Annotated in this window: 56 protein-coding genes (1 of these 56 only partly in view); 26 read left to right on the forward strand and 30 right to left on the reverse strand. The window is 51.1% G+C overall.

Going from position 1 to position 55323, the window contains the following annotated elements; all coding sequences use genetic code 11:
• The 4 genes from hda to dapA form a co-directional block, all read right to left on the reverse strand.
• On the reverse strand, nucleotides 1–6 hold the 5' end (the start) of the coding sequence (gene hda, locus ACFFJP_RS17045) for a DnaA regulatory inactivator Hda (protein ID WP_377246970.1). The gene continues 726 nt to the left of window position 1, outside the view; the window shows 6 of its 732 coding nt (coding positions 1–6); the start codon lies at nucleotides 4–6; the stop codon falls past the left edge of the window.
• An 11-nt stretch (nucleotides 7–17) separates the two neighbouring features.
• The gene (locus tag ACFFJP_RS17050) at nucleotides 18–1292 is read right to left on the reverse strand and encodes a DUF8605 domain-containing protein (RefSeq protein ID WP_377246973.1); all 1275 of its coding nucleotides are present in this window, start codon (nucleotides 1290–1292) and stop codon (nucleotides 18–20) included.
• Nucleotides 1293–1466: 174 nt separating this feature from the next.
• The gene (gene bamC, locus ACFFJP_RS17055) at nucleotides 1467–2525 is read right to left on the reverse strand and encodes an NlpB/DapX family lipoprotein (protein WP_377246976.1); all 1059 of its coding nucleotides are present in this window, start codon (nucleotides 2523–2525) and stop codon (nucleotides 1467–1469) included.
• Nucleotides 2526–2563: 38 nt separating this feature from the next.
• Entirely contained in the window at nucleotides 2564–3445 is an 882-nt protein-coding gene (gene dapA / locus ACFFJP_RS17060; protein ID WP_377246979.1) for a 4-hydroxy-tetrahydrodipicolinate synthase, read from the reverse strand.
• A gap of 142 nt (nucleotides 3446–3587) precedes the next feature.
• Between dapA and ACFFJP_RS17065 the strand changes: the two genes are divergently transcribed.
• The 6 genes from ACFFJP_RS17065 (at nucleotide 3588) to ACFFJP_RS17090 (ending at nucleotide 9292) form a co-directional block, all read left to right on the forward strand.
• On the forward strand, nucleotides 3588–4115 hold the full coding sequence (locus tag ACFFJP_RS17065) for a glycine cleavage system transcriptional repressor (protein ID WP_377246983.1): 528 nt from the start codon (nucleotides 3588–3590) through the stop codon (nucleotides 4113–4115).
• A gap of 37 nt (nucleotides 4116–4152) precedes the next feature.
• Nucleotides 4153–4614: a thioredoxin-dependent thiol peroxidase gene (bcp, locus tag ACFFJP_RS17070; RefSeq protein WP_377246986.1), complete on the forward strand. Its 462-nt coding sequence runs from the start codon at nucleotides 4153–4155 to the stop codon at nucleotides 4612–4614.
• A 61-nt stretch (nucleotides 4615–4675) separates the two neighbouring features.
• Entirely contained in the window at nucleotides 4676–5284 is a 609-nt protein-coding gene (gene gstA, locus ACFFJP_RS17075; protein WP_377246989.1) for a glutathione transferase GstA, read from the forward strand.
• Nucleotides 5285–5294: 10 nt separating this feature from the next.
• A complete protein-coding gene (locus tag ACFFJP_RS17080) occupies nucleotides 5295–6398 on the forward strand; it encodes a PQQ-dependent sugar dehydrogenase (protein WP_377246992.1) in 1104 nt (367 codons plus the stop codon).
• Between the two features lie 5 nt (nucleotides 6399–6403).
• Entirely contained in the window at nucleotides 6404–8383 is a 1980-nt protein-coding gene (locus ACFFJP_RS17085) for a TonB-dependent receptor family protein (protein WP_377246995.1), read from the forward strand.
• A gap of 72 nt (nucleotides 8384–8455) precedes the next feature.
• The gene (locus ACFFJP_RS17090) at nucleotides 8456–9292 is read left to right on the forward strand and encodes a substrate-binding periplasmic protein (RefSeq protein WP_377246998.1); all 837 of its coding nucleotides are present in this window, start codon (nucleotides 8456–8458) and stop codon (nucleotides 9290–9292) included.
• Here ACFFJP_RS17090 and ACFFJP_RS17095 read toward each other — a convergent pair.
• Nucleotides 9231–10280 carry an AI-2E family transporter gene (locus ACFFJP_RS17095; RefSeq protein ID WP_377247002.1) on the reverse strand — a complete coding sequence of 350 codons (1050 nt, stop codon included), beginning with the start codon at nucleotides 10278–10280 and terminating at the stop codon, nucleotides 9231–9233. The genes ACFFJP_RS17090 and ACFFJP_RS17095 overlap by 62 nt on opposite strands.
• A gap of 288 nt (nucleotides 10281–10568) precedes the next feature.
• Between ACFFJP_RS17095 and ACFFJP_RS17100 the strand changes: the two genes are divergently transcribed.
• From ACFFJP_RS17100 to ACFFJP_RS17120, 5 genes are read left to right on the forward strand one after another with little or no spacing between them, the layout of a single operon-like run.
• Nucleotides 10569–11240, forward strand: a complete 672-nt coding sequence (locus ACFFJP_RS17100) for a hypothetical protein (RefSeq protein ID WP_377247005.1) — start codon at nucleotides 10569–10571, stop codon at nucleotides 11238–11240.
• A complete protein-coding gene (bepA, locus tag ACFFJP_RS17105) occupies nucleotides 11241–12683 on the forward strand; it encodes a beta-barrel assembly-enhancing protease (protein ID WP_377247008.1) in 1443 nt (480 codons plus the stop codon).
• A gap of 7 nt (nucleotides 12684–12690) precedes the next feature.
• On the forward strand, nucleotides 12691–13035 hold the full coding sequence (gene arsC, locus ACFFJP_RS17110) for an arsenate reductase (glutaredoxin) (protein ID WP_377247011.1): 345 nt from the start codon (nucleotides 12691–12693) through the stop codon (nucleotides 13033–13035).
• Entirely contained in the window at nucleotides 13035–13619 is a 585-nt protein-coding gene (gene wrbA / locus ACFFJP_RS17115) for an NAD(P)H:quinone oxidoreductase (RefSeq protein WP_377247014.1), read from the forward strand. The genes arsC and wrbA overlap by 1 nt, the downstream gene beginning before the upstream one ends.
• Nucleotides 13616–14044: a DUF2069 domain-containing protein gene (locus tag ACFFJP_RS17120; protein ID WP_377247017.1), complete on the forward strand. Its 429-nt coding sequence runs from the start codon at nucleotides 13616–13618 to the stop codon at nucleotides 14042–14044. The genes wrbA and ACFFJP_RS17120 overlap by 4 nt, the downstream gene beginning before the upstream one ends.
• A gap of 53 nt (nucleotides 14045–14097) precedes the next feature.
• Here the strand turns inward: ACFFJP_RS17120 and ACFFJP_RS17125 are convergent, their stop codons facing one another.
• Nucleotides 14098–14793 (reverse strand): substrate-binding periplasmic protein, encoded by a 696-nt coding sequence (locus tag ACFFJP_RS17125; protein WP_377247020.1) that lies wholly within the window; start codon nucleotides 14791–14793, stop codon nucleotides 14098–14100.
• A gap of 247 nt (nucleotides 14794–15040) precedes the next feature.
• On the opposite strand from ACFFJP_RS17125, the gene ACFFJP_RS17130 reads away from it, so the two are divergent.
• On the forward strand, nucleotides 15041–15628 hold the full coding sequence (locus tag ACFFJP_RS17130; protein WP_377247023.1) for an LON peptidase substrate-binding domain-containing protein: 588 nt from the start codon (nucleotides 15041–15043) through the stop codon (nucleotides 15626–15628).
• A gap of 24 nt (nucleotides 15629–15652) precedes the next feature.
• On the opposite strand, the gene queE is transcribed toward ACFFJP_RS17130, so the two are convergent.
• Nucleotides 15653–16318, reverse strand: a complete 666-nt coding sequence (queE, locus tag ACFFJP_RS17135; RefSeq protein WP_377247026.1) for a 7-carboxy-7-deazaguanine synthase QueE — start codon at nucleotides 16316–16318, stop codon at nucleotides 15653–15655.
• An 88-nt stretch (nucleotides 16319–16406) separates the two neighbouring features.
• Here queE and queC point away from each other — a divergent pair, with 88 nt between their 5' ends.
• Nucleotides 16407–17066, forward strand: a complete 660-nt coding sequence (gene queC / locus ACFFJP_RS17140) for a 7-cyano-7-deazaguanine synthase QueC (RefSeq protein ID WP_377247029.1) — start codon at nucleotides 16407–16409, stop codon at nucleotides 17064–17066.
• Here the strand turns inward: queC and ACFFJP_RS17145 are convergent.
• Together ACFFJP_RS17145 and cysB are read right to left on the reverse strand one after the other, a co-directional pair.
• On the reverse strand, nucleotides 17063–17947 hold the full coding sequence (locus ACFFJP_RS17145; RefSeq protein WP_377247032.1) for a LysR substrate-binding domain-containing protein: 885 nt from the start codon (nucleotides 17945–17947) through the stop codon (nucleotides 17063–17065). The two genes, queC and ACFFJP_RS17145, sit on opposite strands and share 4 nt — an antisense overlap.
• A 237-nt stretch (nucleotides 17948–18184) precedes the next feature.
• The gene (gene cysB / locus ACFFJP_RS17150) at nucleotides 18185–19162 is read right to left on the reverse strand and encodes an HTH-type transcriptional regulator CysB (protein ID WP_377247035.1); all 978 of its coding nucleotides are present in this window, start codon (nucleotides 19160–19162) and stop codon (nucleotides 18185–18187) included.
• Nucleotides 19163–19326: 164 nt separating this feature from the next.
• Between cysB and ACFFJP_RS17155 the strand changes: the two genes are divergently transcribed.
• Nucleotides 19327–20013 (forward strand): sensor histidine kinase, encoded by a 687-nt coding sequence (locus tag ACFFJP_RS17155; protein ID WP_377247038.1) that lies wholly within the window; start codon nucleotides 19327–19329, stop codon nucleotides 20011–20013.
• A gap of 72 nt (nucleotides 20014–20085) precedes the next feature.
• Nucleotides 20086–20850, forward strand: coding sequence for a hypothetical protein (locus ACFFJP_RS17160; RefSeq protein ID WP_377247041.1), 765 nt, complete (start codon nucleotides 20086–20088; stop codon nucleotides 20848–20850).
• A 92-nt stretch (nucleotides 20851–20942) separates the two neighbouring features.
• Here the strand turns inward: ACFFJP_RS17160 and topA are convergent, their stop codons facing one another.
• Nucleotides 20943–23537, reverse strand: coding sequence for a type I DNA topoisomerase (gene topA, locus ACFFJP_RS17165; protein ID WP_377247044.1), 2595 nt, complete (start codon nucleotides 23535–23537; stop codon nucleotides 20943–20945).
• A 226-nt stretch (nucleotides 23538–23763) separates the two neighbouring features.
• Here topA and astB point away from each other — a divergent pair, with 226 nt between their 5' ends.
• Nucleotides 23764–25104, forward strand: a complete 1341-nt coding sequence (gene astB, locus ACFFJP_RS17170) for an N-succinylarginine dihydrolase (RefSeq protein ID WP_377247047.1) — start codon at nucleotides 23764–23766, stop codon at nucleotides 25102–25104.
• Between the two features lie 83 nt (nucleotides 25105–25187).
• Here astB and ACFFJP_RS17175 read toward each other — a convergent pair whose 3' ends face one another.
• A complete protein-coding gene (locus tag ACFFJP_RS17175; protein ID WP_377247050.1) occupies nucleotides 25188–27809 on the reverse strand; it encodes an Ig-like domain-containing protein in 2622 nt (873 codons plus the stop codon).
• 170 nt (nucleotides 27810–27979) lie between these two features.
• Between ACFFJP_RS17175 and ACFFJP_RS17180 the strand changes: the two genes are divergently transcribed.
• On the forward strand, nucleotides 27980–29287 hold the full coding sequence (locus tag ACFFJP_RS17180) for a dicarboxylate/amino acid:cation symporter (RefSeq protein ID WP_377247053.1): 1308 nt from the start codon (nucleotides 27980–27982) through the stop codon (nucleotides 29285–29287).
• A gap of 42 nt (nucleotides 29288–29329) precedes the next feature.
• On the opposite strand, the gene ACFFJP_RS17185 is transcribed toward ACFFJP_RS17180, so the two are convergent.
• From ACFFJP_RS17185 to ACFFJP_RS17195, 3 genes are all read right to left on the reverse strand, one after another.
• Entirely contained in the window at nucleotides 29330–29971 is a 642-nt protein-coding gene (locus ACFFJP_RS17185; protein WP_377247056.1) for a class I SAM-dependent methyltransferase, read from the reverse strand.
• Nucleotide 29972: 1 nt separating this feature from the next.
• Nucleotides 29973–30962 carry a protease SohB gene (gene sohB / locus ACFFJP_RS17190; RefSeq protein WP_377247059.1) on the reverse strand — a complete coding sequence of 330 codons (990 nt, stop codon included), beginning with the start codon at nucleotides 30960–30962 and terminating at the stop codon, nucleotides 29973–29975.
• Nucleotides 30963–31111: 149 nt separating this feature from the next.
• Entirely contained in the window at nucleotides 31112–33523 is a 2412-nt protein-coding gene (locus ACFFJP_RS17195) for a VolA/Pla-1 family phospholipase (RefSeq protein ID WP_377247062.1), read from the reverse strand.
• A gap of 222 nt (nucleotides 33524–33745) precedes the next feature.
• Here ACFFJP_RS17195 and ACFFJP_RS17200 point away from each other — a divergent pair, with 222 nt between their 5' ends.
• A complete protein-coding gene (locus tag ACFFJP_RS17200) occupies nucleotides 33746–34489 on the forward strand; it encodes a YciK family oxidoreductase (protein WP_377247065.1) in 744 nt (247 codons plus the stop codon).
• Between the two features lie 76 nt (nucleotides 34490–34565).
• On the opposite strand, the gene ACFFJP_RS17205 is transcribed toward ACFFJP_RS17200, so the two are convergent.
• Nucleotides 34566–35102 (reverse strand): H-NS family histone-like protein, encoded by a 537-nt coding sequence (locus ACFFJP_RS17205; RefSeq protein ID WP_377247068.1) that lies wholly within the window; start codon nucleotides 35100–35102, stop codon nucleotides 34566–34568.
• 68 nt (nucleotides 35103–35170) lie between these two features.
• Between ACFFJP_RS17205 and ACFFJP_RS17210 the strand changes: the two genes are divergently transcribed.
• Both ACFFJP_RS17210 and can read left to right on the forward strand, forming a co-directional pair.
• A complete protein-coding gene (locus ACFFJP_RS17210; protein ID WP_377247071.1) occupies nucleotides 35171–35305 on the forward strand; it encodes a hypothetical protein in 135 nt (44 codons plus the stop codon).
• Nucleotides 35280–35936, forward strand: coding sequence for a carbonate dehydratase (gene can, locus ACFFJP_RS17215; RefSeq protein ID WP_377247074.1), 657 nt, complete (start codon nucleotides 35280–35282; stop codon nucleotides 35934–35936). The genes ACFFJP_RS17210 and can overlap by 26 nt, the downstream gene beginning before the upstream one ends.
• A gap of 2 nt (nucleotides 35937–35938) precedes the next feature.
• Here can and ACFFJP_RS17220 read toward each other — a convergent pair whose 3' ends face one another.
• From ACFFJP_RS17220 to purU, 3 genes are read right to left on the reverse strand one after another with little or no spacing between them, the layout of a single operon-like run.
• Nucleotides 35939–36478, reverse strand: a complete 540-nt coding sequence (locus ACFFJP_RS17220; protein ID WP_377247077.1) for a hypothetical protein — start codon at nucleotides 36476–36478, stop codon at nucleotides 35939–35941.
• On the reverse strand, nucleotides 36468–36956 hold the full coding sequence (locus ACFFJP_RS17225; protein ID WP_377247080.1) for an acyl-CoA thioesterase: 489 nt from the start codon (nucleotides 36954–36956) through the stop codon (nucleotides 36468–36470). Before ACFFJP_RS17225 ends, ACFFJP_RS17220 begins: the two co-directional genes overlap by 11 nt.
• Before the next feature lie 24 nt (nucleotides 36957–36980).
• Complete coding sequence (gene purU / locus ACFFJP_RS17230) at nucleotides 36981–37814, reverse strand: formyltetrahydrofolate deformylase (RefSeq protein ID WP_377247083.1); 834 nt, start codon at nucleotides 37812–37814, stop codon at nucleotides 36981–36983.
• A 190-nt stretch (nucleotides 37815–38004) separates the two neighbouring features.
• Here purU and tsaA point away from each other — a divergent pair, with 190 nt between their 5' ends.
• From tsaA to ACFFJP_RS17250, 4 genes are all read left to right on the forward strand, one after another.
• Nucleotides 38005–38784, forward strand: coding sequence for a tRNA (N6-threonylcarbamoyladenosine(37)-N6)-methyltransferase TrmO (gene tsaA, locus ACFFJP_RS17235; RefSeq protein WP_377247086.1), 780 nt, complete (start codon nucleotides 38005–38007; stop codon nucleotides 38782–38784).
• Nucleotides 38675–39757, forward strand: coding sequence for a Kelch repeat-containing protein (locus ACFFJP_RS17240; RefSeq protein WP_377247089.1), 1083 nt, complete (start codon nucleotides 38675–38677; stop codon nucleotides 39755–39757). Before tsaA ends, ACFFJP_RS17240 begins: the two co-directional genes overlap by 110 nt.
• A gap of 52 nt (nucleotides 39758–39809) precedes the next feature.
• Nucleotides 39810–41534 carry a proline--tRNA ligase gene (locus tag ACFFJP_RS17245; RefSeq protein ID WP_377247092.1) on the forward strand — a complete coding sequence of 575 codons (1725 nt, stop codon included), beginning with the start codon at nucleotides 39810–39812 and terminating at the stop codon, nucleotides 41532–41534.
• A 111-nt stretch (nucleotides 41535–41645) separates the two neighbouring features.
• Nucleotides 41646–41942 carry a DUF6170 family protein gene (locus ACFFJP_RS17250; protein ID WP_377247095.1) on the forward strand — a complete coding sequence of 99 codons (297 nt, stop codon included), beginning with the start codon at nucleotides 41646–41648 and terminating at the stop codon, nucleotides 41940–41942.
• 64 nt (nucleotides 41943–42006) lie between these two features.
• Here the strand turns inward: ACFFJP_RS17250 and ACFFJP_RS17255 are convergent, their stop codons facing one another.
• The 11 genes from ACFFJP_RS17255 to ccmA all read right to left on the reverse strand — a co-directional run bounded on the left by ACFFJP_RS17255 (nucleotide 42007) and on the right by ccmA (nucleotide 51512).
• Nucleotides 42007–43515: a peptide MFS transporter gene (locus tag ACFFJP_RS17255; protein WP_377247098.1), complete on the reverse strand. Its 1509-nt coding sequence runs from the start codon at nucleotides 43513–43515 to the stop codon at nucleotides 42007–42009.
• Nucleotides 43516–43718: 203 nt separating this feature from the next.
• Nucleotides 43719–44459, reverse strand: a complete 741-nt coding sequence (locus tag ACFFJP_RS17260; RefSeq protein WP_377247101.1) for an MlaA family lipoprotein — start codon at nucleotides 44457–44459, stop codon at nucleotides 43719–43721.
• 116 nt (nucleotides 44460–44575) lie between these two features.
• The gene (locus tag ACFFJP_RS17265) at nucleotides 44576–45772 is read right to left on the reverse strand and encodes a tetratricopeptide repeat protein (RefSeq protein ID WP_377247104.1); all 1197 of its coding nucleotides are present in this window, start codon (nucleotides 45770–45772) and stop codon (nucleotides 44576–44578) included.
• Nucleotides 45773–45778: 6 nt separating this feature from the next.
• Nucleotides 45779–46249 carry a cytochrome c-type biogenesis protein gene (locus ACFFJP_RS17270; protein ID WP_377247107.1) on the reverse strand — a complete coding sequence of 157 codons (471 nt, stop codon included), beginning with the start codon at nucleotides 46247–46249 and terminating at the stop codon, nucleotides 45779–45781.
• Nucleotides 46239–46823 carry a DsbE family thiol:disulfide interchange protein gene (locus ACFFJP_RS17275; protein ID WP_377247110.1) on the reverse strand — a complete coding sequence of 195 codons (585 nt, stop codon included), beginning with the start codon at nucleotides 46821–46823 and terminating at the stop codon, nucleotides 46239–46241. The genes ACFFJP_RS17270 and ACFFJP_RS17275 overlap by 11 nt, the downstream gene beginning before the upstream one ends.
• The gene (locus ACFFJP_RS17280) at nucleotides 46816–48786 is read right to left on the reverse strand and encodes a heme lyase CcmF/NrfE family subunit (protein WP_377247113.1); all 1971 of its coding nucleotides are present in this window, start codon (nucleotides 48784–48786) and stop codon (nucleotides 46816–46818) included. The genes ACFFJP_RS17275 and ACFFJP_RS17280 overlap by 8 nt, the downstream gene beginning before the upstream one ends.
• Nucleotides 48783–49268 (reverse strand): cytochrome c maturation protein CcmE, encoded by a 486-nt coding sequence (ccmE, locus tag ACFFJP_RS17285; protein ID WP_377247116.1) that lies wholly within the window; start codon nucleotides 49266–49268, stop codon nucleotides 48783–48785. The genes ACFFJP_RS17280 and ccmE overlap by 4 nt, the downstream gene beginning before the upstream one ends.
• On the reverse strand, nucleotides 49265–49477 hold the full coding sequence (ccmD, locus tag ACFFJP_RS17290; RefSeq protein WP_377247119.1) for a heme exporter protein CcmD: 213 nt from the start codon (nucleotides 49475–49477) through the stop codon (nucleotides 49265–49267). Before ccmD ends, ccmE begins: the two co-directional genes overlap by 4 nt.
• Nucleotides 49470–50216, reverse strand: coding sequence for a heme ABC transporter permease (locus ACFFJP_RS17295; RefSeq protein ID WP_377247122.1), 747 nt, complete (start codon nucleotides 50214–50216; stop codon nucleotides 49470–49472). Before ACFFJP_RS17295 ends, ccmD begins: the two co-directional genes overlap by 8 nt.
• A gap of 1 nt (nucleotide 50217) precedes the next feature.
• Nucleotides 50218–50892: a heme exporter protein CcmB gene (ccmB, locus tag ACFFJP_RS17300; protein WP_377247125.1), complete on the reverse strand. Its 675-nt coding sequence runs from the start codon at nucleotides 50890–50892 to the stop codon at nucleotides 50218–50220.
• Nucleotides 50892–51512 (reverse strand): cytochrome c biogenesis heme-transporting ATPase CcmA, encoded by a 621-nt coding sequence (gene ccmA / locus ACFFJP_RS17305; RefSeq protein ID WP_377247128.1) that lies wholly within the window; start codon nucleotides 51510–51512, stop codon nucleotides 50892–50894. The genes ccmB and ccmA overlap by 1 nt, the downstream gene beginning before the upstream one ends.
• 106 nt (nucleotides 51513–51618) lie before the next feature.
• Between ccmA and fliK the strand changes: the two genes are divergently transcribed.
• Together fliK and ACFFJP_RS17315 are read left to right on the forward strand one after the other, a co-directional pair.
• Entirely contained in the window at nucleotides 51619–53625 is a 2007-nt protein-coding gene (gene fliK, locus ACFFJP_RS17310; protein ID WP_377247131.1) for a flagellar hook-length control protein FliK, read from the forward strand.
• On the forward strand, nucleotides 53622–53924 hold the full coding sequence (locus ACFFJP_RS17315; protein ID WP_377247134.1) for an EscU/YscU/HrcU family type III secretion system export apparatus switch protein: 303 nt from the start codon (nucleotides 53622–53624) through the stop codon (nucleotides 53922–53924). Before fliK ends, ACFFJP_RS17315 begins: the two co-directional genes overlap by 4 nt.
• A gap of 14 nt (nucleotides 53925–53938) precedes the next feature.
• Here ACFFJP_RS17315 and ACFFJP_RS17320 read toward each other — a convergent pair whose 3' ends face one another.
• On the reverse strand, nucleotides 53939–55210 hold the full coding sequence (locus ACFFJP_RS17320) for an alpha/beta hydrolase (protein ID WP_377247137.1): 1272 nt from the start codon (nucleotides 55208–55210) through the stop codon (nucleotides 53939–53941).
• Nucleotides 55211–55323: the final 113 nt, after the last annotated feature.

The following is a 55323-nucleotide window of genomic DNA, read 5'->3' on the forward strand; positions in this document are numbered from 1 at the left end:
CTGCATCTGTGCCTGCATTATTGACGGCGGAACAGGTAACGCGTGCTGATCTGCAGGGCCGCGGTGACTGAACTTTGGCCACTTTGCATCGTTTCGGCAGGCAACACTGGCGTTGTGGCAGAGACATCGGTCACGGTGGTGGCTGCGGTATTGTCACTTACCGCTACAGAAGGATCACCGAGAGCAGCCTCCATCGCCGCTTCCGCATCACTTAATGCCGGCTCCGCAACAGAGCCTGGAACGGAAGCCTGATCAACTATGGTACCTGGTGCAGCGGCGTCCGGCTGCGGCGTGAGTTCTCGCACCAGACTGAGCGCCCGATAAAATTCCTCGTTGCTGGCTGACAATTGCAATTTCAACACGGCCTGCCCGGCACTGTATTGCACCAGGCTATGTTCACGTACGGTCAGCATCGCATCGAACAGCTGACGCAACCGGGCAAGATCAGTCAGACTCGCAACACCATCAAACGTCAGTTGCAGACTGTTACTGTCGGAACTGGCACCGGGAGCTACAATACGCACGGCATAGCGGGTGGCCTGCGCTTTAGCCAATGCACTGCAAAACTGCTGAGCCAGCGCCATTGCATCAGCATTGATTAACTCGTTACTTTGCACTGCCCCATCTTGAAGTTGCTGCCAAGTCAGGCGGAACTGGACCAGGCCGCTGGCATCTGTCAGTTGATCAAACAACAGGTTATACACTTCAGTGGCCTGATACCTTGCTGATGCTTGTTGTAACAACGCCCAGTCGCCCCCCCAACTCGCGGCTTCATTCACCAGAGTGGTATCGGCTTCGTCAAATAATGGGAACTGGACACTCAAACCAAACAAAGCTGCCTGGCTCTGCAGCGCTTTACGTAATGGATGATCCGGACTTAATACAAACTGTGGCGTTTCCACCGGACGTTCAGTCAACCATAACAACACATCGGGCCGACGTGGCCCCCAGACGGGGATTTGTTGACTCTGTAACAGTCGGGTGATTTTTTGCCCGTCCAGCGTCACTAACAACTGACTTTGGCCATCCTGCTGTACCTGTTGAAACTGTACGACAAACTGGCCGCTGTTCTTCAATGCATCATTCAGCGCCGGCAAACTTTGGACGTCGGTGCTGCCGGTCAGTTTTAACAATACCGCCTGTAACGCCTGACGTTGCCACATTGCCTGACTTTGATTGGCTGGCACTGTGGCCTGATACAGATCGGTTAATTCCGCAGCTGGCGTGGTAAACGTCACAACAATCACTGACAACAAGCCAGTAACTTTCCGGAATAAACGCCAGTCAGGCATGGTAAATCCTCTCCAGTGTCGGGCCAGAGTAGCCCGTTACTGCTGTATTTTATCTGATGCTTCCGGGATCACAATGCGCTGTTTACTGTGACCCGATATCAATACCGTTGATAACAAAGCACAAGGCGCAAAGTCAGAAACTTTGCGCCTTGTCTGTCTTTTTTCGACAACCGGTCAGAGCTCCAGTTTGCCCTGACGAATAGCCGCAGCAAAAACTTCGTAGACAGCATCTAACGTGGCCTGATCCAGAACCTTGCCGTCTTTGTCTTTGATTTTAATCGCCGTGCCTTTGTCGGTTTTACTCAGCGACAGCTGATACTCACCGGCAGTTAATGGTAACTCAGGCAAATCTTCATCACCCCAGATACTGTCCCAGAAGCCCTGTTCGGCTTTGATGTATTTCAGGTAATACACATAATCAGTCTGGTTCAGATCGGTAACTTCCAGCCCGACTTTTTCCAGCAACAGCTCAAGCTGTGACCAAGTGACGTCAATCGGTTGCGTCGTCAGCATCACAGGTTCTTGCTTGTCATTGACAGCCCGAGTCAGCATTACATCCGGCAATTTAGCTTTGGCTTCACGAATAGCAGCAAGCTCAACAGTCGCAATGTGATCGATAATGCGGTTTAAGAAATGCACTTCTTCGCGGCGCTGGCTGATTGGTGTCAGTTTTTGCGTTTCGTCAGTGTATTTGTGTTCCAGCAGTTTGACTTGTACCGCAATAGTACGGCCATGGCTGCGTGGTTCCAGTACCACATTGAATTTACTTTGTTGTGTCAGCTCCTGACCTTTCCACAACCACCAACCGGTTTCCTGATAAGAACTGACCCAGTCGGTCTGCCATTGCAGTTGCTGCGGATGCGTGGCATCAATGGTGTTCTTGCTGAAGAAGCTAGTGATATTGTTCTGTAAGTAAGGCATCAAGTCGCCGGTAAACTCTGTACGTTCAAACCAGACACGGGCTTCTTTTTCTTCTTCTTCAACCCGGGCATTGGTCGCCACGGCGAGCACCTGCATTGGCGCGCGTAAATCCATTTGCTCAGGGCTGACACCGGCGGCAACTTTAGCCGGCAAATCATATTGCCCTGGTTTTTTCGGCGCTTTTAAACCAGCCGGGATATTTAATTCTGCAATACGCTGTTCATTGACAGCAGTTTTTTCGGCAGCAGGCCACAACGAACAGCCGGACAACAACAAAGTGGCTGCTACTGCGCCGGGGATCCAATAATGCACCTAAGCACTCCTATGTAAGGATAAAGTCAAAAATTCAGTTACAGATTCAGGTTGGCTGCATGCAGCGCTTGTTCGATTACGCTCTGATGAATTGGTTCCAGCTGAGTCAGTGGTAAGCGGGCAAAATCTGAAGAAATCAGCCCTAACCGCAACAACGCCCATTTCGACGGGATTGGGTTACTTTCGATAAAAAGGTCGCGATGTAACGGCTGTAAAGTCTTATCCAGCGCCTGAGCTGCCGCTGTGTTGCCGGCCCGCGCTGCTTTGATCATCTGTGCCATCGCTTTAGGCGCGATATTGGTGGTAACCGAAATCACACCATGACCGCCTTGCAACAGAAAATCACAAGCACTGGCATCATCACCGCTAAGCAGCGCAAAATCAGCGCCGACCAGAGCCTGCAGCTCTTTTAACCGAGTCAGGCTACCGGTTGCTTCTTTGATGCCGGTAATGTTTGGCACTTTCGACAATTCTGCCACAGTAGCCGGCAGTAAATCGACGCCGGTACGGCCAGGAACGTTATACAACAACACAGGCTTTTCTGTGGCGCCGGCGACCGCTTTAAAGTGCGCCAGCATGCCTTGTTGTGTCGGTTTGTTGTAATAAGGCGTCACGGTCAGAAAACCATCAATCGGTAGCGCCGACAACACTTTAGTTTTCTCAACTGCTTCAGCAGTACTGTTAGAACCATTTCCGGCGATAATCTGGATCCGGCCTTGTACATGCACCAACACATACTGCAATACGTCAATTTGCTCTGCAAAAGGAATGGTCGCGGCCTCACCGGTCGTCCCCATAATAATCAGGCCGTCGGTACCGTTTTCCAGCTGATAATCCAGCAGTCGCTTTAGGCTCGGGTAATCTACCTGACCATCTTTGAGCATTGGGGTTATAAGGGCGACGTGACTACCACTGAACATTTTAACTGCAGCTCCATAAAAATCAGGCTGCTCATATTAATGACGGCAGTGCCTGAACACAAGCGCACGTTCCTTCCCTGATGAAATTTCAAAGGATTATGTTACACTCCGGCCCTCATTGAATTTGGATTTATACGCGCTCATGCCCCAACAACTGGTCGTCACTGCCATTGGCACAGACCGTACAGGTATCGTCAGTCAGCTGGCCCGTCTGGTCAGTGACTGCAACTGCAACATCGTCGACAGCCGGATGGCGATTTTTGGTAACGAGTTCACGTTTATCATGTTGTTATCAGGTGATGCTGCTGCGATCAGCAAAATCGAATATCTGCTGCCAAGTTCCGCTTTTGAGCTTGATCTGCTGACGATGTCCAAACGTACGTCGTCCTGCACTTTGCCCACGCTATCAGCACCTTATATTGTTGAATATACCGGCGTGGACCGAGTCGGCACGCTGGGTGCGATCTCCAGCCTGCTGGCGGAACATCAGGTATACATCGGAGCCCTACGCTCGGAAACGCTACAGCCGGATCCGCAGCAACCGGCACAAACGCATACTGTGATGACTGTGCAATTACCACAAGGTCTCGACAGCGACAAAATCAAACGTCTGCTGCAGGCCAAATTTAATCAGATGCAGTTGCAGGGCAGCTTCGAACCACAAAGCTAAGTCCTGCCACCGCGACCGTTGCCGCAATGGAGAGAACATGCAAACTTTAACTGCTGGTCAGCAAGCCCCCGACTTTACCCTGCAAGATCAACATGGTGATTCTATTGAGCTAAAAGCGCTGCTCGCCAGTCATCGGGTGTTGTTGTACTTTTATCCAAAAGCAATGACGCCAGGCTGCACAGTACAAGCCTGTAGTCTGCGGGATGTCAAAGCCGAGCTTGCCGCTAAAAATGTGGTGGCTGTTGGCGTTAGTACCGATCCGGTCAAAAGTCTGGCCAAATTTACCGAACGTGACGCACTGAATTTCACACTATTATCCGACCCTGACCACCAGCTAGCCGACGCTTTTGGCGTTTGGGGTGAGAAGAAATTTATGGGGAAAGTCTATGACGGGATCCATCGCATCAGCTTTTTGATTGAGCAGAACGGCCAGATCAGCCAGGTGTTTGACGCGTTCAAAACCAGCAACCATCATGATGTCGTTCTCAAAGCGTTATAAGGTCGCTGTCAGCGGCCGTTTTTATCCGGCGGCAGTTGCCGCCTGCAGCGGAGCATAGATTATGAAGCTTTATTTTGCCCCGGCCGCCTGTTCGCTGGCCTCGCATATCGCGCTGGAAGAAGCGGGTTTAAAACATGAAATCATCCGCGTAGACCTGCGCAGTAAAACGCTGCCGGATGGCAGTGATTATCGCCTGATTTGCCCGCAGGGTTATGTGCCGGCGCTGCAACTTAAAAATGGTGAGCTGCTCAGTGAAGGCCCGGCGTTGTTGCAGTATATTGCCGATCAGGCGCCGGCAGCCAATCTCGCCCCTGCCAATGGTAGTTTTAGCCGCTATCGCTTGCAGTCGTTGCTAAATTTTATTGCGACTGAACTGCACAAAAACTTCACGCCACTGTTTGACCCGACTGCTGCGGACGTGACAAAAGACGCCACTCGCGCGCGCTTGACTATACGTCTGGCGCAAGCGGAACAACTGCTCAACGCGCAAAACTTTCTGCTCGGCGATTATTTCACCGTAGCTGATGCCTATTTGTTTACGGTGCTGGGCTGGGCGCGGATGGTCAACGTCGATTTAATGCCCTACCCGTTGCTGCAACAATTCCAGCAGCGTGTGCAAAGCCGCCCGGCAGTGCAACGTGCAATGCTGGCGGAAGGATTAAAGGTTTAAGGAGTATTTCATGCGTAAAACTGTTCTGGCTTTAACCTTATGCAGCGCTGCTGTCATGGCTGATCCGGCGTTTATCGCCACTCAGCATGGCAATCTGAAAATCGACACTGTAGCCACAGATCTGGCGCATCCATGGGGCATCAGCGTATTGCCGGATGGCCAACTGCTGGTCACTGAACGCGACGGACGGCTGCGGTATATCGATAAAAGCGGCAAGGTCAGCGCCCCAATCAGCGGTTTACCTGAGATTGTCGTTGCAGGGCAAGGCGGTTTACTGGATGTATTACTCGATAAAGACTTCGCCAGCAATCAACTGATTTACCTAAGCTACGCGGAACCAGGTGCCGACAACACCAACAGCACCGCAGTGGCCAAAGCCCGGCTGGATGGTCAGTCATTAAAAGATTTCAAAGTTATCTTCAGCCAGACACCAAAATTTGACAGCAAATATCACTTTGGCGGTCGTCTGGTGCAACAAGCCGATGGCAACCTGTTTGTCACCACCGGTGATCGCGGCAGTCAGCGCGAAGCAGTGCAGAACTTAACGACCTTAATAGGCAAAGTTGCACATATCACTCCGGACGGAAACGCTGCGCCTGGTAATCCATTTGCGCAGGATAAAACTGCGCAACCGTTAATTTGGTCCTATGGCCATCGCAATATTCAGGGCGCCACGCTGGATAAAACCGGCCGGCTCTGGACCCATGAACATGGGCCGCAGGGCGGCGATGAAATCAATATCACCGTAGCTGGTAAAAACTATGGCTGGCCAATTATCACTTACGGTGAAGAGTACGGCGGTGGCGTGATCGGCGTGACGAAAAAACCGGGGCTGGAACAACCGCTGCATTATTGGGTGCCGTCGATCGCACCAAGCGGCATGCTGTTTTATCAGGGCGCGATGTTCAGCAAATGGCAACATAACCTGTTGGTCGGCTCGCTGAAATTCGGTCAGCTGGTGCGTCTGGAAATAAAAGATGACAAAGTGGTACATGAAGAGCGTATCCGGATCGGTGCCCGCATCCGCGATGTAGAAGTGGCGCCGGATGGCGCTATTTATCTGCTGACCGATGAAGACAAAGGCGCTGTGCTGCGCCTGACTTCGGCCGGCTAAGCTCAGTGCTGCTGTGGTTACCGCTGAGCGGCGCTGTATTGGCAGGTCCTGTCGCAGATCCGCTGGAACATCTGACCATCAGCGCCACAGCGCTGCCCGTGAGCTGGCTGGCAACCCCGGCGGCTGTTAGTTTCCGCCAGTTTGATGAGGTTATACCCGCTCAAGATGCGCTGAAACTGCTGCAAGGCATGGCAGGTGTACAAGCCGACCTGCGCAGTAATCTGGCTCAGGACAGCCGGCTCAGTATTCGCGGTTTCGGCAGCCGCAGCAGTTTTGGCGTCCGTGGCGTGCGGATGTTGCTGGACGGTATCCCGCTGACCACTCCGGATGGTCAGACGCAGCCCGGAGCATTATTTGCCGCCGATCTCGCCAGTGTCGAAGTGTTAAAAGGCCCTTTTGCAGCCTTGTACGGTAATGCCGCCGGTGGTGTTATTGCCTGGCAAAGCAAGCCGGCAGAGCCTGGCCTGCTGGCGATATCACACCAACAAAGTGCAGATCACAGGCAGCAAAGTCTGCGCGCTGATGGCGCTTTCGGTACTGTGATGCTGCAGCAACTGGATCATCAGGGCACCCGTCCACACAACCGTGCCAGCCGGCAACAGGCCTTGTGGAAACAACAGTTTCAGCTGACAGACTCTGTGAAGCTCAATGCCCGGATCGACTTTAGCCGCGACCCGCGTCTGGATGACCCGGGCGCACTGACGCTGAGCGAGTGGCAGCAAAACCCAAACCAGACCTCCGCCCTCGCCTCGCGTTTCGACAGCCATAAAACCACATTGCAACGCCAGGCTGGTATCAGTCTGCAAAGCAGCCACTGGCAGCTCAGCAGTTATCTGACTTCACGCCAGATCACGCAGTTCCTGACCCAAACCGGTGAAGCCATCACCAGTTCCGGCGGTGTCGTAGATTTGTCACGCGACATGTTCGGCCTGCAATGGCAACAACAAGATCGCTGGCAAGATCTGTCGTGGCAGTGGTCGCTCAGCCATGAACAAAGCCGCGACGACCGGCTTGGTTATGTGAATCAGTTTGGCCGGCAAGGCGCGCTGCGTCGGGATGATGTCAGCACCAGCCGCAGTCAGGATGTTGCGCTGCGTCTGAGTTATGACGCCAGCGACGCGCTGACGTTGCATGGTGGCGCCCGATTAGCCTGGTTGCGCTTTGAAAGCATGGACCGCTTTATCGTGCCCGGCAATCCCGATGACAGTGGTGCAAAACAGGATCAGGGCCGTGCTCATGCGCTGGGGTTTCGTTATGCGTTGAATGAACACTGGGCCTGGCATGCTGCCACTGGCCGTGGTTTTGAGAGCCCGACGCTGACAGAAATGGCTTATCAGCGTGGCCAAAGCGGCCTCAATCTGGCGCTGCAAAGCGCCCAGAATCGGCAGTGGGACACTGGCTTAAAATGGCAACAATACTCCACTGCCGGACTAAGTCAGGCGCAACTTGACCTGTTTTATCTGACCAGCGAGCGCGAACTGGTCGTCGACAGCAGCAGTGGCGGCCGGACTGTGTTTAAGAATGCCGCCGGCACCCGGCGTCAGGGCGCTGAGTTCAGCCTGCAACAACACCTAGGTCAGTCCTGGCAACTGGCCTACAGCCTGACCTGGCTCGATGCGACATACAGCAATGCCGCCGCGGGTCAGCAGTTACCTGGTGTCGCGGCGCAACAGCAACAGCTGCAACTGAGTTTTGAACCTGGCAGTGGCTGGTATGCTGCGCTGCGCTATCGCCGGCTCAGCCGTGTGGCGGCTGACGATCTGAATCAGCAATTTGCGCCAGCCTATGGCCTGCTTGATGTCGACACTGGTTGGCAGGGGCAACATGGTGTGCTGGACTGGCGTCTGCATCTGAGTGCAGAAAACCTGACCGATCAGCGCTATATCGGCGCCGTTGTCGTCAATCAGGCGTCAGGGCGCAGCCTGGAACCCGGGGTGCCGCGACAACTGAGCGCTGGAATGCAAGTCAGATTTCAGGTATTCTGACGCCTTTGAAATTCAGGAATTCTCCGCAAGGAACACGACACTGTCAGCGGCCCCTATTGAAGTCAGGTGTGTATGCCAACTGTGTTGATTAAATTGCTGTCTGTTGCATTGTTTCTGCTCGCTTGGCCCCTGCAGGCTGCGCCACCGCTTCGCGCTGATATGCCGGTGTTGAAACTGGCGATGTATCATAGCCCTCCTTATTATTTCACCGAAGATGTTGCGGAACCGCACGGCTTGTCACTGGATTTGTTAAGACCTGCGGCCCGCCAGCTTGGTCTGCGTATCGAAATAGTGGTTTGTCCGTTTCCGCGCTGTCTGAAAATGGCTGAAACCGGCGAAGTCGATATCGTTGCCGGCTTGCTGCATTCGCCCCAGCGTGAGCAATTCCTGCATTTTATCCAGCCAGCCATGATGAACTTTGTCTCGTCGTTTGTGTTTTACAGCCGGCACAATCAGCGCCGGGAGATCCACAAAGTCGAAGATCTGCAGGGCTCCACAGTCACGGTGATGCGTGATGCGGTGTATTTCAACGAATTTGATCAGGCAACAAACTTTGAAAAAATTGCCGTGAACACTGAAGCAATTTCATTAGACATGGTCCACAAAGGTCGGGCGGATTATGCCATCACGGTCGAGCAAACCGCCGAGGGTTCATTTTCCGCTGCGGGTCTGAAAATAACTGACCTGAAACGCCAGCCTTACCACGTCAATCAGAATATTCGCGGCTATCTGGCATTTTCTCGTCAGTCGCCAAATTTCCAGCTGGCACCGAAATTGGAACAATTGTTGGAACAGCAATATCGCGCCGGTATGTTTCATTTGTTGTGGCAAAAATATCATTTACCGGCTATCCGGGCGCAGGTCCAAAGGTATGAAAAAGAACCTTTAACAGCGACGCCAGTGGAATAGCAAACACAACGCCCCAAAAACCAAAAAGCCCGCCAAACACCAGCACCGCTAACATGATATAAAACGGATTCATGTCGACGACGCGGCCGAACAACATCGGCACCAGCAGATATGCATCCAGCACCTGTAACATCAGATAGATCAGCAGCAACCAGCCAGTGGTGCTGCTCAAGCCCCATAAACCGATACTGACTAACACGACTGGCACTGTCACCACTGCTATACCCAGATATGGAATAAACACCGACAGCCCAACCAGAATTGCCAGTAGTAACGCATAGGGCAGCGCAAAAGCACTGAATAACAAGAAACAGGCCAGCGCAAGCAGCACCAACTCCAGCAACTTGCCCTGAATGTAGCCAAGCAGCTGATGATCAAGTTCCTGCCAGGCCGGCCGCAGTAAGTGACCGGTCCCCGGTAACCAACGCTGGATGCCATGCACCAGACTGTCTTTATCTTTGAGCAGGAAAAACACCATCATCGGTAATAACACCAGATAAACCAGCGCATAAAACACCCCGGCAACGCCATCCAAAGACGATGCCAACAGCGTATTGAGAAAAATCAGACTTTGGCTTTCCAGTCGCTGCAACACAAGTGTCAGCTGACGCTCGCTGAACCAGTTGTTTTGTGCTGACCACAATTGCTCCAGATAGAGCCGTCCGGTTGCGGCTAGATCAGGCAAAGCACTGAGAAACGCCTGTCCTTGCACCCAGACCAGCGGCAACAAGGTCGCCAGCAGCCACCAAAGCAATGCTCCGACCGCCAACATCACGATACAAACGGCATGCGACCGCTTGACTCCCGCCGCTTGCAGCCATTGCACCGGTCGCTCCAGCAGATATGCCCCGACCAACGCCAATAATGCGGGGAGCAACACATCACCTGCGGCATATAAACCAGCGGCAACCAACAGCAGACTAAGCAGTAATAAACGCTCTGGCGTCAGACTACGGGCATACCAGGTTTGCTCTATCGGTTCTGTCATGATGCACTCCACAAGATCATCGGGTGATGTCCACTGTAAATCCCCAGCTACTGTTGTTTGTTGATCAACGTGGCACTGTTTATCACTGCACTGCATGACCATCGCGCCACATTGTACAATTGCCGGCCAAACGACTGGAAAAGTCAGCTGGAAGGGACAACAGCCAAAGAAGTTGTGATACATTTTAACTCTATGACAAAACAGCGGCTTTTGCTGGTCCGGACTGTCCCGGCGCCGGAATAAAGCCTGACGCTGCAGCTATCAGCACCGGGCCAGGAGGAATAACCCATGTCTCAAGGTGGCAACAGACATAAGTTACCGGCAAATCCGTCGTTAAAAGACATTAACTGGTACAAAAAACAAATAAACTGGGGCGAACTGCCGCCGTTTTACCATATGGTGTCGCAATCGCTGGGCGAATCTGAGGGGATGCTGACCCACGGTTTTGATACCGCGGTGAAAAAAATCATTGATAAACGCAATTGGAATCTGTCGCTACTTGGCGGTTACATGGACGACAACAATGAGATCCACTGTGACAACAAACCGCGTATTGCGTTGTATCAGGTTTTTTCTGAACGTGGTTTTGAACTTCACGCTATCCCCTATGCCAAAGACCAAGAGATTGACCAGTATGTCAAAGGCAACAGGCTAATGGAGTTCAATCTGTGGGACCCGCTTTCGATGCGATTGTTATTGCGGGTCAACCAATTACACAAATTCATCGGATATTACTTTGAGCATGGCGACGATGCAGACTTTGCCTTAATTTTGCATGCACACAAGACCGTACACAAAGTCATTCAGTTCATGCAGCAATATACCAACGTCACAAAAGTCGAAGGGATGACCATCAAGGCATTCTTTGAGGCGCAGGAAAAACGCCTGGGCCAGGCTGATGCCGACGCATTACAGCTGCAAGGATTGAGATCCGGGATCCAAGGTGAGCACAAGAAGTAGATGACGTATCTCCTGAAAATTGCGTTTTGTTCGGTGCTGGCACTGCCATTGAGTGCAGCGGCAGTCAATTCTACCACCCTGCCCGATCTGGGCGTGAATGCCTTCTCCAGCTTGTCACCGGAAAAAGAAAAGCTGATTGGCGATATGATGCTGAAGCAAACTAGGGCCCAGCTGCCAATGGTCAGCGATCCGTTATTAGACGAATATCTGCATACGCTGGGTCAGGCATTAGTGGCCAAAGCTGAAGGCGTTCGGTTTCCATTCACTTTTTCCTGGGTCAACAGCCCGGAGATCAATGCTTTTGCCATGCTTGGCGGCAACATAGTGTCAAATACCGGCACGCTTGCGGTCGCAGACAGTGAAAGTGAATTCGCCTCGGTCATGTCGCACGAAATTGTCCACGTCACGCAGCGCCATATCGCGCGGGCAGTGGAGGCTAAATCACAAAATGCGCCGCTGACGATGGCATCGTTATTAGGCTCAATCCTACTGACCATCGCCAATCCGGAAGCCGGCATGGCCGGCTTAATGGCCACTCAAGGCATCGCGGCACAAACAGCGATCAACTTTACCCGCAGCAATGAACAAGAAGCAGATCGCATTGGCATTCAGCTATTAGCCAAAGGCGGTTATGACCCCTACGCAATGCCTGAGTTCTTCAACAAACTCAGTGAAAAAACCCGTTTTAGTAATACCCAGCTGGCCTTTTTATACACTCACCCGTTGTCACAGGCGCGGATCAGCGATTCCCGGGTACGGGCAGAGCAATTTGAGCGCAAATTTGTGCCGGACAGCAGCGATTTTGCGCTGGCTAAGGCACGGATCTGGGCGCGCTATCAGTTAAAAGGCAAAGAAGCGCTGGCATATTTTCAGAAAAAAGTCGCCACGCCCGGCGGTAATACCAAAGCAAACCAATATGGTCTGGCGTTGACACTGTTCGACAACGGTGACGTCAAAGCTGCAGAACAGATCCTGCTGAAGCTGCGCGCGCATGACGACAAAAATCTGTTTTACATTGATGCCATGACTGACGTCTATATACAGACCAAACAAACGGATAAAGCGTTGCAGATGCTGGAACAGGAATATCTGCTGCGGCCAAACAATCAGGTCATCACGTTAAACTACGCGAACGCCGCGATGGCGGCCAAATCCGAACGGCTGGCGCTGCATCTGCTGAAAAACCTGCTGTACTTTAAGCCCGATACCTATTTGGCATATGAAATGTTGATTGATGCCTACAAATCACTGAACGATATGGCAAAGTACTTTGAAGCGCGCGCAGATCTGTATTATCAGCTGGCGATTTACCCTAAAGCCATCGACGATATTAACGAATCGCTGAACCGGCTGGCTGAAACCGACAAACTGGAAAGCCGCCGGTTAGAAGCCAAGAAAAAACAGTGGCAGGCTGAATTCGCCCGCCTGAAGCAACTGAACTGAGTATTGCATGCTGAAGATTTACCATAACAACCGCTGTTCAAAGAGTCGCGAAGCATTGGCTTTGCTGACTGCGCAGGGTCTGTCGTTTGAAGTTGTTTATTATCTGGAGACGCCGCCGGATCACAGTCAGCTGACGCAGTTATTGCAAAAGCTTGGTTATCAGCCCCGCCAGCTGCTACGGGACAAAGAAGCCGAATATCTGGCGCTTGGGCTGGATAATCCGGCGCTGACCGACGACGAGCTGATCCATGCGATGGTGCAAACGCCCAAACTGATTGAACGTCCCATTATCGAATGGGCCGATAAAGCCGTCGTGGCGCGGCCTCTGCAAAAATTACAGGACCTGCTCTGATGCCGGCTCAGGTGTTGATCCTGTACCATTCGCGCCATGGTTCAGTGCAGTTGCTGGCCGAAAAAATTGCCATCGGTGTGCAAAGTGCCGGCGCTGAAGCACTGCTGCGCACGGTCGCAGCTATCACGCCAAATCCAGTACATTCGCCAGCGCATCCTGTGGTCAGCAAAGCGGAGCTGATCCAAGCCAATGCGATCGCCATTGGCAGCCCGGTGCGCTTTGGGCAGATGAGTGTTGAAATGAAATACTTCTGGGAACAAACCACAGATCTGTGGCTGCAAGGCGCACTCATTGATAAACCAGCCGGGGTCTTTACTGCGTCTTCATCGATGCACGGTGGGCAAGAAGCCAATCTACTTGGCATGATGCTGCCTTTACTACACCACGGCATGGTCCTGCTCGGCCAACCTTATGATGCGCCCGCGCTGCATCAAACCCAGAGCGGCGGTACGCCGTATGGCCCGACCCATGTCAGTACTCATGCCGGCAGTCAACAGCAGGGGCCGCAATTGAGCAACCATGAATCCATATTATGTCTTGAATTTGGCAAACGCCTGGCGCGTTTTGCCGGGAAACTACAATGAACGTGTTATTTGAACAACAATCACCACTCGCCCCATCAACCCGCCGGCTACTACGAATTGGCCAAGCGGGATATCTGGCCCTATTTCTTCTGATCCCGCTGTGGGTGTTATGGTTGGCGCCGCCGGAAATGGGCAGCGCCCGGGTATTGCTGGCTTTGTTATGGGGGCCGTTATGGTTACCACTCAAAGGGATCTGGCAAGGCAAAGCCTATACCTTTGCCTGGGCTAATTTTATCGTGATGATTTATTTTGTGCATGGACTGACTCACCTGTGGGTCAGTCAGGGCATGGCATTTTATCTGGCTCTGGCCGAAGTCTTTTTTGCCTGTCTGATGTTTTATGGCTGTACCTATTACGCCAGAGATCGCGGCAAAGAACTTGGGCTGAAGATACCAAAATTAAAAGATGATCCGATTGGCCAATAAATCCCGTCACTGACAGTGTTTCCGCGCAGGCTGATGATTCAGCCTGCAGGGTTTTAAGACACCGGCACGCCTTTATATTTTTGTACTAATTTCTCGATAGTTCCCAGAGCTTTGAGCCGGCTGAATGCCTGCAAAATAGCCTGCCGACGCGATGATTGCTGACTTACAGCACAAAATACGCCCGGTGGTTCACTCCACAACGGTTCTGCCACAAAGTCGACATCAAACTGGTGCTGTGCGACCAGATAAAAAAAACTTAAATCGACAGTCATCACTGCATCTAAACGCTGTTGCGCCAGCCGTTGCAGATTACTTTGCAACGAATGCGCGTCATCACGGACAATGAGGCGTTCAACAAAAGCCTGTTGCAATTCAGGATAAACAAAACCAAAAGTGGTCCCAACGCGTTTGTAATACAAATCTGCCAGTCGTCGAATAGGCGCACTGTCCGATCGACGAATAATCAACTGCCGGCTGAAAAACAGCGTGTCGGTCCAGTCAAAGCGTTTTGGTTCACTCACCCAGTCCGGATTTAAAAAACAGCCAACTTCCGCCTGACCACTGCTGAGCCATGGTTCCAGCCGGGCGCGCGGAATATCCAGATAGATCACCTGGCTGCGCAACTCTAACGCTACCAAATCGAGGATATCCTTTGCTAACCCACCGGATAATTGCCCGCTGCCGGAAAACATGGCAAAAGGCACAGCATTGGTATCACTGACCGCAGCTTTTAACGGCGGCGATAACACGTTCAGAGATTTAATGCCCTCCGCCTGCGCAGCCCCTGTTACTACCAGTCCAGATAAAACGAAGCCGCAAAATAGCGCCGACCATCTGGCCGAACGCTTACAAAAATCAGGCATGACGGACGCAACCTATTCAGATGCTGGTTGATTTACCATAACAAAAAATCAGTAAAGTTTCAGCAGGCACAAACAAATCCAGCCTCAGTCCCACGTCGTATCCTCCAACATGAATAATCAGAGACGGTCACCCATGTCAGAAGCTATTGCATTATTTCCGCTCAGTCAGATTGTGTTACCACAAGGAAGGATGCAGTTGCGGGTATTTGAACCCCGTTACCAGCGGCTGGTGCGAGAAGCACAGCAGCGTCCGTTTGCCAGTGCTTTGTTAAACCCTTATGTCCATCAACAACACCCGTCGCGGATTTTTCCGGTGGTGACACTGGTTCAGATCATTGATTTTTGCCAGCTGGATGATGGCTTGTTGGGCATTACCATCGAAGGCACTCAACGGCTGCGGATCTGCAAACGCTGGCAGGAAGCCGACCAGCTGCACGTTGCTGAGACCGAACCGCTGGCAGACTGGCCGTCCCAACCACTGACAGCTTTGCAGCAACCTCTGGTGGCTGCGCTGCAGCAGATTTATCAGCAAAACCCCGAACTGGCAGCGTTATATCCGACGCCAAAATGGCAGGATGGCTGCTGGCAGGCGCAACGTTGGCTCGAAGTTCTGACGATGCCCGCGCAACTAAAATCCCAGCTGCTGGAAGCCAATAGCGCGGCTCCTGCGCTGGACACGCTGTGTCAGTGGCTGTCAGAAGAACAAAACGCCGCTAGCTGACGCAGCTGGCATCGAATCATGCCATCAGTTGATGCCAAGATATTTATGTACTTGCACACTGAGCCGCCAGTTATGTTGTTTACACATATCAATTGCCAGCGCGGTCGCTTTGGCCTTCTGACTGATTGGTTGCAGATAAATTAGTTTGCCGCTGCAATCCACCAGCGCCAGCAATGCCTGTAACTCTTCAATATGTTTTTCCATCGCTACCGGGTGTTTGATTTCATTGGCGCGCTGCAGGCAACTGGTCAGGACCGGATAACCACCTTTCATATTCACTTTCGGTGAGACAGTGACCCAGGTCGAAGCCGGCGCCAGAATTTCAAAGGTACCGCTGGTTTCAATCTGGGTACTATAGCCATGAGCATGCAACAGCTCACACAACGGATTTAAATCATAAATACAAGGCTCGCCGCCGGTGATCACGACATGGCGGGCGCGATATCCACGTCCATTAAACAACGCCAGCAAATCGTCAGCACTGGCACTGGCCCAATGGTCAGATTCGGCCTTTTTAGTGCTGGTATCGCTCAGCGCGATTAATAAAGCCGGTTCAATGTCCCAGGTATGTTTAGTGTCACACCAGGCGCAACCAACAGGGCAGCCCTGTAAGCGGACAAAAATCGCCGGAGTGCCGGTATAGCTGCCTTCACCCTGGATAGTTTCGAAGATCTCGTTGACTTTATACACGGCGAATTGATTTCCTTTAGCATCGGGCCGAATTGCAGTACAATGCGCGCCCCAAAAATTGTTGGCCATTATAACGGGAGCTTTCCAGATGCCGCAAAAAGTTGTTGTGATTTATTCCGGTGGTATGGATTCTTTTACCGTGTTACACAAAGCCATCAATGACGGTCACGAAGTGTACGCGCTGTCGTTTAACTATGGCCAGCGCCATGTGCGGGAACTGGAATGTGCCAAGGCCGTCTGTGCCGAGCTGGGCATTAATCACAAAGTGGTCGATATTTCCGCGATTAATCAATTGATTGGCGGCTCGTCGCTGACCTCAGATATCGAAGTCCCGGAAGGCCATTATGCCGCTGACAATATGAAGTCGACCGTCGTGCCTAACCGCAATATGATCTTGATTTCACTAGCAGTTGGCTACGCTGTTTCCTTGGATGCGCAAGCGGTGTATTACGGCGCTCACTCCGGTGATCACTTTATTTATCCGGATTGCCGGCCGGAATTTGTGCAGAAAATGCATGATGTCTGTCAAATCGCTAACTATGAGCCTATTGCGATTATCAGTCCGTACCTACAACAAACCAAAATTGAAATTCTGCGCGATGGTCTGGCGATGGGGCTGGATTACAGCAAAACCTGGACCTGTTATAACGGCCGGGCTAAAGCCTGTGGCAAATGTGGCTCTTGCGCTGAACGGCTTGAAGCTTTCACGTTAAATCAGGCAACAGACCCACTGCCCTACGAAGCTTAAACCGGCGCATGACATTTTAATAAGGTATACAGCGCCTGCATGGCGCTGTGACTATCGCCGCGCCGGCTTGCCAGATACATTGTTCTCTTCAGGCCCTGCGCGCCAAGCGGCCGCGTGACAATCAAGCCCTGACTCAAAAACGGCTCTGCCAGCCAGACTGGCAGCACTGCAATACCCTCGCCAGCCGCGACCAGCTGCAGCATCTGGCTCGCTTGCGCCACTGATTTGCGTTCGCCACTGAAATCGTGTTTTTTCAGAAAATAACGGAACAAATCCTGTCGTTCCGGTGGAATTGGGTAACTTAACAACAGGGCCTCGCGTAAATCCTCCGGTGCCAACCAACTTTTTGCTGCCAATGGGTGCTCTGGTGCCAGATAAGCCAGTAGCTCCAGTTCAAACAGCGGCTGATAACAGACCTGCTGCGTCAGGCGCTCGTCCGTCGTCAGCACCAAATCCAGATCGCCAGCCAACATCGCTTCAATCGCATGATGTTCAATCTCAGTATCCAGGTTCAGTGCCACTTGTGGCCATTGTTGGCGAAAGGCTTTGACCGCTGGCAGCAACCAATGAAAACAGGCATGACATTCCACCGTCAGCCGCAACTGTGCCGGCAGCTCTGGTTGCTGTTTAAGCTGAGTTTGCACCGCATCGATTTTAGGTAGTACTTCATCGGCTAACTGCAGCAACAACTGCCCTTGCCAGCTAAACTGCACCGGCTGCGACTTCCTGACAAACAATGGCTGGCCAAGCTGTTGTTCAATCTCTTTGAGCTGATGCGACAACGCCGACTGCGTGACAAATAAACGGCCGGCAGCGCCCTGCATCGAGCCCGTCTGCGCCACTGCGCGAATGGTTTTTAACAGCTTTAAATCGATTTGCATGAGTTTTACTCAGGTAGCCCGCGATGGGAATTTAATGGCCTCGGCGCACTGTAATCACTTTAAATAGACATATCAACATCTAGACGTCCGTTTAATTAAAAATCTATGCAGCTAAATGGACGGCTGGAAAATTTCGGGATGAATTCAGGCTGCGCTGCTATCGTCAGTGGTGCAAATACAAAAGGACAGCCGGGGCTGTCCTTTTGTACATATAGAGCTGTGCTGATTTTATGACAATTAACGCACCGGCAACTCAAATTTGGCAAACATCCGGTCAATTTCTTCCTGATTGCGCAGTAAATTAGCACGTTCCACCACATCTTTCGTCAGGTGCGGGGCGAAGCGCTCAATGAAATCGTACATGTAGGTGCGCAGGAAAGTGCCTTTTCTGAAACCAATTTTGGTAGTGGACGCGGCAAACAAATGGCTTGCATCAATCGCCACTAAATCTGTATCCAGGTCTTTATCCATTGCCATTGATGCAATGACCCCAACGCCGAGGCCAAGCCGGACATAAGTTTTAATTACGTCAGCGTCGGTTGCGGTGAAAACAATCTTCGGCTCCAGACCTTTTTCGCCAAAAGCGCGGTCCAGTTCTGAGCGGCCAGTGAAGCCAAACACATAAGTAACAATTTGATATTGCGCTACATCTTCAATTTCAATTTTGCGTTGTAAGGTGGCAAGTGGATGATCGCTGCGCACAATGACACTGCGGTTCCAGTGATAACATGGCAGCATCACCAAATCACTGAACAAATGCATCGCTTCAGTTGCAATAGCAAAATCAGCTTCACCGCGTGACGCAGCTTCAGAAATTTGTTGGGGTGTGCCCTGATGCATATGCAAAGACACTTTAGGAAACTTTTTAATAAAACCGCCAATGACGCCGGGCAGCGCATAACGGGCTTGGGTGTGCGTAGTAGCGATATTCAGTTTGCCCTGGTCCGGTAGCGTATGCTCTTTCGCCACCGCTTTAATACTTTCTACTTTGGCGAGAATTTGCTGGGCAATTTCAATTACATCACGCCCGGCTGGCGTAACATGCGTCAGATGTTTTCCGCTGCGGCCAAACACCTGAATGCCTAACTCATCTTCCAGCATCCGGACTTGTTTACTGATACCGGGTTGCGACGTATAAAGGCTTTCTGCTGTCGCAGAGACATTCAAATTGTGATTTAGCACTTCGACAATGTAACGTAACTGTTGTAATTTCATGGGTCATGCTTTCCATGGTTGACGGCCACTGCCAGCAATAAAACGCGGTTAATTATTCCAACGGTTCATTGTTTTTTGTTTATGTATAACGAATAGTAGCTAAAAAACTCGCCAGACTGTAGTACTTTTTCCTTAAACCCAGCAGAACTTTGCAGGAGCAGACTGTGGAACATCCTGATATCGATTTCGCCACTGTATTGGCATCTGGTGTACATGATATGAAGAATTCTTTGTGCATGTTGATCCAATCAATGGACCTGTTACAGCAGGAACTGGCAGAAAAATCTGAGTCGGCCAGCCAGGAACTGGCCCGAATTCATTACGAAGCGACCCGGCTCAACACCAACCTGTTGCAGCTGTTATCGTTATATCGCATCGAAAAAGACCAATTGCCGCTGCATATGGACGAGTATAATCTCGATGATCTCTGTGATGAAATTCTGATTAAAAACGGCCTGTACAGCACGCAACGGAATATTGATGTGATCACTGATTGCCCCGGGAAGCTCAGCTGGTTTTTTGATAATGATTTAATCAGCAACTTGGTCAATGATATGTTTGTCAACGCACTGCGCTATTCCAACACCAAACTGCTGCTGCGGGCATTTGAACAGGAGCAGCAACTGTTTGTGGAAATTCACGATGATGGTGAAGGTTATCCGGCAGATATGCTGGACAATAGCGAAGAAGGCATTCATAACCTTAATCTTGCAGCTGGCCGTACCGGCCTTGGCTTGTTTTTTGCTCATATGATAGCGCGGGCGCACCGGAATCAAGGCCGTACCGGGCGGATCGAACTGAGTAACGGCGGAGAATTCGGTGGTGCGGTATTCCGATTGATCCTGCCCTAATCAATTGCAAACATTGGTATTTTGCAGCATTTCTGTTTAAGATGCAGAGGCAAGACCAATCCTGAGGTGCAGATGGCTTTTACCGTAATTGTGGTGCTTTTCATCGGCTTGTTGGTGATTTCTGTCGTTGCCAGTGCAATGCAGCAACACAAGGAGCGCCTCGCCACGTTAAAACGCGCCGAATTCACCAAACTACGTGGCATGTTGGAAGACACTGAAGAGATCCTGTTGAATGCCGCCAATGTGCCGCTGACACCGGGCATAGTACAGATGTTATTGACCCGTATTGCTTACACCCTCAAAGCGATGGTTGAACTTGAAACCAATTCCCGTGATTTAAAAAGCCGCCTGGCGGATACTGAAAAAAGACTCGCAGAACTCAGTAAAGAAAGCCCAGGCGCCGCAGAAAATATCAGTCTGCCTGACAATGACAAACAAATTATCAGCATGATCCAGGGCATTAAAAAGCTCAGAACGATTCTGCGTGCTGAGCATGCCCGTGGCAATATCGATACCCAACTGGTGATCCAGGAAGATCGACGGCTGGAGAACCTGCAGTTGCGGATTAATGTCGAAAGCCAAATCAAACGCGGCAACCAGGCACGAGCCAACCAACTGCTGGGTTCTGCCCGTCAATGTTACGAAAAAGCGCTGGTAACACTTAGCAATGCCAGTCATGTTGATGAATATGTGCAGTCGCGTCGTGCTGAAATGGCGACTATCCTGCAAGAAATTGCCGAAGAGCTGAAAGAAGGTAACCTGCGTGACCGGCAGAAAAAAGCCGAGCAGGAGAACAACGATCTGGATGTGTTGTTTGCGCCAAAACGCAAATGGTAATTTATTGACGGTGCACGAAGCAGATTAAGAACCTGCCAAAAATTCGAAGCAATAAAAAAGCCCGCACTGCGGGCTTTTTTAGTTGAACGCAATCAGCCGTCAGCTTTGCCTTCCACCCATTTACCATTTTTATACCACGCCATCCAGCCCGTTGCTTTGCCGTCTTTCTCTGACATGACATATTGCTGCTTGGTCTTGCGACTCCAGCGCACAACAGTGGCATTTCCGGCCGGATCTTGCGCTGGCGCTTCTGCAAGATAATGAAATTTCGGCATCATCCGTTCTTTAAAGCGTTGCAACTCGCCAACCAATGGCGCGCGGGTCTCCCGACTTTTCGGGAACGTCGACGCAGCTAGGAACAAACCAGCAGCACCGTCACGCAGCACAAAATAAGCGTCTGATTTTTCACAGCGCAGTTCCGGCAAATGCACCGGATCTTCTTTTGGTGGCGCCGCTTCGCCGTTGCGCAACAACTTACGGGTGTTTTTACAATCACTGTTAGTACAGCCAAAGTACTTGCCGAAGCGACCGGATTTTAACTGCATGTCCGAGCCGCATTTCTCACATTCGATCAGTGGACCGTCATAACCTTTGATTTTAAAAGCGCCGCTTTCAACCAGATAACCATCACAACCCGGATTGTTCCCGCAAACGTAGAGTTTGCGATTTTCATCCAGCAAATACGGATCCATTGCTGTGCCGCACTTCGCGCAGCGTTTTTTATGCCGCAGCACTTCGGTTTCCAACTCATCATCATCCGCCACCAACACCGCTTCATCACCCGGTGTCAGGTTCATCGTCGTGGTACAACGTTCTTTCGGCGGCAGATTGTAACCGGAGCAACCGAGAAACACGCCGGTGCTGGCAGTACGGATACCCATTTTCCGGCCACAGGTTGGACAATCGATGTCCGTCAGCACAAACTGATTGGTACGCATGCCACCGTCAGTGCTCTCGCCTTCGGCGACTTTCAGTCGTTTGGAAAAATCGGCGTAAAAATTGTCCAGCACCTTACGCCAGGCCGCTTCACCGTTGGCGATATCGTCGAGCTTCAGCTCCATGTTGGCGGTGAAGTCATAATTCATCAGATCACTGAAATTTTCGACCAGCCGGTCTGTGACAATTTCACCCATTTTTTCGGCGTAAAAGCGTTTATTGTCGACTTTGACATACCCACGTTCCTGAATCGTCGACGTGATCGCAGCATAAGTCGAAGGGCGGCCAATACCACGTTTTTCCAGCTCTTTAACCAAACTGGCTTCGCTATATCGCGCCGGCGGCTTGGTGAAATGTTGCGCGGGCAGCAATTGCTCCAACGACAAAACCTCACCGACTTTCAGATCCGGCAATTCATTTTCTTCTTCGTCTTTGCGCTTTTGTGCCGGTTGTACCCGGGTCCAACCATCAAAGCGTAATACCCGACCTTTGGCTCGCAGTTCAAATTCACCCGCTTGCACTGTGATATTCGTGACGTCATAGAGCGCCGGTGGCATCTGACAAGCGACAAACTGCCGCCAGATTAATTCGTAGAGTTTCTTCGCGTCCACTTCCATATCGGTCAACGCAGAAGCCTGCACTGTCACTTCAGATGGACGGATCGCTTCGTGCGCTTCTTGCGCATTGGCTTTACTGCCGTAACTCAAAGGCTCGGCTGGTAAATAGTTTTTGCCAAACTGCTCTACGATAAAATCACGCACTGCGCCAACAGCGTCCGCCGACAGATTGGTCGAATCGGTACGCATATAAGTGATGTAACCGGCTTCGTATAAGCGCTGCGCCAGCATCATCGTCTTCTTCACGCCATAACCTAAGCGCGTGCTGGCCGCCTGCTGCAGCGTCGAAGTGATAAAAGGCGCTTGTGGTTTTGAGCTGGACGGTTTGTCTTCGCGATCTGTCACCTGATAAGCGGCTTTTTGTAACAAAGACACAGCTGCATCAGTTTGTTGCTGATTCACCGGACGGAACGCTTTGCCAGCCTGACGGGCCACTTCTAAGCGCAACTGCGCTTGTCTTGGATTGCGCACATCGGCGTCTACAGTCCAATATTCTTCCGGCACAAAGGCTTTGATTTCGCGTTCGCGTTCGACCACCAGCCGCACCGCTACGGATTGCACCCGACCGGCGGACAAGCCACGGGCGACTTTTTTCCACAGCAGCGGGGACACCATAAAACCGACCACGCGGTCCAAAAAGCGCCGCGCTTGCTGCGCATCAACCCGATCCTGATTGACGATACCAGGTTCGGTGAACGCATTTTTTATCGCATTTTTTGTGATTTCGTTGAAGACTACCCGTTTGAACTTGCCCGCTTCGCCGCCAATGATGCTCTGCAAATGCCAAGCAATAGCTTCTCCTTCGCGGTCTAAGTCCGTTGCCAGGTAAACGGTGTCGGCTTTTTCCGCCAACATTTTTAATTCTTTCACGACTTTTTCTTTGCCGGCGAGGATCTCGTACCGGGCTTTCCAGCCGTTTTGCGGGTCAATACCCATCCGATCCACTAAGGCCTGATACTCTTTTTCTGCCTTACTCAGCTGACTGTCAGATGTTTTGGTTTTATCTTTGCTGCTGCTCGAAGGAAGATCGCGGATATGCCCCACGCTACTTTTTACAATAAAATCAGAACCTAAGTACTTATTGATCGTTTTAGCTTTTGCCGGTGATTCGACTATAACCAGTGATTTCGCCATTGTTTGTCCGGGATCCCTAAACCTGTGTCGTTATTCTACACGCCTTTTTAACGTATATCCGTATTCTGAAGTTGTGACAAGTACATAAACTCATTATTATGCTGGAAGGCCCGATTCTACGGGCTTTCTGCTGCTTTAAGCAGCAGACTCATAAATGAAGCAAACCTAAAACGGCCGCAAAAATAATAAAAACAGTGCCCCTTCCAACTGAAGGAATAAAGCAAAAATGAAGTACTTTGAAGCAAACTTTGATGGCCTTGTCGGGCCAACACACAATTACGCCGGCTTGTCTGTCGGTAACGTCGCCTCGCTGAATAACGCGAAAAACACCTCCAATCCGAAGCAAGCCGCCAAACAAGGTCTTGCCAAGATGAAGGCGTTAGCGGACCTCGGCATGGTACAGGGCGTGCTTGCACCGCAGGAACGACCAGACGTATATACGTTACGCCGGCTCGGTTTTGCCGGTACCGACGCTGAAGTCATTGCCAAGGCGGCAAAACAAGCGCCGGCTGTGCTACGAGCGGTCTGTTCTGCGTCTAGCATGTGGACAGCAAATGCTGCCACTATCTCCCCAAGCAAAGACACCGCCGATGGCCGCGTGCATTTTACGCCGGCTAACCTGACCAACAAGTTCCACCGCTCACTGGAGCCGGAAACCACGGGTCGGATTTTGCAAGCAATGTTCAGTGACAGCAAACATTTTGCCCATCACACGCACCTGCCGGATAACGACCATTTTGGTGACGAAGGCGCGGCAAACCATACCCGGCTTTGTAGCGGCTATGGCGAACAAGGCGTCGAATTGTTTGTGTTTGGGCGTTACGCTTTTGACTACAACAAACCGGCACCACGCAATTTCCCGGCTCGCCATACCTTCGAGGCTTGTGAAGCAGTCGCTCGGCTACACGGCCTGTCGGACGACAAAGTCGTGTATATCCAGCAAAGTCCGGAAGTCATTGATCAGGGCGTGTTCCACAACGACGTGATCGCGGTGGGCAACCAGAACGTGCTGTTTTATCATCAGCAAGCTTTTGTTGACAGCGACACCAAATTGGCTGAAGTGCAACGCAAGTTCGGCGATAAAACCGCGCTGCATCTGATTGAAGTGCTGGATCATGAAGTGTCTGTGCAGGAAGCCATTCAGACCTATTTGTTTAATACGCAGGTCATTACATTACCGTCTGGTGAGATGGCGATTATTGCACCAACTGAATGTCGTGACCATCCGCGGGTTTCTGCGTACTTAGCGGAATTAACCGGCCGGGGTACGCCGATCAAGTACGTGCATTATTACGACGTGAAACAGAGTATGCGTAACGGTGGTGGTCCTGCCTGTCTGCGCTTACGGGTCGCTTTAAGCGAAGCCGAGCGTCAAGCGGTTAACCCAAATGTGCTGTTGACGGATGCATTGTTTAACCGGTTGAATCAATGGGTCGATACACACTATCGGGATCAGATCAGCGAAGCTGAACTGGCAGATCCATTACTACTGGTCGAGTCGCGCACTGCGCTGGATGAGTTAACCAAAATCCTCAATCTAGGGTCGGTGTACCGCTTCCAGCAATAAGCGGCTATCGCGAAAGCTGAGTATAAAAAAGCCACCATAAGGTGGCTTTTTTTATTCACCCGTCAAAACGACGGGCGTGTTTGTCAGTTAATTGCGCAGATAGCAGTGGTGGTAAAATCAACTTCATCTGCTTCAGCATCCACGCCAAACGGGCTATTCCATGGTGGATCTGACTCATCTGTAGTGTCTTCAGTGCTATAAGCCAATGAAACCGAACGGGCACTCACGTTCTCAGTCCCGGCGGCAGAACCGGAGACGACGATGTCCACTTCAACAAAAGGTGCCATTTCTTTGGCGTAAGTTAACGTGAAATAGGCAATGCCGTCTGCGCCAGCAGTAATCGCTTTCTCCACCGCAACTACGTTACCTGGCGTCAGTTCTTTATTGCCATTTTCATCTTCGCCGGCATCCAAGATACCATTGCGGTTTTTGTCTTCTGACAAGCAGGTCAAATCGTCCGGTTCATTTGAGAAACGTGCGTCCCAATACTTAAAGGCTGCGTTTACCGGCCGCTTAAACCATGCGCCTTTATTGTAACGCTTAGGCAGCACAGAGACGGTAAGACCCTGATTTGGCACCGGATTGCCTGTAGAGTCAGTGACTAAGACCGCATATTTCCATTTATACAAAATTTTATCGGTTGATTCGTCAATGCCGTTGCCGGTGGCAAAGCGGAAAAACAATGTCCTGTTACCGACTGCAATGGGCGTAGTACCGGTAATCGCATCGTTATCTGCAATGGTAGCTTTAATCTTCAGACCTTTTGGTCCTTGTGGTGCACCACTGCCTGGCGTCGTCACATCTGCAGTAAATTCAGTGGTCGCAATGCCCTGCGAGTTCGTGCGCGCAGTGGCGGGATTGAGCTGCCCACCAAACGAATCAACCAGACTAAATGCAACATCTTTATTTTTTACCGGATTATTGTTGACGTCGCGAACAATGGCCTGCACCAGTGCTTTGTCTCCTGGCGCCAGTTGCGCTGGGATAGCCTGCACTTCCAATGGACGTGCCGGGTCCGGATTTGTCGCAATGAACTCAACAATTTTTTGTGTTTGCAGAGCCAAACCAGTACCGCGGGTATTCGCAGAAATGCTGGCAAGACCAGCAAACGCCGACCGCATCGAAATTTGCGCTTCCCCAGCAGCATTCGTCTGCACAGTGGCAACCACTTTGTTATCCGCAAGGCCTGCCGCATCTGCTGCGATAACCCCACGGGTTGTGGTAAAGCCGACTTCCTGTCCCGACATCGGCGAACCACTGCGTGTCCACTTAACTCCTGCCGTGGCCACAGTGTTTAACGCGATTTCTGGGATTGCAGCTTCATTGGCCGGGTTCACATAAGCAAAAGAATCTGCATTCACTACGATGCGCACAGATTTAACCACGCCGAGTGCCGAAACAGTGACGGTATCGCTGCCACTGTTCACTGCGGTATAACGCACGGTAGCGCGTCCTGTTGCCGCATCGGTTCGCGGCGTGGTGTTGCTGAAACTATTTTTTAATTCTGATGATAGTGACAACACAGTATCGCGGATTGGCTTCGCAGATGAATCCAACACAGTAAAGGTCAAGTCAATACTGCTTCCCAGCACCACAGCAGGCGCAGAAGCAATTTCAATATCAGTCCCCACTACTTTTAACGTCAGATAAGACTTTGCACCTGATGCCCCTGCCGAGGCACTGAGCAGGACTTCACGTAAAGAGGGATTTGATTTGGTCGTCAATACTGCTTTTGCCACACCGGCACTGTCAGTCGTGGCCGACTGCACTTCAATCTCTGCGTCAAAGCCGGATTCAACAGCAAACTTCACGACCACGTTTTTCAGCAGATTCTTGTCTTTGTCACGGACTATGGCGGTTAGGTCAACTTTATCCACTGCGCCGCTGCCAATCTGTAGTTTATCCGATTGCAATAACAGGCTACTGACCGGATCTGTTGTGACAGTACCGCCATCGCCTGCCGAGTCAAACGACCTATTTGCACTGACTGTCGCATTACCATTTAACACTGCAGTTAATGTACCGGCGCCGCTTGCTGTTCCTACTTCCAATCCGATCTCCGCGATACCGGCGCTGTTGGTTTGTGCCGTCCCCGCTGTGTTACTGAACCGCGCCAAATCACTAAGATTCATCGAAAAATTTACTTGCTTGCCGCTGACGTTTAGACCAAGTTTCGATTTAAGCACCGCTCTGACTTTCGCGGGTTTATCTTTACTGACCAATGTCACTTCTTTACCTGAGTTGTCAACCAAACTCATCGTCATCGTTAAGACGTCGGCGGCCGGATTATCGCCGGCAGAATTAAACGCTTTGGTGATTTTAGTATTGTCCGGCAGGCTGGCAGAGACAGTCGCGGCACCCGATTTAGTTCCGACTATCAAACCAATTTTGGCGACACCACTGCTATTGGTCACGGCCGAAGCGGTACCATTATTAAATGTGGCGACGGTACTGTCTGATATTTCAAAAGTAATGAGTTGTCCGCTGATGGTTCCACCGTTGGTCGAGGCCAAGGTATATTCAACGGTAAGTGGCGTGTTATTCGATAAGGTGTTGCTTTCTGCACCCGCAGCATCCAACAAACGGAGCGCAGCGGCAAACTTCGGAGTTTCCGGTGTACCTCCGGTTCCCAGAGTTCCACCTCCACCACAAGCGACTACAACACTCATCAGAAACGCAACGAGAAGTTGCCGGATGTTTCGCATGAAAACTCTCCCTAGCTGGCTATTTTCATTAGATTTTATTTCTTTTCTAGCTTAGCCGATTCATCCACGTCACAGCGAGAATTTACTCGGGTCAAACCACAAATTTTTCTTTTAGTTCAGAAACTGCTAGATTACGCCGTCCTTAACCCTGTTATAACCCATGTGCCCAGATGACTACAAACACAAAATACAATCTGACCACGCGAATCCTGCTCGCGATGGCTCTCGGTATCCTCGTCGGTACGCTGTTTAAATTCCTGCTGGATGGTCAAGCAGAACGGATCGTTGATCTTGGCGCTTTCAGCTTTGGGATCAAAGCTTTATTTATTGATGGCTTTTTTCACGTCGGTGGCCAGATCTTTATCGCCAGCTTAAAAATGCTAGTGGTGCCGCTGGTTTTGGTCTCACTGATTTGTGGGACGAGCTCACTCAAAGATATCAAAACCCTCGGACGTATCGGCAGTAAATCCATGAGCCTGTATATCCTGACCACTGCTCTTGCTATCGCTATTGCTGTGTTTTTCGCCACCATGGTGAAGCCTGGCGAAGGCGTCGATATGAAGCTCAGTAGCACATTTAATCCGGGTGAAGCACCTGGAATCGCTCAGGTATTCATTAACATGTTCCCGAGTAACCCAATCGATGCGATGGCCAAAGGTGAAATGCTGCAAATCATTGTGTTTGCAGTGTTATTCGGAATTGCGCTAGCGCTATCCGGTGACGCCGGTGAACGTCTGCGACTGATGTTTGAAGATATCAACACAGCGATGATGAAATTAGTCGGTATCGTGATGCACTTTTCGCCTTACGGCGTGTTTTTCCTGATGGCAAAACAGTTCACTATTCTCGACCTTGGCGATATGGCCAATTTAGCCAAGTATTTTGCTTTAGTTATTTTTGTCTTACTGTTCCATGGGTTTATCGTCTATGGCGCCTTTCTAACATTTGCAGCGCGTCTGAATCCACTGGTGTTCTTCAGCAAAATGAAAGAAACAGCTCTGTTCGCTTTTAGTACGTCCAGCAGTAATGCCACCATTGCCAGCAATATGACAACTACTACACAAAAACTAGGCGTTGATAACAAAGTAGCCTCTTTTACTATCCCGCTGGGTGCGACCATCAACATGGACGGCACTGCTATTATGCAGGGCGTGGCGACCGTCTTTATCGCTCAGGTATATGGGATTGATCTGACTTTCAACGATTATCTGCTGGTTGTGCTTACTGCGACTCTCGCCTCTATCGGCACGGCGGGTGTACCCGGTGTTGGTCTCGTGATGCTGGCCATGGTCCTACAGCAAGTCAATCTGCCGGTTGAAGGTATCGCACTGATTATTGGTGTAGACCGTCTGTTGGATATGACGCGAACCGCAGTCAATATTACCGGTGATGCGATGGTGTCCTGCCTGGTCGGCAAAAGCGAAAACTGTTTTGATGAGACGGTTTATAACGATCCAAAAGCAGGGCAAACGGCCTGATTGCCATCTTAGATACATAAAAGCCGGCTTCTGCCGGCTTTTTTAATTCCACTGAATACGCCAGCTGGTCTCAATGAGCGTACTGGTGTCAAACCTGCGGCGGGCAAAGCCCTGCCCCGTCAGGTCTCGCTGCTGTAACTGGCTGATCGTCGCGAAATCAAATAGTTCTTTGATTTCAGCAGCTGTGACGCTAAATGGCGGCCCCTGCTTCTCTCCTGCCGGATACTCCAGACTCAGCAACAGCATGTCCGCCTCTGGCATCAACTTTCTGAGATGGCGGACATAACTTTGCCGCATTGGAGCAGGCAAAGCTATTAATGCGGCCCGATCATAGATACGTTGACAAGATGCAACATGCGCTTGAGCCAATGCAAAATAATCCCCCTGGTACAGACAAATATTGGCAGCCTGAGATCTGACAAAGCCTGCGTCTTGGCTCGAGTCCATGACAAGTCCGTTTTCCCGAAAAAAATCGGTACAGGCCAATTCAGACAGCTCCACGCCAGTCACTGCTGCATGCTGTGCCAGAAAAAGCAGGTCCGGCGACTTGCCGCATAACGGCACAAATACCGGCCGATGATCGAGCCAGTCGGCCGGCGCCTGACTCAATAACGGATGGACCGCATCAAGTTGCCAGCCCAATTGGTCCTGCTGCCAGCAACGTAACCAGAATGCCGGGTCCATCTCAACGCCACAATGTCAGTTGCTGTAGCTGCTGTACCGTGCTTTTTAGCGCTGTCGCTGCAGCCAGTCCCAATTTCTCCGCGATGGACTTGCGGATCCGATACTGCACTTTGTACACCTGACGTTCGCTCAATTGCGTCAGCAGGTAATCATCGCTGGTCGTCAGTTCATCAACCAGTTTCAGCTCAAGCGCCTGATAACCAAACCAATGTTCACCTGTAGCAACTTCATCGATCTCCAACTGTTGTCGATGACGTTTGACAAAATCTTTGAACAGCACATGAGTTTCCTCGAGTTCCTGCTGAAACTTTTGCCGGCCTTTGTCGGTGTTTTCACCGAACACTGTAACTGTCCGCTTAAATTCGCCGGCCGTGAATTGCTCAAAATCAATGTGGTTCTTTTTCAGTAACTTATTGAAGTTTGGCAGTTGAGCAATGACGCCAATCGAGCCAACAATTGCAAAAGGTGCCGCGACAATTTTGTCTGCAATACACGCCATCATATAACCACCACTGGCGGCGACTTTATCAACCGCAACAGTCAGCGGGATATTTTTCTGCCGCAGACGCTGTAACTGAGAAGCTCCCAGTCCATAGCCATGGACGACGCCGCCGCCCGACTCCAGCCGAACCAGCACGGCATCGTCTGCTTGTGCAACAGCCAGCACGGCTGTCACTTCTTCCCGTAACGCGTCCACTTCATGAGCATCCATACTGCCGGTAAAATCTATGACAAACAGCTTCGCCTGCGGTGTGGCCGCTTTATTGGCCGCTTTCTGCCAAATCTTAAACGCTTTTTTATCCAGTAGTTGCTGCTGCAAATCCGCTTTTAGCGCCTGATAGTCAGCTGATAAATCATCAAAACACAATTCACCCTTGCTGGCTTTGGGTTTGACTGTCGCAATAACAATCATCAGGATCACTGCGCCAATCGCCAGTACCAGCGTCAGCGTTTTCGCCAAAAACATGCCGTATTCGAATAGAAATTCCACTTGTTATCCTTTGTCGTTAACCTGTTGTCATTCTAGCGCGACATTCCGTCTGCCGGATAGCCTCGGAGCAGAGAGGCTTGTCCGCACTAACACCAAATTTAGGCTGAAAAAAAACCCGGCAGTACCGGGTTTTTGTATCAACTCTGCGTTTATTGTGCTTTTAACACTGACGCATTGGTCACCTGAATGCCGGTGCCACGACTTAAGAAAAACGATGCGGTTTGCCGCTGCATTTCTGCTGTTGCCGCTGCACTGGCCGTCGGGCTCAGAATTGACGCATGATCACCTTCAGTGAAGCGTGCAATTGCCGCGCGTTCGATCACATAAGAACCAGCCTTGGCTGGCAAGGCAACAGCACCTAACAAGCGGGCCAGAGGTTCTGTTCCACCTAACGGCATATTAACAGCCTGGTTTGGAATGACCTGATCAGACTTGTTGGTAGAGCCGTTTCCGACCACTTCCAGAATATGCACTGGTGTTTTGCCTGCTACGTGCATCGCAGCGTAGTTATTTGGATCGCCGGCATCAGTAATCGTCTGGGCGGCAAACACAAATTGGCTAAAGGTGGCGCTGATAGCAGTTAAAGCGGCAACTTGACCTTTTGCGGTCAAATCCGCCAGATAACCATCAACAAAACGGGCAGCACAGCCGGCATAGGTCGCAGCTTCCACACAAACTTTCTGTGCATCAACAAACGCCTTGAATCCTGGCGACAACGCCGCAGACCCCAGCATAACACTGGATTTGATGGTATTGCCGAACTCAGGTGATTCCAGCAGGAAATTCGCCACGGCACCACCAGGCATTGCTAAGGTACTGGCTCTTACTTTATAAAGCGCATCTGCCTGTGCTACGCCGGTTGTTGCATTCGCTAATGCGACCATACTGGCACCGGTAATAGCACCTAACGAGTGCCCCATAAACTGCACATCTTGGGTATTCAGCAGGCCGGTCGTGTTGTTGAAGTTCAGGCCTAAACGCAGACCTAACATATCAGCGATACTCTGGCGCAGGTTATCCCTGGTGACCAGCATATCTGCCAGATTCATATAGACAGTTGCATTGCCAGATTCCTGACAATAGGCGCCAGACGCAGTCACGTCTTTTTTGCCATCGCCATTGACATCAAATCCACGGCTACCATGCAGTGGGTGGTCAATTGCAACAGTGGCAAAACCTTGTGACGACAAGGCCCCTGTTATAGCCAGCATACTTTCTTTACAGCCGGTAATACCGTGTTGCAGGATCACTACAGGCCAGCCAGTGGCAGGTTTTTTCAGACCATAGGCTTCATTTGGCACCGTCATCTGCACTTGCAGAGTCTGCACTGAGTTTGGTTTTGGTATGACGTTGAACTTGGTCAGGTGACGTTGTTTGTCGACGCCAAAATCACGCAGTGCGCCGCCGCTGGCGCCCTTACAGACCGCATCATTTTGCATTTGTGCAGGCGTCGTGATGCCGGCCTCAAGTGCTGTCTTCTGAGCATCTGTCAGCGCAGCGATCATCGCGCCACTGTCGCAACGGCCAGTCCAGCGCGTGCTTAAAGCAGCAGTAGGAGCCGCTGCTGTCGACACCCCAAGGTAATATGGCAAGCTGATAGTGCCCGCATAATATTGCGCTAACTTGAAGGCAAAACGTGGGTCAGCCGGATTGTCAGGAATGGTGGCGCCAGGGAATAACAGATCAGACACCAGTTTACCGGTGTTCTGCACAACAACTTTAGGTGGGTTATTGCCATTCAGTGGGCTTGGTAACATCAGTTGTTTGACTGTCGCCAGTACGTTCGCTGTGGATTGCGTCGTGATCGCTGCCGTGTAAATAATGCTGTTTTTAGCAATAGACTGTGTTGACACTGCATTTTCAAAGCTGTTGATTACGCCCTGCAACGCACGCTGCGCTTCAGAACCGAGTGGCATCGTCGCCAGATCCTGTTTCACCAGCTCATAGGTGGTCGATGGCGCAACACTGCGGCCTTCGGAGTCTTTCAGATTATTAGTCAGCACCAGGATGTAAGTCGTTGCCGCTTTGAGCGGCTTCAGCGGGATAACTGCCACACTGTTTCCTACAGCTCTGGTCACAAAGTCCTGACCAAAGGTCAGTTGTCCTACTGATTTACAAGCGACGCCACGTGGTACAGCGCGGCAAGCTGTGTCTGGTGAGGCTGGGTCGCCCATTAGCACTTCGACCACGCGCACGCTGTCTGGCCGTGAGGCACTGGCCGCATCCAGGCTGACGCCACCAGCAAATGCCAGCTCAACGGTAAACGGATTTTGTGTCGACCATCCGTCTAATGCACCTAATGCAGTTTGTGGATCGGTGTAGTTTGGTGTGGCGACCGCCTCACCGGGCATCACTAAGGTGCCGTCTGTGGTCCCTTGGAACAACAAGTCATTCGGCACAGATACTTTACCGGCTGTTGGATCAAACACGACGCGGCTCAACGGTACCAGTACCTGATCATTATTTGCCGTATCTTGTTTGATATCATTCAGTGAGTCACCACCACAGCCGGTCAGCCCAAGCGCGCTGGTCACCGCCAGGCTAATCAGAAGCTTCTTCATATGTTCTCCCCGTGTCCTGATTTTTTATTATATTTCCGCAACTTAGCTCAGCTGCAGATTAAAATTCCTTTGTGTAGACTGGTAACAGCTACGACCAGTTAAACTTAACCCAATCAGAAAAAATTCGCTAGGTCTAATCTGCAGTTCTCTGAAGAAAGGTGCAAAAAGCGCGACAACGCTGTATTCTGCGCGCGATTTCAGCAGCTGAAGAGGTTGTTTTTCATGCATAATTTCATCGCAAAGCCAGATGAACTGGCCGGTAAAACCATTTTAGTCACCGGTGCCGGTGACGGTATCGGCCGCCAGGCGGCTATCAGTTTTGCCGCCGCAGGCGCGACGGTGATACTGCTGGGTAAAACCACTAAAAAACTCGAAGCAGTTTATGACGAGATAGTCGCTGCCGGAGCGCCGGAGCCGGCGATTGTCCCACTGGACTTAAATGGTGCGACTAAACAACATTACACTGACATGGCCAATACGATTAAAGCAGAATTTGGCAAATTGGATGGTGTGTTGCACAACGCAGGCATGTTGGGCGTGCTGACTCCGTTTACTCATATAGATTTGGAGACCTGGCAGAAAATCATGCAAGTGAATCTGACCAGCGCGATGCTGATGACGCAGGCCCTGCTACCAGTCATGGCATTAGCACCCAAGTCGTCGTTGATCTTTACGTCGTCAGGCGTCGGTCGTAAAGCCCGGGCCTATTGGGGAGCATATTCCGTATCTAAATTTGCAACAGAAGGCATGATGCAATTAATTGCGGACGAATACGAAAATTCCAGCATCCGCACTAACTGCATAAACCCAGGCGCAACACGGACTAAGATGCGCAATGCTGCGTACCCGGGTGAAGACCAGCGTCAGTTAAAAACTCCCGCCGACATCATGCCGCTGTATTTGTATCTGATGTCTGACCAAAGCTGCGATATCAATGGCCAGACATTGGACGCACAAACAAAATAAGTCGGTTCGGGTTGATTTGAGAATAAAAAAGGAGCCACAGGCTCCTTTTTTTATTCTCAAATTTTATCTTGTCAAATTAACGTTTGACCAGGATCTCTTCATTGTGAACGGCTGCCCATTCATTCCAGACATCGACTTTGGCATTAAAATTAACCAGTGCTTGGCTGGTCGCGTCGGCCAGTAATGCGTCGATTTGTTTGACATATTTCTTTTCAACTTTTGAAAATGGTACGACATCAATGCCTTTATCGTTCAAGGCTTTTTTCATCGTATGCGTTTTCAACAACTGCAGCTGACCATTTTCAACATAAAAGAACTGGCTTTCTTTGTTGATTGTTTTAAATTTAGGTTTTACTGGGCGTTTTGAATCATCTTGCTGCGGCTCTTCGTCATGACTGATAACGACAGTGCCTTCTGCATTTAATTTATAACCTAATTGTTCCAGTGTAAAACCTTGCGCACGGGCAAACTCACGTACTTTGTCCAGAACTTCGGATTCTTTCTGACGCTCATCAAGTACCGATTTCAATACATCAATTACTTCCTGTAACTTTACTACAGACAATTCTTTTGCTGCTTTTTTTAACTCACGTTTATCAAGTAATAATGACATAAAGAGAACCTTCTATGTTGGCGATATAATAAGTGCGAATATCATAGAGTTATTATAAAGAAAAAGAAATGGCAGAATTGCAGGAAAATCTGTCATTTCGGCGCAGCCAGCTGGTCGGTGCTGGTTTTCAACGACAAATCGGGTATCTTAAGCAGAATTTTATGGCCGGGGATGCTAATGCAATCGTTAAAACATCTGTTTGAGAATAACAAGGCATGGGCCGACCGTATCGAACTGGAAGCGCCGGGCTTTTTTAAGAAGCTCTCAGCGCAACAAGCACCTGAATATCTGTGGATTGGCTGTTCAGACAGCAGGGTACCGGCCAACGATATCGTTGGATTATTGCCAGGCGAGTTGTTTGTGCATCGCAATGTGGCGAATCTGGTGTTACATGCGGATATCAACTGTCTGTCAGTGCTGCAATATGCGATTGATATTCTGAAAGTGAAACATATTATCGTCTGCGGCCATTATGGTTGTGGTGGTATTAATGCGGCGATGAACAAACAACGCATCGGGCTGGTCGATAACTGGTTGCGTAATATTAAAGATGTCTACGCCATGCACCGCGATGAAATCGAAGCACTGGAAACCGAAGCCGAGCGGCAAAACCGGATGTGCGAACTCAATGTCATCGAGCAGGTGCGTAATGTGTGTCACACCAGCGTGGTGCAGGAAGCCTGGGAACGCGGTCAGGAGCTTACAGTGCATGGCTGGGTTTACAGCCTGCGTAACGGTCGGATTAAAGATCTGCGGGTCAGTCACTCCAGCGCCAATCAGATCGATAATATTTATGCATTAGACCTGACCGATGACTACCTCAGTGAGAAATAACGCTATTTGAACTCTACTTTTGCGTCCGGCGCCTCGGTATAGATGGCGCTGTGGCCTGCAACCCATTTGCCATGTTGCAAATACTCAGCACTAACTTTTAGCTGTCCTGCAACAACTGATGACGACGATCGCACAGCAGTGATGCCATAGGTATTATTTTCAACCTGCTCTTGCGCCGCTAACACCCCGGTTTTTGCGTCAAACTGCATAGTTCCATGCGTATAAAAACCTGCGGTAGTGAAATAAAAGTAACGTAACTGCTTCAGTTTCTTATCAAAAAAAACTGTAGTCTCGCCACCATATTCGCCTTGGTTCACCGAATGGCTGATTTTGACTGCAGTACCGTTTAACGCCCGCTCCCAGTGGCTGATGTCTATTTTTTCCGGCTTGCCAGGCTCTGACAACAAGCCACGCCAGGTTTTACCTATATATGGCCGCAACGGTTCCAGTTCGGCACTGAGGTTCTCTGGCGCAGCCTGTGCGCTACCTAGTAAACCAAGCAGCAAACAACAGGCAGAAAAAATGTAGGTTCTAGGTATCAAGTTGTTGCTCCTGATAAAAATCTAACATTTGTTGTTCTACTGTTTGCGAGAACTGCTTCATCTGAATGGCATATTGTTCTAGGAATTTATCTTCCGGTGTTTCCGGTTGCCATACCGGCACTTTGGCCGTATTGCCCTGCTCATCCAGCGCCACAAAAGTAATAATGCAATGATTGGTTTCGGCCAGTTCACCGCTTTTACTGTCACCCGAGCGCACCTGCACAAAAATATGCATGCTGGTACTGCCGGTATGCACGACTTTGGCTTCGAGCTCCACCAAATGCCCGACCAGAATCGGCCGGCGAAAGCGAATGGTGCCAACTGACACGGTGACACAATATAGCCCGCTCCAGCGCGCTGCGCAGGCATAGGCCGCCTGATCCAGCCATTTCATCACCATACCGCCATGAACTTTGCCACCAAAGTTGACATGCGTTGGTTCTGCCAGAAAACGGAATTCTACACTTCTGGGTTGCATAAACTCTCCTGCGCGCGCGTTTAATCAAAGTATGACGGTTTTGTTGCCGTGTACAAATACCCGATCTTCCACTACTAGTTCCAAAGCTTTAGTCAGCACATTTTTTTCTACATCCCGCCCAGCTTTCGCCATATCTTTTGCGCTGTAGGTATGATCAACATTCGACACCATTTGTTTAATGATCGGGCCTTCATCCAGACTATCTGTGACGAAATGCGCAGTTGCTCCAATAATTTTCACGCCACGATTAAACGCTTGGCGATAGGGATGAGCGCCAATAAAAGCTGGTAAAAAACTGTGATGTATATTGATAATACGCTGCGGATAGCGAGCAACAAAGTCAGGGCTCAACACCCGCATAAACTTTGCCAGTACCAGATAATCGGGCTGATACTGCGCAACCTGAGTCAATATTAATTGTTCGTGTTCCACCCGGCTCACACCCTGATGGTCAATAAAATGATAAGGCAGCTCAAACTTTTCCGTCAGTGCCTGCAAATTCGGATGATTACCAATCACCGCTGCGATATCCAGCTCAAGGGAGCCATCAAACACTTTCATCAGAATATCACCAAGACAATGCGCTTCCTTGGTGACGAGGATCACGACCCGCTTTTTTGCTGTACCGACTAACTGCCGTTCGCTGCCTCGCGGCAAAGCGCGATCTAAATCTAGTAATAAAGTATGGTCATTAAAAATACCTTCCAGCTGGGTTCGCATATAAAAACGACCAGAATCCGGATCGACATACTCAGTATTGCGGGTAATGTTTAATTGATGCTTGTAACAAATATTGGTAATTTGCGCGATCAGTCCTTTCGAATCCGGGCATTCGATTAATAACGTTTTTTGTTCCATTGCTGACAACTCTTCACTTCAGATCAAACCTACAGGTTACCGACCTGTAAATTGTTATATAAGGAAATCCACTCTAGACACCCAGACCTCCAAGAGCAAGCAATTCCGTGTGGTCAGGTGTCAAGTCTTGTTGTTTCAGCCATAGCGCCGGATAATGCCCAGTAATATCAAACTTGCGACAGATTTGTGCATGACAGCTTCTATGTTTCAATTACCGGCGCTGGGTTTTATTCAGTCGCCTTACAAGCAAAAATTCGCAATCCCACGCCAGCCTGGGCTTATTGCGGAAGCTCAGGGCGAACTGGTGCTGCACCCGCCCTATGCGGATGATGCCATTGTGCGGGGCATCGAAGCTTTCTCGCATTTGTGGCTGGTATTTATCTTTCATGAGACCGCAGATAAAGGCTGGTCACCGTTAGTGCGACCACCACGGCTCGGTGGTAACAACAAAAAAGGTGTATTTGCCACTCGCGCCACTTTCAGACCTAATCCGATTGGATTATCCGTAGTAAAACTTGAAGGTGTCAGCCGGCGTGGAGAACTGCTGGTGTTGCATCTGTCCGGTATTGATCTGCTCGACGGCACACCCGTAATAGATATCAAACCTTATCTGCCTTATGCAGATGCGCTGCCGGATGCGCGGGGTGGATTTGCCGATGCCGCACCGGAGACGGATATGACGGTCAGTTTCAGTACCGAAGCTGCCGCATTTTGCCAAAGCCAGCGGCAATATCCGACGCTGCAGCTGTTTATCGAGAAAGTGTTAAAACAAGACCCGCGTCCACCATACAAAAAACAGCGTGACGAACTGCAAAGTTATGGTATGACTCTGTATCACTACAACATCAAATGGACAGTCGATGGCAACCACAATCACGTTACCGCTATTTTCGCGCTTGCTACTGAGTCCACTGCTGCTGACACCAGCGCTGGCACAGACGTTGCCACCACTACCGGAACCGGTCAGTAACAATGTGGTCCTCGCCACTACGATCCGCGACAAGACCTACATCGCCAGTTTCAGTGGTCTTGGCAATGGCAAAACTGCCGCGGATGCGCACAACAAAGGGTGGCTGTTACAAGCCGGCGATAGCAGCTGGCAAAAACTCCCCAATGTGCCATCAAGCCTTGGACACAGCAATCGGCTGGCAATGACGGCCACGGTACTTGAGCAGAATTTTTATCTGTTTGGCGGTTATTCTGTAGCGAAAGACGGTACTGAAGTCACACAATCCGACAGCTATCGTTTTAGTGCGATCAGTAAGAATTACACCAAACTGCCGGACATGCCGGTCGCGGTGGATGACAGCGTCGCGCTGACTTATCAAAACCGTTACATTTATCTGGTCAGTGGCTGGCACAATGACGGGAACGTCAATTTGGTGCAGCTGTTTGATAACTTCACGCAGAAATGGAGCCAGGCCACCCCATTTCCGGGCACACCGGTGTTTGGTCATGCCGGCACTGTCGATGGCAACAAGCTGTTGATTTGTGATGGCGTCACAACCGCGTTAAACCCTGACGGCAAACGCAGTTATGTCGCTACAGCAGCCTGTTATCAGGGCGAAATTGACAGCAGTAATGCACGGAAAATCAGCTGGAAAGCCATTTCGCACCCAACCGGTGTTGCCCGTTACCGTCAGGCAGCACTACCCGTTACTGTAGAGGGCGAGCGCTATCTGGCATTTATTGGCGGTACCACCAACCCATACAATTTTACCGGCATCGGCTACAACGGCACACCGTCTGAACCGGATGCAGCAGTCTGGTTATATCAACCTAAAACGCAACAGTGGCGTAAAGGCAAAGTCAGCACGCCAGTGATGGACCTGCGAAATCTGCTGGAACTGAACGGCGAGATCTATAGCCTTGGCGGCATGACCAAAGGGCAACAAGTCCAATCAGACTTCATAAAACAACAAATCACCCTTCTGCCGGATTAAACCCCTTGTTAGAATAGGGCCAAATTATTTGTATTTCAGAGTGAACACAGCAATGCGCACCAGTCAGTACCTGTTATCCACCTTAAAAGAAACACCGGCCGATGCCGAAATTATCAGCCACCAATTGATGCTGCGCGCCGGCATGATCCGCCGCGAGGCATCTGGCATGTACACCTGGCTGCCAAACGGTATCCGCGTGCTGCGCAAAGTCGAGGCGATTGTCCGCGATGAAATGAATAAAGCTGGCGCTATCGAAGTCTTGATGCCGATGGTGCAACCTGCCGAACTGTGGCAGGAATCCGGTCGCTGGGAAAAAATGGATGCAGAACTGCTGCGTTTTAAAGACCGCCACCAGCGCGACTTCGTGCTAGGCCCGACACATGAAGAAGTGATCACCGATCTGGTGCGTAAAGAAGTCAGCAGTTACAAACAGCTGCCGTTGAATTTGTACCAAATTCAGACCAAATTCCGTGACGAACGCCGGCCACGTTTTGGTGTGATGCGTGCACGTGAATTCTTGATGAAAGACGCTTACTCGTTCCACCTGAGTCAGGAATGTCTGGAAAAAACCTATCAGGCGATGTATCAGGCCTATAGCAACATTTTTACCCGCTTAGGCCTTGGCTTCCGTCCAGTGCTGGCGGATACCGGCGCCATCGGCGGCGCAGTATCACACGAATTCCACGTACTGGCCTCTTCTGGTGAAGATGCCATCGTGTTCTCCGATGCCAGCGATTACGCTGCCAATATCGAAAAAGCTGAAGCGCTGGCGCCAACGACGCCACGCCCGGCAGCAACAGCGCCAGTCACTGAAATCGCGACGCCAAACGCTGGCACTATCGCCGAGGTCGCAGCTTTATTGGCCGTCGACGCCAGCCAAATCATCAAGACGTTACTGGTATACGGTGAGCGGACTGATGACAAAGGCCCGCAACCGCTGGTGGCGCTGTTATTACGTGGCGATCATGACTTAAACGAAATCAAGGCAGAGAAACTGGCCGGCGTACAAAGCCCGCTGACTTTTGCCACTGAAGCCGACATCAAAGCGGTGACCGGCGCATCCGCTGGCTCGCTCGGTCCGGTAGGTTTATCGATTCGCATCGTCGCTGATCGCAGTGCTGCGGTTGTTGCTAACTTCGTCTGTGGTGCCAATAAAGACGGTTATCACCTGAGCGGTGTGAACTTTGACCGCGATATTGCACAATACGAAGTGGCCGATCTGCGTAACGTCGTTGAAGGCGACCCAAGCCCATGTGGTCAAGGCCAGCTGGTGATCAAACGCGGTATTGAAGTCGGTCACATCTTCCAGCTCGGTGACCGCTATGCCGCGGCGATGAAAGCCGGTGTGCTGAATGAAGAAGGCAAACATCAGATCATGACCATGGGTTGTTATGGTGTTGGTGTGTCACGCATTGTGGCGGCGGCTATTGAGCAAAATCACGACCAGCACGGCATTATCTGGCCAGCGGCAATTGCGCCGTTCCAGGTCGCGTTGGTGCCGATGAACATGCACAAATCTGTGCGTATTCAAGACACTGCCGAAGCGCTGTATAAAGCACTGACCGCAGCGGGCGTTGAAGTGTTGTTCGATGACCGCAAAGAACGCCCAGGTGTGATGTTCGCTGACATGGAACTGTTGGGCGTGCCACACCACATCGTCATTGGTGAGCGCAATCTGGATGAGCGTTTGGTTGAATACAAAAACCGTCGTAGTGGTGACAAATCGCTGCTAGCGATTGACGATGTAGTCGCTGAGATCCTGGCCAAGCTGGTCTGATCCCGGGCGCATCTAAATTGAGGCCGGCATTGCCGGCCTCAGTTGTTTAAAGCCAATCTGATCCTGTCATCAGGCCGTATAACCGCTAAATTGATGTCAAAAAGGTATGTTATGTTCTGGAATAGTCGTGCTTTACCTGAACTGCAGCAACTGAACTTTCGTGATCGGATGGCCGTGTTACGCCGAGCCGCCGACCAATTGCCTACCCCACAGAAGCTGATCCTCAATGTCTGGAAGCTTTGTGTGTTGATCCCGCCGTTTCTACTGATTGCCAGAGCTGAGACAGTGCTTCATGCGGCGGGTTTGGCGTTTGGTCTGGTGCTGATTTATCCGCTGCTGACCCGTCCTGTGACTTTTGCCTTAGTTCGGCCCTTGTTAACGCAGGCTCGACGGCAGCTGCAGCTATAACGTCGGAAATCAAGCAAAATAAAAGGGCCATCAGGCCCTTTTATTTTGTCTCAATGCAACTGCGTTATTTAACGCCATGCATCAGTTTGTTAATCAGCGGCGAAATCAGCAATAGCACAATACCTGCGCCTAACAGCAGGTAGAAGCTGAAGCTAAAACCGGCCAACGCCGATTCAACCGTCATGCCGGTTTCACCGGAGATTTCGCCGGCTAGCAGGCCCGACAGGTTATTACCGGTCGCAATGGATAAAAACCAAGCGCCCATCGCTAAACCGACATAACGCACCGGCGCGAGTTTGGTGACCATCGACAAACCAATCGGTGATAAACACAACTCACCAATTGACTGCAGTACATAACACAGCACCAGCGGCCACATCGGGATCAGACCATTGCCATCGACTAATTGAGTTAAGGCGTACATCAGCACTAAAAAGCCTAGTGCATTGCCTAATAAACCCAGACCAAACTTAAACGGAATCGTTGGTTCCATTTTGCGTTTGCTGGTGAAATACCAAATCGCACTGATAATAGGTGCGAAAATAATAATGGCCATCGAGTTGACGGACTGGAACCAGCCCGTTGGGAAGATGAAGCTGGCATCGCCAAATACATCGCGATTGACCAGGTTTTGTGCCAGGAAATTAAACGAGCTGCCAGCTTGTTCGAAGAACATCCAGAACGTGACGTTAAAACCAAACAGCAACAACAAGGCACAGACCCGATGCATTTGCACAGTACCGGTTTGTTTACCTTCTGCCAGCAACATCAGCGCGACAATGATAAATAATACACCTAACACCCACGCCAATGTTTGCGCGCCCATGCCGGCCATTAAGAAATAAACTACAGGTACTGCAGCAATAACACCTAAAACTACATAAGCCAGTTTCTTAGCATCAGGCTTATCTTCAGGCTTATCTTCCGGTACCACGCCAATGCCTTTTAACTGGGCACGGCCAATGTAGAACCAGACAGTACTTAACAGCATGCCAACGCCAGCAGCGCCAAATACCGCTTTGTAGTTTTGATGCTGTGGCGTGCCAAAAATTTCACTGGCGAGCCAGCCGGTGATCAACGGCGACAACATACCGCCTAAGTTAATCCCCATGTAAAAAATGGTAAAACCACGGTCACGGCGATCGTCGCCCTGCTCGTATAACTTACCCACTAATGTCGAAATATTCGGCTTAAATAAACCGTTACCAACCACAATCACGGCCAGACCCAGCAGGAACAATTCCAAGCTTGGGATCATGATCATAAAGAGGCCAATCGACATCACGACAGCGCCAAGCAAAATCGAGCGCTGATAACCAATCACGCGGTCTGCGACATATCCGCCGAAAATCGCCGTGGCATACACCAGTGCCAGATAAGCGCCGTAATAACGGCTGGCATCGGCCTCACCGGCAGCGTTGCCCTCATAAAACTGTGCCACGATGTACAGCGTTAAAGCCCAGCGAATGCCATAAAACGCAAAGCGTTCCCAGAATTCTGCCATGAATAACATCCACAGCGGTTTGGGGTGGCCCCACAGAGTATCGAATTGTCTGGCAGCTACATTATTCATGGGCAGCTCCGGCGGATTTGACAGCACAGCAGCGCATGCTGTGGCTGAGTCACAGGGGATTGGGTCATGGTGGTATCCTGTTTCTAATAGTTATAAAACGCGGGTGTTTCTGTTTTTTTGATTTTTGCCAGCCGTTTATACCGCAGCTGTACAGAAATAGGAAGCCGGGCTGCACTGGTCAGCCCGGCCAAAGCGGTAAACCGCTATTCGATGAACTGCTCTAACGCTTCTTCATCGACTTCCGCCTGCGGCGGATTGCCATCATATTGCTTGTAATCTTGACGCTGGAAATAGGCATCGCGCACAAACAGATACGGATCAAGCGAGTCGTCCAGCAGCTTTTCCTGTGACATCAACTGCTCCCGGGAATCCAGAGCACCAATGACAAAACGGCCGATTGATAACGGCGTATTTAATAAAGCCAGCGGGAAATACAGGTTGTCGACAACACGACCGGTGGTATCCCGCACCGTTGAAGGCCCCATACCAGGCAACATCACATAAGGACCATGCCCTACGCCCCAGACGCCCAGCGTCTGACTGAAATCTTCGTTTTGCAGCGGCAATTCAAAATGAGAGGCCACATCAAAGAAACCCAACACCCCTACGGTACTATTGACGAGAAAACGACCCGCGGAAATCGCTGAGCTTTTTGGTTTGCCTTGCAGCACGGCGTTAATAAAACTGGCTGGCTCATCGAGGTTTTGCACCATATTGGCCAGTCCTGACCGTACCGGTTTTGGTGTGACGGTCATATATCCAACCGTCGCCGGGCGCAGCAAATAGGGGTCAAGATATTCGTAATTCAGCGTCCAGGTCTTGCGGTTCAATGACTCAATCGGATCACGTGGGTCGTTGTGTGCAGCGGTCTGCGGTTCTGGCTTGCTGGCACAACCAGCCAATAGCAGCGTCAGCAGCAGCGCTGTAGTTTTGATGAAATGCATTCTGCGTCCTGTTGCAATTAAAATAGCGCGGGATTATACCCTGCAGCTCAGTCGCGGATCACTGCAAAAGCCGGTTTTTCCGCGAACATGCCGTATTTTTATTCAGCTTTCGCTGGTTAAAAACTCAATTCAACCTGTTGTGCCGCATCCGACAACGTCAATTCCGCCGATTTTAACTGCAGATCGGTTGGGTCTGGTGTGGCTGAACCGCTGCGACTGATGCGGGCCCCCACTGTGACGCTGTTGACGGCAGATAAGTTCCAGTCCGGCTGCATGCTATGACTGTTATCGAGCTGAATTTGCATTGTGCCGGCTTGCAGTGTCAGTTTTTGCACCGCAACTGGCAATGGCATGCCCTGGGTCGCACGAGCAAATACAAACAAGGTGGCCCCGGCATTGGCATCGGCCACCGCTTGCGGGATTGTCAGCGTGATATTTAGCACTGGTCCTGCCTGTGCGGCCGATTTTTGCTGCGGTTCTAACTGTTTGAGCTGCTGTTGCACCTGTGCGTAACGCGGGTCATCCTTGGGGAGTTGTGCCAGCAGTACTTCCCAGGCGGCGCGGGCTTCTTTTTTATCGCCGCGCTGCTGCGCAATCAACGCCAGCATCGACAGAGCATCGATATTGCCAGCATCTTTACTGAGAACCGCGCCTAAGCTTTTTGCCGCTTTTTTCACGCTCTCTTCGGAACCTTCGACCATCAGCGCCTGCGCGTAACTGACCAGCAGATTGACACGCTCCGGCGTCAGGCTTAAAGCTTTTTCAAAAGCTTCAATGGATTCCGGAATTTGGCCTTGGCTAAACCAGATCCGGCCGAGCACAAACCAGGCCACGGCGTCATCGCCACTCGTTGCCAGTTTAGTGCGAAGTGCCAGTGCAAACTGCCGCAGCTCTTCCTCTGACAACGGTTCGCCTTTGCCGAGTAAGGCCCGTTCGCCAAACGCCGGTAGATTATCCTGTGCTTGCTGCCAGTTAACGAGTTCACGGTATTGTCCGGTCGATGCATACAACACCGCCGTCAGCAATGTCAGCAACAGCAGTGCCAATAAGCCGCTACGCGCCGAGTGGCCTTGCAGTAACTGCGCATCCGGTAACGGCGCCAGAAACTGATTTTTTAATTCCGCCGCCGCCACGGCAAAATCACTGTCTGATAACTCGCCGAGATCACGCGCATCACTGAGCAGCGCCAATTTTTCCGCAAATAGCGTTTTTCGGTCCAATTGCTGACCGGCTTTCATCCGTCGTGGCCAACATAACAACACAGTGGCCAGTAATAACAATGCCGCGGCGGTCAGAGCTAAATTCATCAACATCAGGTATTACTCCTTCGACTTCGCACTGGCGGCATCAATCATCGCCTGTAATTCAGCATCCAGCTCGGTACTTTCCGTGGCCGGAGCCTCAGCAGTTTGACTGGATTTACTGCGACGAAATACGGTGAATGCCAGCGATAACACAGCCAAAATCGGTAATAACCAGAGCCAAATAGTGCTCAGCTGAAATGGCGGCTGGTAATGCACAAAATCACCATAACGCTGCTTCATAAAGTCGATGACTTCATCATGCGTTTGGCCCTGGCGCACCAGTTCTAAAGTTTTATTGCGCATATCTACCGCGACGACAGCGTTTGAATCGGCAATATTTTGATTCTGACACTTTGGACAACGCAGTTCTGCCGTCAACTGGCGATACAGCTGTTGCTGCTCTGCCGATTCAAACTGCACTAAGTCTTCGGTCGCAGTGGCTGGCAATGCCAGCGCGGTCAGTAACATCCAACAGTTAAGGCGCATCAGTACCTCCCTGCAGCAGTTTCTGATACAACTGCTGGATCTTTGGCCAGTTTTGCGGATTGATGTCGCCAACATGGTGGTGACGGATCACCCCATTGCGGTCAATTAAAAAAGTCTCAGGTGCACCGGTTACGCCCAAATCGAAGATCAACGAACGTTTTTCATCAACGATGTTAAACAGGTACGGGTCGCCCTGTTCAGCCAGCTTGTCCTGTACATCCACCCGTAACTTGTCGATATCAAACGTATCGCCAAAAGCTGCATCCACTGGCTGGACATAATAAAGCCCGACGATGCGTACGCCCTGCTGGCGTAACTCGGTTAAAAAGCCAAGCTCAGCATTACAGGTCGGGCACCAAAGGCCCCACACATTCAGTAATGTCACCTCGCCTTTGAGATCTGCGGCAGTCACGATACGTGCTGGTTGCTGCAGATCCGGCAATTTAAAGGCCGGCAGCGGCTTTTCAATCAGCGCCGATCCATGATCACGTGGATCTGAAAACAAACCACTCAACAAAAACAACGATAGCGCTAAAAAGGCGGCTAAAGGCACGTAAAACAGGGCTTTACGCATGAGCATCTGCTCCAGTTTCTGCAACGGCAACCTTGGCTTTGCGGCGATAACGCTTATCTGATAAGGACACCAAACCGCCCAGCGCCATTAAAATCGCACCAAGCCAAATCCAGCGTACATAAGGTTTGACATACACACGCAACGCCCAAGATGGGCCTGACAATTCCTCACCCAATGCCACATATAAATCACGGCTTAATCGTGCATCAACTGCAGCCTCAGTCATCACTGAGCGCGTCACCGGATAAAAGCGTTTTTCCGCGTGTAAATGCGTCAGCTTTTCGCCGTGCGCAAACACCTCAAGCTCTGCGGCCTGACCACCATAGTTCGGCCCATTCAGTGCATACACATCACTTAATAAAAAGGTGTAACCGTTCAGCTCAACGCTATCGCCAATTTTCATCCGGACATCTTTTTCCACGCTGAAAGTTTTGGTCATCGCGATCCCGACTACCAACATGGCAAAACCCAGGTGACCAAGCACCATACCCCAGTGACTGGCTTGCAGCTTAAACAGTCCCGGCACGCCACCTAACTGCACGGCTTTTTGTTGGATCTCACCAACAGTTGACACTGTCACCCAAGCGCCCAAAATCAAACCGAGCAGCGCTAAATTTGCTGACGGCGTTTGGTACAAACTCAGCACGCCAACCGCTAACACTAACGCCGCCACCAGCACCATCGACAGCGGCTGCAGCAGCGGTTGCCATTGCTGTTGTTTCCAGCGCACCCAAGGCCCTAAGCCAAGCAGTAAGGCAAATGGGATCGCCAGGTATTGGAAGATTGAATTAAAGAACGGTTCGCCAATCGAGATTGAGCCCAGACCCAACTCTTTATGAAACAGTGGGTACAATGTGCCCAAAAACACCACTAATGTTGCGGTCAACAAAAAGATATTGTTGCCCCATAACAACACTTCCCGCGAGAACAACTGATAACGCGCTTGTGAGCGCACTGCATGCATCCGCACGCCATACAGCAGCAGAGAGCCACCCACCACCACTAACAAGAAGAACAACAGGAACAAGCCACGGCTTGGATCTGTGGCAAAAGCGTGAACGGACACCAGCACACCGGAACGGACTAAAAACGCGCCCAATAAACTTAACGAAAAAGCCGCAATCGCCAGTAATACTGTCCAGGATTTAAAGGTGCCGCGTTTTTCAGTCACCGCCAGCGAATGGATCAAAGCCGTCCCAACTAACCAAGGCATCAGCGACGCGTTTTCCACCGGATCCCAGAACCACCAGCCACCCCAGCCGAGTTCTAAATAAGCCCACCAACTGCCCAGCATTATACCCAGCGTTAAAAACAACCAAGCCGCCAAGGTCCAAGGCCGCGCCCAACGCGCCCAGTTCGAATCAAACCGACCACCAAGCAAAGCGGCAATGGCAAAGGCAAAAGACACCGCAAAACCAACATATCCCATGTACAACAACGGCGGGTGGATGATCATGCCAAAATCTTGCAGCAGCGGATTCAGATCGCGGCCATCCACCGGGAAAAACGGTAAGGTGCGTTCAAATGGGTTCGACATGAACAGCACAAAGCCGTAAAAGCCGACATTGATAATGCCGAGAACGCCCAGGATCCGGCCTTGCAGAATTAACGGTAAGCTATTGGATAACAGCGCAACTGCGGCAGTCCAGCCTGACAGCATCAGCACCCACAACAACATCGACCCTTCGTGTGAGCCCCAGACCGCCGTCATGCGGTAATACCACGGCAGCATGCTGTTGGAATTACTGGCGACATTTAATACGGTAAAATCGTTGCTCCAAAACGAATAACACAGGGCGCCAAAAGCGACACTGGTCAACAGAAACAACAAGATTGCTAACGGACGGGCCAGCAGTACTGGCCCCGCAGCGCCTTTATAGCTGCCATACAATGGGAAGATGGCCAGCACCAGAGCAATAGCTAAAGCAAAACAAAGTGCGAGATGTCCAAGTTCAGCGATCATTGTGACGTCCCTGCAGGATAAGTTTGTTTTGGCGGGACATGCTTAATGCCTTTCATTGCCTCAGCCACTTCTGGCGGCATGTAGTTTTCATCATGTTTGGCCAGCACTTCGGTGGCCTCAATGGTGGTCGCATCGAGCAAAGTGCCTTGCGCCACAATACCCTGCCCCTCGCGGAATAAATCCGGCAAAATGCCGTCGTAGTGCACAGTGACAATAGGACCTGTGTCCACTAAATCAAAGCTGACTTTAAGACTGTGCTCATCGCGGCGCACTGAACCTTTGACGACCATACCACCGATGCGCAGACGTTGCCCGACTACCGGTTTGTTTTTGTCTTCACCGAGACCATCGACCAGTTGTGACGGTGTATAGAACAAATCCACGTTTTCGTTCAGCGCATACAACATGGCGCCAACGCCACCGCTCAGTAACACCAGAATACCGCTGACCGCAATCAGCCGCTGTTTACGACGTGGATTCATACCTGCTCCCGGTCTTGCTGCTGCCGCACCCGCGCTTCGCGTGCAGAGCGACTAGCCTGTTGTTGGATAAACTGCTGTTGCTGGCGTTTGCTGTACCAGCCTAGTGCCACTATCGCGGCCAGACTAAACCCAAAAGATAACCAGACAAAAAAGCCATAACCGCCCATCGCCAGAAAATCACTGAAAGAAGTGAAGTTAAACTCAGGCATGTTGCTGTTCCTCGACATATTGCCGCACCCAGGGGCGGTGCGCTTCATGTTGTAAAATAGCGGTGCGCAGCCGCAGGCAAGTTAAAGCCCCGAACAACAGCGCAAATCCCAGAATGCAGATTAATAACGGCCATAACATCGACGGGTCCATCGACGGCTTGGCAAATTTAGTAATAGTGGCGCCTTGATGCAGCGTATTCCACCACTCGACGGAATAGTGAATGATCGGCAGATTGACCACTCCGACGACTGCCAGCACCGAGGCGGCTTTATCACCGGTCTGACGGTCGGCAAAAGCGTTTTGCAACGCCATGACGCCAAGAAACAGGAATAACAAGATCAATTCAGAAGTCAGACGTGCATCCCACACCCACCAGGTGCCCCACATCGGTTTGCCCCAGGCCGCGCCGGTAAATAACGCAATCAGGGTATAGACGGCTCCAATCGGCGCCATAGCACCGATAGCCCATTGCGCGGTTTTCACCTGCCAAACCAAAGCGATGAAAGCAGCAATCGCCATCCAGGCGTAGACGCCCATCGACCAGATTGCCGCCGGCACATGCACGTGGATGATCCGGTACGAGTCACCTTGCTGATAATCCGCCGGCGTAAAGCCAAGGCCCCAAATGGTACCAAGCAGTAAAACGACGATGGCCAACGGCATCAGGCCGCGTTGCCACCACAGCAAGGTGGCGAACAGCACCTGTGGTTTTGCATATGGATCAAGCCACTTAAACATATCACCCCACGTTCAGTTTTAATGCTTTTTGCACCGCGATAGGCACCAGCGCCAGTGCAACGCACAACATCGCAGCCAGTACGGCCAGTTGCGCCTGATAGTTCAGACCAAAACCGGCTTGTTCAACGGCCGCGCTGGCGAAAATCAGTAACGGAATATACAGAGGCAGAATAACCAGCGCCAATAAAATCCCGCCTTTGTCGGCAGACAGCGTCAGTGCAGCGCCGAGTGCGGACAATAAGCTCAAAAGCGGCGTGCCGAGCAGTAAAGTCAGCACCACCGCCCACAAGGCTTCTGCCGATAAACCAAGAAATAATGCCAATAGCGGCGAAACGAGGATCAGCGGCAGCCCGCTGCTAATCCAGCCCGCAGCGATTTTACCCAGACTATAACCAAGCAGTGGAGCACGTGCTGCCACCAGTTGCTCCAGTACGCCGTCGCGGTAGTCCTGACGAAACTGCCGTTCGGCGCCCAGCAATACCGATAACAAAGCGGCGATCCAAATCACGCCGGGGGCAATTTCACGTAATAAGTTCGGTTTGGCACCAACGCCAAGCGGGAATAAAGTCAAAATAATAATGAAAAACAACAGAGGGTTGACCCAGTCGGCTTTTTGCCGGGCCAGCAATTTTAATTCACGTTTTAACGTAGCCTGAAACACCGCAACATGACTCATTACCAGCGATACTCCAGCAAGAATTCACGCACGGTATGTCCTGGGATTTGCACCGGCTGATGTGAGGTCAGCAACACTGCCCCACCCTGACTGCAATGTGCGGCAATACGAGCAGTTAATGCCGCGATAGCACTCTGATCCAGCGCGGTGAAAGGTTCATCTAAAATCCAAATCTGAGCGGATGTCAGCCAGAGTCTGGCGAGCGACACTCGCCGCTGTTGTCCGGCAGACAATTGCTGACAAGGAATATCTTCCAGACCAGCCAGGCCCAAGGTGGCCAGCAAGGCCCAGTCATCGGCGTTTTTCAGCGCAAAACAAGCGCGCCAGAACACAAGATTTTCCAGCGCCGTCAACTGTGGCTGCACACCGGCTAAATGACCGATAAAACACAGATTGTCGGCATAATCATCAGCACTTTGCGCGAGCGGCCGCTGCTGATAACAAATTTCACCATCTTCGGGTTCACTCAGGCCAGAAAGAATTCGCAATAAAGAGCTTTTCCCGGCGCCATTTTTGCCAGCAATTTGCAACACTTCACCGGCGTGCAATTGCAGATCGAGCTGCTCAAACAGCACTCGGTCCTGACGGACACAGCTTAACTGGCGGGCGGACAATAGCATCTGCAAAAACGACCTGTTGGCATAGAAAAAAACGCGGGCATATTAGCATATTGGCGTTAGAATACGAATGCGCGTTCACCATCCGGACAGGCTAAGCGCCTGAAATATGAACCAGATCAATATTGATAGTCTGCTGCAAATCGGCAGTGGTGCAAAAATTGAACAAAGCCTGAAGCTGGACCCGTCGCAGCTGTATCAGGCACTGCTGCAAATTGGCCGGGATCAGGACGCCCGGCTGACTGTGCAAACGCCGCAAGGGCCTCTGCAAATCCCGCTGCCGCAAAATACTGCGCAACAAATTCTGCAAACCGCACAACAATTAATTGCTGCTGCAACGCCGCAAATACAGACAACAGCGCCACAAACTCAGGTCGCAACGCCAGCAAATACGCTGGCGCAGACTGCTGGCACTAGCCAAACCCAGACACAAAATCAACTGGCGCAAGCCGCGGTAGCACCACAATCAAGCGGCATAATAACAAGCGCCCAGGAAGTAAAACTGTTTGTGCAACTGCAGCCTATCGGCGTTGACCAGCTGCAGTTGACCGTGCGCCATGCTGGCAAAACATTCACCGTCCCGCTACAGGCCAGCCAGCTGTTGCAACTGTTGCAACAACCGGCACCAGGCCCACAACAGCACTTCAGCGTGCAGGCACAACAACTAGCCGCCAACAGTGACGCCAACAAGTTGCAGTGGCCGGTACAACTCAGTCGCCAGGGGCAACAGTTATTCATCCAGCTGCCACAAGGCCAGCCGGTCGCAGTGGACTTAGATCTATTGCCACAAGCGAAACAGTGGCCAGAACAACGTATCGTACCGGCACGACTGGAGCTGCAGCAACAGCAGGGTCAGCTGAAATTACAATTGCAGCTGACCGCCCCCGGCAAACCGAGCGACACCTCCCTGCCGGTCACGGCGCCAGTGGGCAAATCAGCCTCGCCTGCCGTCGCTATTGGAAGCGACAATGCAGCCCCAGCTGCCATCGCGCTGAAACCAGCGCTGCAACAACAGTTGGTGCCATTATTAGCCCGGCAGACCTGGCCGGAACAGTTAGGTAGCGATATGAAGCATTGGTTGGCAAACGCGCGGGTCGCGGCGCCGGCAGCCAATGGGCAAAGCTGGCTATGGCAACTGAAACATCCGGGCCAACAACAATTACAACTAGAACTGACGCCGCAGGTTGAGCCACGGCAACTGAAACTGTCGGTCAGTGACATCAGCCGGCCATTCAGTTTTTTACCCGTTAACGCAACGCATGTAGCGGCTAGCCCCCTGAAAACTGACAGCCGTGATTTGTGGCGGCAGTGGCTACCGCTAAGTCAAGCCAGTCCTGATTTATTGGCCGATAGCCCGATTCTGCCAGCTGCGGTGCGGCAAGTGTTGCAAGAACTTCGCACCCAGCATCCGGATGCAGCCAAGCTGCAAACGCAGCAGCAGTTGACGCAACAAATCAACGCAGCCTTACAATTCAATCCGCTGCAAACTCCGGCCCAACCAAACAGTGCCGCCGGTGGGCTTGCTATCGCCATTCAGTTACTGCTGGGACGGTTGGGTGCACAACTGCCGGCGGAACGCCAAAATCTGCCACAAAAAGACAAACTGCAACAGTTGATCGGTCTGCTTGACCGCAGTCAGAGTGCACAGTTGCTGCGGCAGTTGTCCGGTCACAGCAGTCAGCTGCAAAGCGCCCAAATTGCTAATCTTGAACAGCAAACCACACCGGCACAAACACAAAGGCCGGAACAGCTCTTGATCCAGCTGCCGCTGCTGCAACAAGGGGAAAGTCGTTTTACGGAACTGGCGATCAGTGAACGCGAAGCGGATGGCAGCGACAGACACAGCAAACAACGCTGCTGGCAGCTAACGATGAAGTTTGATTTAGCTCAGCAGGGAGAGATGCTGGTGCAGGTCAGGCTGATTGGCAAAGAAGTCAGTCTACAGTTTTACGCCGACAATGAAAAAACGGTGCAGGATACCGGGCAATTTCTGCCGTTATTTAAAGACCGCCTGACGATGCAAGGTTTACAGGTAGCCGAAGCCGGCTGCCAGCTCGGCAAAATCCCCGAGCATTTGTATCAACGTGGCACCAGTTTATTGCAGGTTCGGGTATGAGTGACAAACCGCAAAGCGCCGTCGCGCTGCATTATGACGGCAAAAATGCGCCGAAAATCATCGCTAAAGGCCATGGCGACCTCGCTGCTGATATCATTGCATTGGCGCGCGAACATGGCGTGTTGATCCACGAAGACGAGCAGTTGAATCAGCTACTGCAACGGATGGAACTCGGTGATCAGATCCCACCGGAGTTGTACGTCCTCATCGCGGAACTGATTGCCTTCTCTTATGTGTTGCAGGGCAAATTCCCGGACAACTGGGTCAACATTCATCAAAAAATCGATTTTAAAAGCTGAAGTAACATGCGCCTTCAGCGATAAGTTCCCGGTTCCAGCTCCTGATATTCCCATGCTTCCAGCTGCTGCGAAATGGCCAGCGCTTCGGCCTGTTGCTGATACTGCAAGGCCAAACCGGGCTGCTGCAGAGCGGCATATGCGTCAGCCATTTGCTTGTGCCAGTCATGGTAGCCCTGTTGCGGCACCTGTTGCAGCAACTGCAGCGCAAGTTTCGCCTGTTGTTTTTTCAGCAGCACTTTTGCCAGTTGTACCCGCAATTCCCCACTACTGCCGGGCAGTTTTTGCTCCGTTTTCTGTAACAATTGTTCGGCCTGCGGCCATTGGTTACTAAGCCAAAGATATTTGGCGATAGTGTAAGCCTGCAACCAGTCGTACTGATATCCGGCCCAGTGCTGGCGCCTGGCGGCAAAATAATCCAACACTTCGCCATAAGTTGAATATTTTAACAACGGTGCCACATCGACAAAATGGCCGGCAAAATCCCAGTGTAATGCCGCAGTCAGCGCTGGCAGCGCCATGCTGTAATGGCTTTCTGCCGGAAAATGCTGAAATTGCCACACAAGTGTCGCAGGCGCTTGCAGTTTCAGCTCGGCGCGCAGTTCCTGCACGCCCATGCCAGCTTCATTGGCCAGACTGATAAACAAACGGGACGCCGGCAATTTTGCCAGAGCGGCGCGATGAAAGCGGGTTATGATCGATTGATTATCCAGCCAGACACTCGGGCTTAGCGCATAAAACGCTGAGTAAGTGCCCTCATCTTGTAATAGAGCTTGCAGGCTCAATAATCCCCCCAGCGAATAACCTAATAGGGCTTGTTTGCCACTGGTCCGATACTGTGCATTGATCACAGGGTGTAGTTCAGTGCGCAGATACTGCAACATCGCCGCAGCGCCACCGGAACCAGGCAAATCTGCTGTAGCCCAGCTGGTTTTATGCTGGTAGTCACTACTGCCGTTAGTGGCGACGCCAACGACAATCAGTGGCGCTATTCGGCCAGCCCGCGCCAGTTGCCGCACAGTGGCCGCGACATGCTCAAACTGAAAGTCTGCATCGATCAGATACAACACGCTGTAACGTCGTGCCGAGCTTTTATAACGTTCCGGCAAGCTCACCTGATACCTGCGTTGTTGTTGCAGAACCATAGAGAAGTGACTGTGCTGGCTGTCGGCCAGTGATGCTGCCACAGCAGGCTGCAGCGTCAAAATCCCGCTCAGCCCGAAGCAAAAGACCAGACACCAGCGCAACAGCCGGGCTCCATTGATCACCTGATCACGCTTATTACGCATCGTTTACGTTCCTGTGACATTGTACTTGCAGATATACAGCACATCATGCCATAGCAAAAAAATAAATTGAGTGAAAAATGCGTAGCTTAGCTAGCTCAGGCACTGGTCGGATC

The organism is Rheinheimera tilapiae (genome assembly GCF_042432165.1).
Taxonomy (GTDB): Bacteria; Pseudomonadota; Gammaproteobacteria; order Enterobacterales; family Alteromonadaceae; genus Pararheinheimera; species Pararheinheimera tilapiae.

Coding starts and splice junctions, on each gene's coding strand:
- astB (WP_377247047.1), top strand. CDS start 23,764: ATGAAGTACTTTGAAGCAAACTTTGATGGCCTTGTCGGGCCAACACAC.
- ACFFJP_RS17050 (WP_377246973.1), bottom strand. CDS start 1,292: ATGCCTGACTGGCGTTTATTCCGGAAAGTTACTGGCTTGTTGTCAGTG.
- ACFFJP_RS17270 (WP_377247107.1), bottom strand. CDS start 46,249: ATGCGCCTTAACTGTTGGATGTTACTGACCGCGCTGGCATTGCCAGCC.
- ACFFJP_RS17090 (WP_377246998.1), top strand. CDS start 8,456: ATGCCAACTGTGTTGATTAAATTGCTGTCTGTTGCATTGTTTCTGCTC.
- ACFFJP_RS17175 (WP_377247050.1), bottom strand. CDS start 27,809: ATGCGAAACATCCGGCAACTTCTCGTTGCGTTTCTGATGAGTGTTGTA.
- tsaA (WP_377247086.1), top strand. CDS start 38,005: ATGACAGCTTCTATGTTTCAATTACCGGCGCTGGGTTTTATTCAGTCG.
- ACFFJP_RS17295 (WP_377247122.1), bottom strand. CDS start 50,216: ATGTTTAAGTGGCTTGATCCATATGCAAAACCACAGGTGCTGTTCGCC.
- ACFFJP_RS17100 (WP_377247005.1), top strand. CDS start 10,569: ATGTCTCAAGGTGGCAACAGACATAAGTTACCGGCAAATCCGTCGTTA.
- ACFFJP_RS17320 (WP_377247137.1), bottom strand. CDS start 55,210: ATGCGTAATAAGCGTGATCAGGTGATCAATGGAGCCCGGCTGTTGCGC.
- ACFFJP_RS17265 (WP_377247104.1), bottom strand. CDS start 45,772: ATGTTGATGAATTTAGCTCTGACCGCCGCGGCATTGTTATTACTGGCC.
- ACFFJP_RS17225 (WP_377247080.1), bottom strand. CDS start 36,956: ATGCAACCCAGAAGTGTAGAATTCCGTTTTCTGGCAGAACCAACGCAT.
- ACFFJP_RS17260 (WP_377247101.1), bottom strand. CDS start 44,459: ATGCATTTCATCAAAACTACAGCGCTGCTGCTGACGCTGCTATTGGCT.
- ACFFJP_RS17255 (WP_377247098.1), bottom strand. CDS start 43,515: ATGAATAATGTAGCTGCCAGACAATTCGATACTCTGTGGGGCCACCCC.
- ACFFJP_RS17245 (WP_377247092.1), top strand. CDS start 39,810: ATGCGCACCAGTCAGTACCTGTTATCCACCTTAAAAGAAACACCGGCC.
- ACFFJP_RS17240 (WP_377247089.1), top strand. CDS start 38,675: ATGGCAACCACAATCACGTTACCGCTATTTTCGCGCTTGCTACTGAGT.
- ACFFJP_RS17280 (WP_377247113.1), bottom strand. CDS start 48,786: ATGATCGCTGAACTTGGACATCTCGCACTTTGTTTTGCTTTAGCTATT.
- ACFFJP_RS17205 (WP_377247068.1), bottom strand. CDS start 35,102: ATGTCATTATTACTTGATAAACGTGAGTTAAAAAAAGCAGCAAAAGAA.
- wrbA (WP_377247014.1), top strand. CDS start 13,035: ATGCCGGCTCAGGTGTTGATCCTGTACCATTCGCGCCATGGTTCAGTG.
- ACFFJP_RS17275 (WP_377247110.1), bottom strand. CDS start 46,823: ATGCGTAAAGCCCTGTTTTACGTGCCTTTAGCCGCCTTTTTAGCGCTA.
- ACFFJP_RS17200 (WP_377247065.1), top strand. CDS start 33,746: ATGCATAATTTCATCGCAAAGCCAGATGAACTGGCCGGTAAAACCATT.
- ACFFJP_RS17080 (WP_377246992.1), top strand. CDS start 5,295: ATGCGTAAAACTGTTCTGGCTTTAACCTTATGCAGCGCTGCTGTCATG.
- ACFFJP_RS17195 (WP_377247062.1), bottom strand. CDS start 33,523: ATGAAGAAGCTTCTGATTAGCCTGGCGGTGACCAGCGCGCTTGGGCTG.
- dapA (WP_377246979.1), bottom strand. CDS start 3,445: ATGTTCAGTGGTAGTCACGTCGCCCTTATAACCCCAATGCTCAAAGAT.
- ACFFJP_RS17065 (WP_377246983.1), top strand. CDS start 3,588: ATGCCCCAACAACTGGTCGTCACTGCCATTGGCACAGACCGTACAGGT.
- can (WP_377247074.1), top strand. CDS start 35,280: ATGCAATCGTTAAAACATCTGTTTGAGAATAACAAGGCATGGGCCGAC.
- ACFFJP_RS17095 (WP_377247002.1), bottom strand. CDS start 10,280: ATGACAGAACCGATAGAGCAAACCTGGTATGCCCGTAGTCTGACGCCA.
- ACFFJP_RS17130 (WP_377247023.1), top strand. CDS start 15,041: ATGTCAGAAGCTATTGCATTATTTCCGCTCAGTCAGATTGTGTTACCA.
- queC (WP_377247029.1), top strand. CDS start 16,407: ATGCCGCAAAAAGTTGTTGTGATTTATTCCGGTGGTATGGATTCTTTT.
- ccmB (WP_377247125.1), bottom strand. CDS start 50,892: ATGAGTCATGTTGCGGTGTTTCAGGCTACGTTAAAACGTGAATTAAAA.
- ACFFJP_RS17185 (WP_377247056.1), bottom strand. CDS start 29,971: ATGGACCCGGCATTCTGGTTACGTTGCTGGCAGCAGGACCAATTGGGC.
- ACFFJP_RS17160 (WP_377247041.1), top strand. CDS start 20,086: ATGGCTTTTACCGTAATTGTGGTGCTTTTCATCGGCTTGTTGGTGATT.
- ACFFJP_RS17210 (WP_377247071.1), top strand. CDS start 35,171: ATGGCAGAATTGCAGGAAAATCTGTCATTTCGGCGCAGCCAGCTGGTC.
- ccmD (WP_377247119.1), bottom strand. CDS start 49,477: ATGCCTGAGTTTAACTTCACTTCTTTCAGTGATTTTCTGGCGATGGGC.
- ACFFJP_RS17250 (WP_377247095.1), top strand. CDS start 41,646: ATGTTCTGGAATAGTCGTGCTTTACCTGAACTGCAGCAACTGAACTTT.
- fliK (WP_377247131.1), top strand. CDS start 51,619: ATGAACCAGATCAATATTGATAGTCTGCTGCAAATCGGCAGTGGTGCA.
- ccmE (WP_377247116.1), bottom strand. CDS start 49,268: ATGAATCCACGTCGTAAACAGCGGCTGATTGCGGTCAGCGGTATTCTG.
- ACFFJP_RS17145 (WP_377247032.1), bottom strand. CDS start 17,947: ATGCAAATCGATTTAAAGCTGTTAAAAACCATTCGCGCAGTGGCGCAG.
- ACFFJP_RS17120 (WP_377247017.1), top strand. CDS start 13,616: ATGAACGTGTTATTTGAACAACAATCACCACTCGCCCCATCAACCCGC.
- ccmA (WP_377247128.1), bottom strand. CDS start 51,512: ATGCTATTGTCCGCCCGCCAGTTAAGCTGTGTCCGTCAGGACCGAGTG.
- purU (WP_377247083.1), bottom strand. CDS start 37,814: ATGGAACAAAAAACGTTATTAATCGAATGCCCGGATTCGAAAGGACTG.
- bcp (WP_377246986.1), top strand. CDS start 4,153: ATGCAAACTTTAACTGCTGGTCAGCAAGCCCCCGACTTTACCCTGCAA.
- ACFFJP_RS17315 (WP_377247134.1), top strand. CDS start 53,622: ATGAGTGACAAACCGCAAAGCGCCGTCGCGCTGCATTATGACGGCAAA.
- topA (WP_377247044.1), bottom strand. CDS start 23,537: ATGGCGAAATCACTGGTTATAGTCGAATCACCGGCAAAAGCTAAAACG.
- bepA (WP_377247008.1), top strand. CDS start 11,241: ATGACGTATCTCCTGAAAATTGCGTTTTGTTCGGTGCTGGCACTGCCA.
- ACFFJP_RS17180 (WP_377247053.1), top strand. CDS start 27,980: ATGACTACAAACACAAAATACAATCTGACCACGCGAATCCTGCTCGCG.
- cysB (WP_377247035.1), bottom strand. CDS start 19,162: ATGAAATTACAACAGTTACGTTACATTGTCGAAGTGCTAAATCACAAT.
- arsC (WP_377247011.1), top strand. CDS start 12,691: ATGCTGAAGATTTACCATAACAACCGCTGTTCAAAGAGTCGCGAAGCA.
- gstA (WP_377246989.1), top strand. CDS start 4,676: ATGAAGCTTTATTTTGCCCCGGCCGCCTGTTCGCTGGCCTCGCATATC.